Origin of the sequence: Aquitalea aquatica, assembly GCF_013911085.1 — a bacterium.
Lineage (GTDB): Bacteria > Pseudomonadota > Gammaproteobacteria > Burkholderiales > Chromobacteriaceae > Aquitalea > Aquitalea aquatica.
On sequence record NZ_JACERN010000033.1, the window covers coordinates 399,640 to 450,273 of the forward strand.

The window sequence follows — 50,634 nt, forward strand, 5'->3', positions numbered from 1 at the left end:
GCAGCCTGTCCACCAAGCTATTGATGCTGACCATCGCCTGGCTGCTGCTGGCGATGACCTCCATCGGCTACACCCTGATCCTGTCATGGAAGCTGGAAGGCGGCGCTGCTGCCATCAACGATGCCGGCAGCTTGCGCATGCGCAGCTACCATATCGCGCTGCAAGTGAGCGAGGGTGCACCACTGACGGCCATTCATGAAGGCGAACAGCAATTCGCGGCCATTCTGTCCCGACTGAAGCAGGGCGACCCGGCACGGCCATTATTTCTGCCGGACAATGCCACGGTCAGGCAGCAGGTGCGCGATATCGAGCACTCATGGCAGGCAGACATGCTGCCACTGCTGGAAACGGCAGCCCGTCAGCACGCCGGCCAGCACCAGATGGAAAGCCCGGACATCGCCCGCTTCGTCAACCGCATCGACCGCCTGGTCAAGCTGGTGGAAGAAGACAACGCCCGCAACACCACCCTGCTGCGCTTCTTCCAGATGGCGCTGATCGCCATGGCGATCATTGGCTCCTTCAGCATGATGTTCCTGCTGTTCCTGCTGGTGATCCGTCCCCTCAACATCCTGGGCGAAGGCATACTGCGGCTGCGCGACGGCAATCTGGACGCCCGGGTCAGCGTGGACAACAACGATGAATTCGCCACTATTGCCACCGGCTTCAACCAGATGGCCGACCGTCTGCAAGACCTGTACGCCACGCTGGAGCAAAAAGTGGCCGACAAAACCCGTTCGGTGGAATACAAGAACCGCCAGCTAGCCGCCCTGTATAACGTCACGACATTCCTGCATGACTCACACAGCCTGGCTGACATGTGCAGCGGCTTCATCGAGCGGCTAATCGAACTGACCGCCGCCGATGCCGGCAGCGTGCGGCTGGTGGACTTCAAGCGTGGGCGGCTGGAATTGATCGCCCAGCGCGGCCTGCCGCCCGAACTGCAGGAAGAAGACGATTGCGCCACGCTCAACGGCTGCCTGTGTGGCGACACCGTGCCGCAACCCTTCTCTGTGCTGCATCGCTTCGACCAATTGCCGGTCATCGCAGAAAAGCACTGCCAGCGCGCCGGCTTCACCAGCATTGCCGTGTTTCACATCCGGCACAATCAGAGCAATGTCGGCATTTTCACCCTGTATTTTTATCAGGATCCCAAGCTGGCCACGCAAGACCAGTTTCTGCTGGAAACCCTGGGCAGCCATCTGGGCGTGGCCGTGGAAAACCACCGCCTGGCCGCGCGCGACCGCCAGTTTGCCGTCTCAGAAGAGCGCAACCTGATGGCCCAGGGCCTGCACGACAGCATTGCCCAGTCGCTGTCCTTCCTGAATCTGCAAGTGCAGATGCTGGACGCCGCACTGGCCGAACAGCAAATGGAGCAGGCACAGGAAAACCTCGGCTTCATCCGCGCCGGCGTGCAGGAGTGCTATGAGGACGTACGCGAACTGCTGCTGAATTTCCGCACCCGCATCAGCAAGGAAGACTTTGCCGATGCCGTGCGCACCCTGCTGGAGCGCTTTGAAAAGCAGACGCACATCCCCACCCAGCTCAATATGAGTGGCGACGGGCTGGCACTCAATCCCCAACAGCAGTTGCAGCTGATCTTCATCCTGCAAGAAGCGCTGTCCAATGTGCGCAAGCATGCACAGGCGCAGCGCGTGCGCATCGACATCCTCAACCATGCCGATTTCAGCATGCGCATCCGTGACGACGGATGTGGCTTTGACGAGGACTTGGTTGCCACCCGCCGCGCCAGTCATGTCGGACTATCCATCATGCAGGAGCGCGCAGCCCGCATCCGCAGCCAGATCAGCATTCACCCCCATCCGCAGGGCGGTACCGAAGTACAATTACTGCTGCCCCAAAGTGAAAGACAAGCCGCATGACACCCATCCGCATTTTGCTGGTTGATGACCACACCCTGTTCCGCAGCGGCCTGAAGGCACTACTGCAACGACAAAGTGATTTCGAAATCATTGGCGAAGCGGCTGATGGCCTGGAAGGGGTCAAGCTGAGCGAGCAGCTGAAGCCGGATGTGGTCTTGCTGGATATCGACATGCCACAGATGAACGGGCGCGAAGCACTGGCACAGATCATGGTCAGCCAGCCGCAACTGGCGGTGCTGATGCTCACGGTATCGGAAGACGGTGAAGATCTGGCCGAATGCCTGAAACTGGGTGCGCGTGGCTATCTGCTGAAAAATATCAATGCCGACTTCCTGCTGGCCAGCATTCGCCGCGCCGTGGATGGCGACAGCGTGCTGTCACCGGAAATGACCTCGCGGCTGCTGCAACAGCTGCGCAGCGTCGATCTGCAGAAAAACAAGCCGACCGGGCTGGATCAACTGACCCAGCGCGAAAGGGAAATCCTCGCCTGGCTCAGCCGCGGCATCAGCAACAAGGAAATCGCCCGCGCGCTGGATCTGGCCGAGAGCACCATCAAAGTGCATGTGCAGAACATCCTGCGCAAGCTCAACCTGAATGGCCGGGTACAAGCGGCGCTGTTTGCCGTTGAGCACGGGCTGGACAAGCTGCCCTGAAACCGGGGCGGAATTCGCCCTTTCCTGCCTGCCCCCTACTCCCTCAGACCTAGCCAAAACCCCACCACCGACCAACTGGCAAGCGCGCCGGATGCGCCTACACTCTGGCCATTCTCCCCTCAGAGGGTCAGCCATGTTAAGCGACCGTTTTGGCAGAAGCATCGACTATCTGCGGCTATCCGTTACCGACCGCTGCGATCTGCGCTGCAGCTACTGCATTCCCAAAGGCTTCAAGGACTTTGAAGAACCCGCCAACTGGCTGGGCTTTGCCGAAATCCAGCGGGTGGTGGCGGCCTTTGCCCGCTTGGGTTGCCGCCGCATCCGCCTGACCGGTGGCGAACCACTATTGCGGCGCAATCTGCCAGACCTGGTCAACATGCTCGCCACCCTGCCCGGCGTGGATGATCTGTCGCTCAGCACCAATGGCACCCAGCTGGCCAAGCAGGCGCACGCACTCAAAGCGGCGGGCTTACAACGCCTCAATGTCAGCCTCGACTCGCTGCGACGAGACTGTGTGGCCAGCATCAGCGGCAGCGATAGCCTGGAGCAGGTATTACAGGGCCTGTCGGTCGCCCGCGATGCCGGTTTTGCCTCCATCAAGATCAATATGGTGCCACTGGCCGGCATCAACGACCACGATATCGACGCCATGCTGGCTTACTGCAAGGCACATGGCTTCATCCTGCGCCTGATCGAAGCCATGCCCATGGGCCATACCGGCCAGCAAGCAGACGGGCTGGACTTATCACAGCTACTGAGCAGCCTGAGCCAGCGCCACGGCCTGACACCCAGCGCAGTGAGCCTGGGCGGCGGCCCCGCCCGCTACTGGCAAAGCCAGGACGGCAGCTGCACTCTGGGGCTGATTACGCCGATGTCGCAACACTTCTGCGCCAGTTGCAACCGGGTGCGGCTGTCGGTGGATGGCACCTTGTATATGTGCCTGGGACAAGAGGAAAAGCTGGAACTGCGCCCGCTGCTACGCGCCGGCTGCAGCGATGCCGAACTGGAAATCGCCATTCGCACCGCCATCGAACTAAAACCGGAACGCCACGAATTCAAGCAGCAGCCACAACAAATCATGCGCCTCATGTCGATGACCGGGGGGTGAAGCACTCACATCATGCGCTCATTCGAGCGGATGGACACCCGCCCAGATTGGTGCAAAGCCGATGAAAATTCTGTCTTGTCATCAAGCGGGCGCAGGTCTCTGACATCTTTACTCGCGATCATGGAGCCAAGCGGCCACCGGGCAGTCGCCGGCTAAGGAGCCCTCCCCCGCCTTCACATCCCAGCCAATCAAATTGGGACAAGCGCAAGCCATCATCATGATGATGCCGGATCGGTGCCACACGTAATCTGCCTCCACCTAAGCAATGAAAACGTAGCGGCATTATCCGCGTGAAAGAGTGAACGGTGCTGATAGCCTGCGGCAGCTACGCGGCTGGCAACCCTACGACGCGCAGAGAAAGCGGCCACGACAAACCAGCCTTACGCTCACGTACAGCGATATCAACTACGTCGACTATCCAATGTGGTCTTATCAGACTGTTTGCTTTGGTCGGAACAGACTAAAGCAATGGCACAATCCTGCGCACTTCCCTTCATTTCATCTACAGCAGAATATTCCCTTGTTCTGACTTGAGCACTGGTCTATCAAAATATAGACAATAAACCGGGTGATTTATAAGTGATTGATTTTTTATCAATTCACTACTCAGTGCCCGATAAATCAAAACAGTGCTGGGAAAAGATCATGTTGAGCCAACTATCCGTAAGACAAAAACTACTCGGGGGCTTTACCCTGGTCATCATGCTGTTGTTCGTCCTGCTGGGCGTGGCGATTTTCAACATGAAAATCATCAATAGCAAAATCATCGACATGACACAGCACCGCTATCCCGAAATCAGCCTGGCCAATAGCATCACCGCCAAATCGCTGGATATAGGCCGGCAAATCCGCAATGCCATCATATTCAGCTCCGAAAATACCGAAGAGTATCTAGCCAAGGCTAACAACCTGGACAAAACCCTGGATGAAGACATGGCCAAGATCGAGCCGCTTCTTTCCACAGCAAAAGGCAAATCCTTGTTTGCCAAGCTGAAAGAGGAAGACCAGGCATTGAGCGCCGCACTGGAGCAGATCTATCCCTTGATTCGCAGCCACAAGTCAGCAGAAGCTGCCACCATGGTGAAACAGAAGCTCACCCCGGCCAACAGTGCTTACATTGCCAGCCTGAAAGAATTTTCCTCATTTCAAGAAGAGCTAATGCAAAAATCGATGCAGGACGCCTCCCGCTCTTATCAGGAAGCCATGGTCAGCATGATGACGGTGGGTGGAATTGCTCTGTTGCTGGCCATGACTTGTTCCCTGTTCATCGCCAGACTCATCACCGTCCCGCTGCAAAAATCTGCACGGCTGGTAGAGCAGATCCGCCAGGGCGACCTCACCGGTCATGATGAGAACTACCCTAAGGCCAGGGACGAAGCCATTCAGATTGCCCACGGTATTCAGGAAATGCGTAGCGGCCTGCGCGAGATCGTGAAATCCATCCAGATGAATGCACACAACGTGGCCGACTCTGCCAGAGAACTGTCCAGCATGGCAGAACAGGTGGCCAGCGGTGCACAACATCAGGCCGAAGCGACCTCTCAAGCTGCGGCCACCATCGAACAGTTGACGGTCAGCATCAACCACGTGGCAGACAACTCCGACGAGGCCAAACGCCAGTCCCTGCAGACCGGAGGCCTGGCACGTGACGGTGGCAAGGAAGTGATTGACTCGGTTACCCGTATCAAGGATGTCAGCCACGCAGTCAGTGGCACGTCGACCCAGATGAACATGCTGAGCAACGAAGTACAAAAAATTGACACCATCGTCACGGTGATTCGCGATGTTGCCGACCAGACCAATCTACTTGCCCTGAACGCCGCCATCGAGGCTGCACGCGCTGGTGAAATGGGCCGTGGATTTGCCGTGGTGGCCGACGAAGTGCGCAAGCTGGCAGAACGCACCACCACATCGGCACAGGAAATCACCCAGATGATCAACTCCATCCAGCATGGCGTCACCCGCGTGGTGGGCAGCATGGATTCCAGCCTGGAAAGCGTGGAAGCAGTAAGCAGCAGCACCGCACTGGCCTCGCAGACCATAGAACGGATTGGCAACAGTACCCACGCCATTGAGCGCAGTATTGCCAACATCACCGACGCTCTGGGTGAACAGCGAATAGCCAGTCAAAGCCTGGCACAAAACATGGAACGGGTATCGCATATGGCCGAGGAAAACAGCGCCACCGTGGAGGAGTTGGCCACCACCTCAGCCCAACTCAGCTCCCTCTCCCATGAATTGCAAGGTATTACTGCGCGTTTTCAGCTATAGCACGTGTGGGGGAGTAGTTATTTTGTCACCGGTATTTGATGGGTGATATCGGGGCGAAAGCCAATAAGCACGAGGTTATCAGCTTGATGAGGCCATCCAGAAGGTCTTGCAAAATAATGAGCAGGAATGATTGAAGACTGACTGCATTTGCAGTGCTTTTGACATCAGACTGATCAATTTCTGCTGCGGAATGCGCAATCGAATAGGCATCATCGTTGGCGGCAGAATGCATGACGGGTGAAGGATGGAGATAGCGCGGGCCGGATTGATGAGAAAAGTCGAGTGCATCATTCAATAGCCGCTTGAGGCGCTCGACATCCGTATTTCCGGCATGGTTGGGTGGGGGTTAGCAATTGGACAGGCCCTTAGACTAGTTCCAACCTGTCCTTTTGGAAACTGTCGAAAAGTAGAGTCAGGCCACCAGCGCGTCCAGCGCCTGGGTCATGGTGTCGTAACTCCCGCCCCTGGCTACATAGTCATACAGAAACGCCACCACCATCCCGCGACGGTCTGAATGCAGCATCAGGCCGCGCTCCTGCAGCATCCGGTCCAGCACCGACTCCACTAACTGCAGCTTACCCAGGTCTAGCGTCGTGGGAATGCCCTCTGCAGCAGCAGGCACGCGGCAGGCTGCTGGCTCTGCCAGATATTGCTCGGGCAGACGATACACGCGGCGCTCCCCACCTCTCCCGGTCACCACTTCGTGATACCACTGCTCACGCTCGGCACGGGCAATGATTGCCGGCTTCGACGTCGGCATGCCGGGAAGGCGCAGCGCTGCAATTTCACTGGCTGATAACAAATCCTGCACCTAACACTTACCCCGCTTAACCGTTAAGCCATGCCTGACACTTAAATCGTCAAAAGGCTAACAATTTGCCAACAATGGCAACGGTTTAGATGAATATTGGCGCAGCAGGCATAAAGGACAGAAACGATAAGTGTTAAGCACTTAACACATTGACCGTTAATTTCTTAACACTTAACGTGTTCACACCTAATCACCGCAAAGGATTAAGGCATGAACACATCTGCTGCCGTCAAAAAAACCGCACCGGATTGGCACCGTGCGGACATCGTAGCGGCCCTGCACAAACAGGGCTGGTCCCTGCGCAAGCTATCACGAGAAATCGGCCTGAGCTCTGGCGCACTCAACAATGCCCTGGACCGTCCCTGGCCCAAGGCTGAGCGCATTATCGCCGCCACCATCGGCCAGCCACCGGAGGTGATCTGGCCCAGCCGCTACGAGAAACGCCATTCTAAACCGGTTTTGCCTCCCCTGGTTTCCGCCATGGTAATGGCTGACAGCGCCAGCACCTTTGTCTGAATGAATCGTATGCAAGCGCCACGCATTACGCCAGCACTACGATTCTCAATCCCGAGGAACACCTGGTGAAAAAACCCAACTGGAAGCATCGCTACGCCAGCCACCTGGAAGAAGCCATCGAACGATGTGCCGAACACCCTGCTGACAAGCTGCGCCAGGTGGCAGTGGCGAACCGGTACTGGCCCTGTTCGGGAGTGACGCATGAATAGCACGCGCTACAGCGCCACCGACCTGCTGGCTCTCAAGCTAGCGGTATTGCCCGGCAGCAAGGTTGCCCTACTCGCCCGTGCCGACAAGGAAGGCTGGCCTTATCAGGAAGTCAGCGGCCGGGGTGGCAAGCGCCGGGTTTACACCCCGCCCGCCTATGTGGTGGAGGCCATGCAGCAGGCCCAGGTCAACAGCCTGCTCACACAGGAAGTTGCCCCAGCGCCCACTCCCGCGCCAGTAGCAACAAGCCAAGCAGAAACGACAGCGCAATCCCTCTGCGCCGATGCCCGTCTTGGCGTATTGCAGGTGCTGCAATCGCTGATGCAGCGCACCGGCTACCCCATGAAAAAAGCCGCCGCCCTGCTGCTGGACATGGCGCGGCTTGGTACGGCCAGCGAACAGCTGCAAGCCATGCTGAAACTGGCCCGTAACGAGCGGGGCCGGCCCAGCCCGGATGGACTGCCCAGCGTGCGCAGCCTGCTGCGGCTGGCTGAATACCAGCAACAAGGCCGGCTGGCTCCGGCGCAGCGCCAGCCGCAACTGACGGTGCCGCCGTGGGCCGCCAGCTTCATGCGCCATTACCAGCGCCCGGAAAAACCCACCCTGGAACACGCCTACCGCCAGTTTGCTGTGCAATGGCAAATAGAAACTGGGCAAGCCGAACAGGGCCAGGCTGACTTGCCCAGCGTGTGGCAGGTACGGCGCTTTGTCAGCAAGGTGGGCGAAATCAGCCGCCACAGCGGCCGCATGGGCGAGCGCGAACTCAAAACCCTCAAACCCTTCATCCGCCGCAGTTTTGCCGACCTATTGCCGGGCGACATCTACAGCGCCGACGGCCACACCTTCGACGCCGAAGTGCAGCACCCGCTGCACGGCCGCCCCTTCCGCCCGGAAATCACCACTCTGGTGGATATCGCCACCCGCAAGGCTGTTGGCTGGTCGGTGGGGCTGGCGGAAAGCGCGCTGGTGGTGCTGGACGCGCTGCGCGATGCCTGCCTTAAGCACGGCATTCCGGCGGTGTTTTATGTCGACAACGGCAGCGGCTACAAAAACCAGATGATGCTGGATAGCGCCACTGGCTTCATGGCCCGGCTGGGCATCGAGATGATCAACAGCCTGCCCTACAACTCGCAGGCACGCGGGGTGATCGAGCGGCTGCACCACAGCATCTGGGTCAAGGCTGCCAAAACCCTGCCCGGCTATGTCGGCCGCGACATGGACAAGCAGGCCCGGCAAAGCAGCTTCAAGATCACCCGCCAGGCCATCCGCCAGTCTGGCACCAGCGGCAGCGCCGCCGCCATGCCACTGCTGGGCTGGGGCGACTTTATGCAGTTTTGCGAGCAACAGGTGGCCGACTACAACGCCCGCCCACACCGCAGCCTGCCACGCATCACCGACCCGGCCACGGGCCGCCGTCGCCACATGAGCCCGGATGAACAATGGGCCATCCATGTCGCCCAGGGCTTTGTGCCGCATAGCATCAGCGACGACGAAGCGCGCCCGCTGTTCCGCCCACAGCTGCTGCGCACCGTGCGCCGCTGTGAAATTGAACTGTTAGGTCAGCGTTACTTTGCCCGCGCGCTGGAAGAACACCACGGCGAGCAGCTGCATGTCGGCTACGACATCCACGACCCCAGCCGCGTGTGGGTGTACGACGCCGCCGGCCACTTTCTGTGCCATGCCGAGCTGGACGGCAACCAGCGCGACTACCTGCCGCGCAGCCTGCTGCAACAAGCCCGCGACAAGCGCGCCCAGGGCCGCGAACGCCGCCTGCAAAACCAGCTGCAGGAAGTGCGCGCCGAACGGTACGGCCAGCCCGCCCTCACCCTGCAGGCCGACGAGGTGCTGCCCGGCCTGCGCGGCCAGGACATCGCCGGGGCGTTCGAACGCTTGCACAGCAGCCCGGCCAGCACGCCAACCGCAAAGGCGGACGAGTTTGCCGTGCCCGCCGACCCACAACAACGCCTGCAGCTGCACCGCCAGCTGACTGCCAGCGCCACCCCGCTCAGCCCGCAGCAGCAACGCTGGCTGGCCAGTTATGCCAAGAGCCACGAATACAAGGTCTTGCACCAGAAAACCGCCTGAGGACAGCACCATGCACCCTACCCACACCGGCCGCATCGCCCCCATTGCCAACCTCGACCTGGTCGCGGTGGTGATGGAAAAACTGGTCAACCGCCAGGACAGCCTGCCCGGCCTGGCCGTCTATTACGGCCCCTCCGGCTGGGGCAAAACCACCGCCACCGTGGCGGTGGCCAACCGCTGCCGCGCTTATTACGTGCAGCTGCGCAGCGCCTGGAGCCGCAAGACCCTGCTGGAAAAAATCCTGTTTGAAATGGGCATCAAGCCCGGCGGCACCATGCCCGCCCTGCTCGACCAGATCTGCGAACAACTGGCCGCCAGCCGCCGCCCGCTCATCCTGGACGAGTTTGATTACTGCGCCGACAAGCACGGCATGATCGAACTGGTGCGCGACATCTACGAAGGCAGCCAGTCCAGCCTGCTGCTGGTGGGTGAGGAACAGCTGCCGCACAAGCTCAAGCGCTTCGAGCGCTTCCATGGCCGCGTGCTGTCCTGGCTGCCGGCCGCTGCGGTCACGCTGGCCGATAGCCGCCAGCTGGCCGCCATCTACTGCCCGGACATCCCGCTGGCCGACGACCTGCTGCAACACCTGGTCGCCCTCAGCCATGGCAGCGTGCGCCGTGTATCGGTGAATCTGGTCAATGTCTACGACACCGCCCTGGTGGAAGGGCTGGACAGTGTGGACCTGGCTGCCTGGGGCCAGCGGCCGCTGTACACCGGCGAAGCCCCGCGCCGCCATGGCAGCGCCGCGTAAGGAGCCCGTCATGAAAACCCCGCTCCAACACTTACTCCCGAAGCGCCTGCCCGCCCAGCTGGAACAACGCGGCGGCAAAAGCAAACGCCAGCGCATCTGGGAAGCCATCCGCGCCCGGCAACAAGACCTCAGCGCCGCCGAGCTTGCCCGCGCCAGCGGCGTGGACAGCGCCACCATCGTCAGCTACCTGCGCGCACTGGAAAAAGGCGGCTACCTGCACGCCCACAGCCCGGCCAGCGGCAATGGCAACGGCAAGCGCTATCGGCTGATGCGTGACAACGGCGTGGAAGCCCCGCGCCTGAACAAAAGCGGCCAGCCGGTCAGCCAGGGCAGTGGCAACGAAACCCTGTGGCGCACCATGCGCATCCTCGGCCAGTTCAACAGTCGCGAACTGATCCAGCATGCCGCCAGCGCCGGCATCCACATTGCCGACGACAGCGCCAACATCTATCTGCGCACCCTGTACCGCGCCGGTTATTTGCAACTGCTGGAAGCCTCGCGCCCGCTGGGCGTGGGCAAGGGCAAAACCCTCAACCGCTACCGCCTGCTGCCCGGCAAATACAGCGGCCCGCGCCCGCCGATGATCCAGCGCAGCAAATGCGTGTACGACCCCAACCTGGCCAGGGTGGTCTGGCAAGAGGACATCCGCCATGACGACGACTGAGCCGCGCTGGCTGGCTCTGCTGCGCCGTGCCGCCGCAGCCAGCAGCATTGGCCAGCTGGCCAAACGCCTGGGCTATAGCCGCACCACCCTCAGCCTGGTGCTGGCCGGCAAATATCCCGGCAACACCCGCCATGTGGCGCGCAAGGCGCTGGCGCTGCTAGACAGCCTGCACTGCCCCTGGCTGCAACAGGACATCCGCCAGGAAGACTGCCGCGCCGTGGCGCTGGCCCGTGCCCCCACCCATCACCCCAGCAAGCTGGCCCACTGGCGCGCCTGCCAGCACTGCCCGCACCGACCCGAAGGAGAAAGCCATGATCCAAACCATGCTGCCTGACCCCACCCTGCCACCCCATGCCCAGGACAACGCCAGCATGCTGCTGGCCGCGCTGCGCATTGCCCAGGCAGTGCGCCAGCTCACCGAGCGCGGCTTGTCGGTGGTGAGCGCCAACCTGCAGCACACCGAGCGCCCCACTATCCGTATCCGCACCAGCCCACGCTGCCAGCGGCTGATCGCCAGCGGCGACGCCGTCTACTACAGCTTTGGCCACGACACCTATTTCGGCCACTACCGCCAGGGGCAGTTCCAGCTGGAAGGCTGCCGCATTGTCTGGACCGAGTTCGGCCACTAAGCCACCAGGAGACCACCATGAGCGACACCAACATCCCGCAAGACTACCGCCAGCTGCGCCGCCAGAAAGGGCTGAACCAGCAACAGTTCTGGAGCCGGGTATTCGTCACCCAGTCCGGCGGCAGCCGCTACGAAAACGAACGCAGCGTGCCCGCCCCGGTGGCCGAGCTGGTGCGCCTGCGCCACCAGCTCGGCATCGATACCAGCAAGATCACCCCGGCCAATGCCGACCTGGTACGCAGCCTGCTGGCTGGCGATATCGACAGCGCCATGCTGGAGGCCACCGCCCAGCGCTGCCGGCTGGTGATGACAGCACTGGGGAACGGAGCCAGCGAACTGCTCACCCTCAGCGGCCACATCTCCCAGGTACTGGGCAACAGCAAGGAGGCGCAGCCATGAGCACCCCGCAAGGTTACAAACAGGACGCCCGTGGCCGGCTGGTGCCGCTGGAGCACATCAAGCCCATCGACCAGGCGCGTGATGAACTGGTCAAGGACATCGTCAGCCGCGCCCGTCTGCTCAACCGCAGCCTGGCGGAGTTCAAAACCGCCGTATTCGGCGACATCAATGCCTTTGTCGAGCTGTCCGGCGAACGCTATGGGGCCAAGCTGGGCGGAGCCAAGGGCAATGTCTCGCTGCTGAGCTTTGATGGCCGCTACAAGCTGCAACGCGCCATTCAGGACACCCTGGCTTTCGACGAAGGGCTGCAGGCAGCCAAAAGCCTGATCGACGAATGCCTGCATGAGTGGACCGAAGGCGCCCGCAGCGAAATCCGCGCCATCGTCGGTGACGCCTTCAATGTGGACAAGGCCGGCAACATCAGCACCGGCCGCATCCTCGGCCTGCGCCGGCTTGATATTCAGGACGAGAAATGGCAGCGCGCCATGCAGGCGCTGTCCGACTCGGTGCGGGTGCAATGCTCCAAGAGCTACATCCGCATTTATGAGCGCATTGGCGACAGCGACCAGTATCAGGCGCTGCCGCTGGATATCGCCAGTGTTTGAACGCGACCGGAGACCGGCCACGTCACATTGCAGCAACCCACGACCACCAAGGAGCACCCCATGAACAAGCAACAACTCATCAGCACCCTGGCCGACAAGGCCGGCCTCGCCAAAGTGGACGCCCTGCGCCTGGTCGATGCGCTGGAACAGACCATCCGCGAACAAGCACAGCAAGGCAATGAAGTCGCCTTCGCCAGCATCGGCCGCTTCAAGGTACGCACCAGTGCCGCCCGCACCGGCCGCAACCCCAAAACCGGCGAAAGCCTGGCCATCCCGGCCAGGCGCAAGGTGGTGTTTCTGCCGGGCAAGGCTTTGAAGGACAACCTCAACTAAAACCCGGTATCGAGCCGACCGTTAACCCGGCCGGCTGCGCAAGATCCTGCTCATCACCTGCTGCGCTTCGGCGATACCGCGTTAAAAACGTCTTCGGAATACTCATTGACTCCATGTCAACTCCGCTTCCTCAGCCGTTTTCGCCTTGTCTCGCTCTAGCTCGCGAGACGCTGAACAAGCTCTACGGGTTTTAACGCCTCAAGAAGAAACAAAGGGGAAGCCGATGAAAGACCCACGCCAGGCCCTGATCGCCAAACTGCACATCGCCCGCCAGCAACTGGCCATGCACGATGCCGACTACCGCAGCCTGCTGGCACGCATCGTCCCCGGCTGCAGCAGCAGTACCCAGCTGGACCAGCCACAGCTAGTACAGGTGCTGGCGGAAATGCAGCGTCTGGGCTTTGTCCCCAGGCCCGGCCTGCGCCATGGCAAACGGCCACAGCCCAGCGCAGGCCGTCAGGCGCTGATGGGCAAGATAGCGGCGCTGCTGGCAGAAGCCGGACGCCCCTGGCCTTACGTCGACGCCATGGCCAGGCGGATGTTTCAAATCGACAAGGTGGATTGGTTGGACACGCAGCAGCTGCACAAGCTGGTCGCCGCGCTGATGATCGACGCACGCCGCGCCGGGAGGAAAACCGAATGAAAGCGGAACACGCCAAGCAGCTGGAACAGCTACAGCACCTGCTGCCGGAAATGGCGCAACTCATTGCCAGCCTGATCGGCCTGCCCAGGGCGCTCAAGCTGATCGAAGCCTGGGGTGGTACCACTTTTCCCATCAGTAAAAACCAGCGTCGTCAGGGACAGGTCCGGTATGAGGCGCTGGCCGAGGTGGTGGGCGTGGACGCCGCCGATATCCTCACCCAGCACTTTGGTGGCGAGGTACTGGCCATCCCGCGCTGTGCCGCTGCCCTGCGCGCCATGCGCAACCAACAGATCCGCGACAGCTTCGACACCCTCACCCGCCACCACCCCGCCAGCCACGCCGTGCACCAGTTGGCGCGGCAATATCAGATCACCGAACGGCAGGTGTGGAGTGTCCTGAAAACGGCAACTGACTGGGCTTGTAATGAACGACAAGCTGTTCTGTTCTAGGTTGAAAAAATATATTTGAAGGGCGTGTCGGTACGCACCTTTCTGTGATTGATTATTAAAATCAATATCTTACAGACATGTTCAACTCAACAATACTAAGCACATGTATTTCCAAAGTGCATAAATAGTGATATTGTCATGAAACATATAACTATTTTTAGTGCTGGAAATAAAATGGCGACAAATATTTTAGACATTTTTGAATCAATCGATTCTCTGGCTGCACGTGGGAACATAACTAGAAATAAAGCATTTGCAGCATGGTATGCCATAAATTTCTTCGACATAAATGAAGATGATGCTCTCGAAGCTGCAGCAGCAGATGGCGGCAATGATCAAGGAATCGACTTAGTATTTTCAGATCCTAATTCATCCCAACACTATGTCATACAAGCATATTGCCCAGACAATGAAAACAGTAGAAACAAAGCAACACCCAAAAAAAAATGGGATGCGATTTCGTCGTCAATACCATTTATAACAAACCCTGAAATACTAGCAAATTCAGGCCGTAATGATCTGGCAGAATTAATCACAGATACTTTCCAAAAAAATCCTGAATTTTCTGTTACATTTGGGCTAATTTCATTAGCAAAGCACAATACTGACATTGAAACTTCCATAAAAGCAGCAAAAAAGTCAGATGTATATAAAAAGTATGATTTTTTCCAGGAAAGCCAAGAAACAATCGTTGAAAAATACAATGAATTAATTGAGGAGGAAGGTGGAATACCCGAAGACAGCATCACCTTTAGTGGAAGCTATTTTAAAGATAGCGATGAGTATGGAATGGCATGGGTGGGTACAGTCAGCGCCAAAGAATTAATGCGCCTCCACTCAACATACCAGCTAAAATTATTTGCCGGGAATGTCAGACTTTATCTAGGAGCAAGAAAAGGTGGCATCAACGAACAAATTGTCAAAACTGCCCAAGAGTCTCCCGGAAAATTCTGGGCCCTAAATAATGGCATTACAATTGTTGCTGACAGCGTAACAGAAAAAAATGATTCAAGCGAAGACTCTACAACAGAGAAAATTACTTTAAAAAGATTTAGCATCGTAAACGGATGCCAAACAACATCAAGCTTAGTAAAAGCAGGAAAAACAGCAGAGAATGCCAAAGTGCTCGTTAGAATTATTGCAGCGAAAACCGGCATCAAAAATGAAATAACACGATACAACAACTCTCAAAACGCTGTGAAAATTTGGGCTGTTCGTGCTACTGATGAAATTCAAGAGCAACTTAAAAAACAATTCGCAACAATAAACATTCAATACGCTCCAAAACAGCAAGGATCAAGAAAGAAAACTGACAGCAGCATTATAGAGCTAGACAAAGTAACTCAATTCCTAGCAGCAACAAAACAGGAATTTCTTATTCAAGCAATTAACAATAAAGCTGAGCTTTTCGATGAGCCATACCAAAAAATATACAAAAGAACAATTAAGCCAGTAGAGGTTTACCTGGCATGGCGAGTAGGAACGATGGCAGATGAAATCCGGACGCAGAGAGTCGAAGAACTAGCAAAAAATAATGATGAAAATGTGAATCTACTAGGGGTGGCGAGTAGTCTGTGGATTATTTACTGCACATACAAGCTGATTGATAAGTTTTCTGACATTCAATCAAATCATATTTCACTTGAAAAAATGGCAGCACCTGAATTCACGAACGCTCTTGAGAAATATATTAACAAATCAGTTGATCTATTTTATGAGCTGGGCGTAGACACTTATGACCGTGATGAATATGGCTCTTTCAAAAGCACATTAAGATCAGTCAAGTTCTTGCAGAAAATTGATAGTAAAGTAAATCTAAGAGCTTCAAGACTACCTGCAAGATCTCTGCCAGACCTAGCCAACACAGCAAAATCAATTAAGTTGTAAATATTCAGTAAATTAACTGAACCCCTTCACAGCGCCCCGCCCGGGGCGCTTTTCTATTCTGGTGGCCATTACTCACTGTTGATGGACGCCAGCACCATGGCCAGCCGCCTTCTTTCCGACCTTCACCCCGACTTGCAGCCCTTGGCGCAGGCTTTTGTGCGCCAGTGCGCGGATGCCGGGGTGGATGCATTGATTTACTGCACCTGGCGTTCCGGGGCCGAGCAGGATGCCTTGTATGCCCAGGGCCGCAGCAAGCCGGGGCCGAGGGTGACCAATGCCCGCGCCGGGCAGTCTGCCCACAACTTCACCATCCAGGGCAAGGCCGCGTCGCGCGCTTTTGACGCTGTGCCCATGGTGGGTGGCAAGCCGCAATGGGATGCCAGACACCCGCACTGGCAGGTGATGGGCCGCATTGGCGAGGCGCTGGGGCTGAACTGGTATGGCAACCCCAAGGCGAAGTTTCGCGAATTTCCGCATTTTGAATTGGCCAGGGGGTGGCAGTAATGGGCTTGCTCGATCTGATCCGCAACCCGGTCAGTGGCCGGCTGTCCACCAGCGACAGCACGCTGGTGGGGGCGTTTGTGGTGAGTTCGCTGGTGCTGCTGTGGATTACCGTGCAGGGCAAAGTGGATGAATGGCTGTATGTCGGTTATCTGGCGGCCTGGGTGGCGCAGAACCAGGGGTCCAAGCGCGCAGCCATCGCCCGCGATGCCTTGCAGCAGGAGGAGCGGCCATGACGCTGCCCTTTGCCAACCATCGCTGGGTGTGGCTGCTGGGTGCGGTGACGCTGACAGCCGGTGCGTTCACGGCGGGTTACCGCTGGGCGGAGCGTGGCTATCTGGCCGATATCGCCCGGCAACAAGCCGCCCATGCCGCACAACAGCGCCAGCAGGCGGAAGCCCAGGCCGAGGCGCTGGCCAGCGCGCTGCGTGACAAGCAGCAGCTGGCGGAACAGGCCTACCAGGTGGGCGTGGCCTTGCTGCAGGCCCGTGCCGCGCTGGCCGGTAGCCAGGCACAACTGAGCCGGAGGATTGCCCATGTCGTACAGCAGGATGGTGAGCGTTTTACTGGCCTTGGCCCTGACAGCTTGCGCCTCTACCGCGCCGCGCTCGGTTACGCCAACGCCGATGAATATCTGCCCGCAACCGACGCCGGAACTGTGGTTCAAACCGATCAAACCGCCGCCGCCGCAGGCGGATTACCCCCCTTAGCCCTGCTCTACCACGCGGCCGATTATGGCCAGTGGTGCCAGCAGCTGGAACAGCAACTGGATGGCTGGCGGGCGCTGTTTCCTGGCCCGTCCAGTCTGCAACAAGGAGAAGCCCATGCCGGACCATGAAGAACTGCAACGTGCGCTGGGGCGCATGGAAGGCAAGATGGATCTGATGCTGGCACGGCAGAACATCCACAACGACCGTATCGACAAGATGGACGGCCGCCTGCGTGAGGTGGAAATCCGCGCTTCGAAAAATGGCGCGATCAGCGGGGCCATGGCGGCCATCGGCACCGCCATTGCGGCGGAAATGATCAAGCGTGGAATCCTGTAGTGGCACATGGGCAGGACACCCGCGACCAGTTGCGTCGCCTGTTTGTGCTGGAGCGGATCAGCCTGGAGATGGCGGCTATGCAATGCACCATCTCACCGTCCACCGCCAGCCGCTGGAAGCGCGAGGCGCGGGCCAGGGGTGACGACTGGGACAAGCTGCGCGCCGCCCATTTGCTGGCCGGGGATGGCATCGAAGCGGTGGCCCGTGCCGCGCTGGCCGGCTTCATGACCCAGTATCAGGCCACCATGGACGCGCTGAACGCCAACCCGGACATTCCACCGGAAAAAAAGGTGCAGATTCTGGCCAGCCTGGCCGACAGCTTCAACAAGACGGTGGCCGCCAGCAAGCGCGTGCTGCCGGAAACCAGCCAGTTGGCCACGGCGATGGAGGTGGTGCAGAAGCTGGCCGGGTTTATCCGGGAGCACTACCCCAAACACGCCCAGACCTTTGTCGAGGTGCTGGAGCCGTTTGGGGAGGAGCTGGCGCGGGTGTATGGCTAGAACAGGCGATAGGCATCAGACGGCGAAGTGATCACGGCTTTACATGCAGGACACACCGCCGTTGCCTGGGTGCAGTCTTTTTTCCTGTCCGCAAAGGAATAAAGGTTGCTATCGACTTTGGTTTGATGCCCGCATGGGCATGCAAATACCAAGCCAAGCAGCAAGTGAGACAGATCGCCTATCGTCAGCTTGGAGAGTGCCAGGCCGGACGGGGGGCCGGCAGTGGCGTTGGTATAGGCATCGAGTCGTGTGTCTGGAACCTGACGGGCGATGACGCGTGCACCGTAGGTAAAGTTTGCTTGGCGAAAATTGGTACTCCACGGCTCAAGCGTACCGCCGGTATAGCCGTGTTTATTCAGGGTACGGATTTTACGTTTGATGAAGTCGCCAAACTCTTTTTGTAGTACGAGAGGAAAATCATCGTGGGTGACAAAGCCTCTTTTATTCAGAACGTCTGCAATTTTCTGAGCCGTGACGGGATCGATCTTGGGTAGTGGCTTACCTGACATTTTCTATACTCAATGATAATGACATGAGCAAGCTTACCAAAAAATCCTTCCTGCAGGATCTCGCTCAGCTGGCTGCCGCCTACCGCAGCCAGTTGGAGGCCGAATGCGCAGGCTTCGACCCGGACCCGGCCACCCGTCCGGCGCGCCGGCTGCAGGCCATGGCCATGGCCAGCTTCCGCTTTTTTGCCCTCACCTACTTCCCGCACTACACCCGGCGTGAGCCTGCCCGGCTACATGACTATCTGTTTACCCGTTTCCAGCAGATCATCGACAACCAGACCGGCGACCACGATGCAGTGGCTGCGCCGCGTGGCCATGCCAAGTCCACGCTGATTACCCAGATCGGCACGCTGTGGTGCGTGATTACCGGCCGCAAGCACTACCCCATCCTGGTGATGGACGCGCTGGACCAGGCCTTGCCGATGCTGGAGGCAATCAAGGCCGAGCTGGAATTCAACCCGCGCCTGCTGCGCGACTTTCCCGAAGCCTGCGGCCAGGGCCGGGTGTGGCAGGTGGGCACCATCCTTACCCGCAACGACGCCAAGATTGAAGTGTTCGGCTCCGGCAAGCGCATTCGTGGCCGGCGGCATGGGCCGTGGCGGCCGGATCTGGTGATCGGTGACGATCTGGAAAACGATGACAATGTGCGCAGCCCGGAACAGCGCGACAAGCTGCATGCCTGGCTAAACAAAAGCCTGCTGTCGCTGGGCGATGCCGACGACAGCCTGGACGTGTTCATCATCGGCACCATCCTGCATTACGACTCGGTGCTGGCGCGGCTGCTGGCCAACCCGCTGTGGCATGGGGCCAAGTTTCGCGCCGTGGAGCAGTGGCCGGAACGCATGGACCTGTGGGACCACTGGACCGAGCTGCTGTTGTCGCAGGGGGTGGACGCCGCCCTCGCCTATTATCGGGCGCACCAGCCGGAGATGGATGCCGGGGTGCGAATCTGCTGGCCGGGCGGCACCAGCTTTTACCAGCTGATGGTGAAACGCGCCCGCGATGGCAAGGCGGCATTCGACAGCGAGCAGCAAAACGACCCGCTGTCCGGTGACGATGCCCCGTTTGCCGAGTGCATTCACTTCTGGGTGAACCGGCTGGCCGACTGGCTGTTTTACGGAGCCTGCGACCCCTCGCTGGGCCGGGCCGGTGCCAGCCGTGACCCGTCGGCCATTCTGGTGGGGGGCTACAACCGCCACAGCGGCGTGCTGGATGTGGTGGAAGCCCGCATCCGCAAGCGCTTGCCGGATCGCATTATTGAAGACGTCATTGCTTTGCAGCAGCAATACCGCTGCCTGCTATGGCTGGTGGAGTCGGTGCAGTTCCAGGAATTCATGCGCACCGAGCTGGTAAAGCGCGCTGCCGCCCGTGGCATTCCGGTGCCGGCGCGTGGTGTGACCCCGATTGCCGACAAGCTGCTGCGCATTGAAACGCTGCAGCCGCACATGGCCAATGGCCTGATCCGCTTGCACCCTTCGCAGCACACGCTGCTCGAGCAGCTGCGCCACTTTCCCAAGGCCGACCACGACGACGGCCCGGACGCGCTGCAGATGCTGTGGGCTGCAGCGATTGGTGGTTGTGGAGCCATCGCCTATACCCCGGTCCACCGCGACCAGGCCGCTGCCTTTGGCGGTGGTGCCTGGTAGGAGCCGCCATGACAAGACTACTAGACCAATACGGCCAGCCCATTCAGCGCGAGGTACTGGGCGAGGCCCAAACCGCCCGCATCGGCTGGGTGACACGAACATTTGCCGAACACCCCTCACGCGGCCTGACCCCGGCGCGGCTGCATCGGGTGCTGGAAGAAGCCGAACAAGGGGTGCTCAGCGCCCAGGCCGACCTGTTTACCGACATGGAAGAAAAGGACGGCCACATCTTTGCCGAGATGAGCAAGCGCAAGCGCGTGCTGCTGACGCTGGACTGGTCTGTCGAAGCGCCGCCACAGGCCAGTGCCGCCGAGAAGACGCTGGCCGGCCGCCTGCAGGAGTGGCTGGAGAACATGCCCGAGCTGGACGATGTGCTGCTGGATTGCCTGGACGGCATCGGCCACGGCTTTGCCGCGTTGGAAATCCAGTGGCAGCAATTGGGGCGGGAGTGGCTGCCGGAGCGGCTGAGCCATCGGCCACAGCGCTGGTTCCAGACCCTGCCGACCGATGGCAATGCGCTGCGCCTGCGCGATGGCACCATGGAAGGCGCGGAACTGTGGCCCTTCGGCTGGGTACTGCACCAGCACCGCGCCAAGTCTGGCTATCTCACCCGCGCCGGACTGCACCGCATCCTGTGCTGGCCTTATCTGTTCAAGAACTACGCGGTGCGCGATCTGGCCGAGTTTCTGGAAATCTACGGCCTGCCGCTACGGGTGGGCAAATACCCCAGCGGCGCTACCGATGCTGAAAAAGCCACCCTGCTGCAGGCGGTGGCCGGCATTGGCCACAACGCGGCCGGCATCATCCCGGAAGGCATGCTGATCGAGTTCCAGGAAGCGGCCAAGGGTAGCCATGACCCCTTCCAGGCGATGATGGACTGGTGTGAGCGTACCCAGAGCAAAGCCATTCTGGGCGGCACGCTCACCAGCCAGGCCGATGGCAAGACCAGCACCAATGCGCTGGGCCAGATCCACAACGAAGTGCGTCACGACCTCACCGTCAGCGATGCGCGCCAGCTGCAAGGTACGCTGACCCGCGATCTGCTCTACCCGCTGGCCGTACTCAACGCCGGCCAGATCGACCCGCGCCGCCTGCCGCGCCTGGTATTCGACACCCGCGCCGTGGAAGACATGGCCAGCTATGCCGACAGCCTGCCCAAGCTGGTGGGGCTGGGTCTGAAAGTGCCGGTCAGCTGGGTGCGTGACAAGCTGGCGATTCCGGCCCCGGTGGCGGATGAGCCGGTGCTGAGTGTGCCACGGCCAGAGCTGGGGTTGCCGCCGCCACTGCGGGTGTAGTGCCGGGCTGGGGCGAGGCTGCCACCGGGTAGGTGGTGCGCATGCGGCGCCGTCATCCCTGGCGGCGCTGGGGGAATGTGGTGGTACCGGGAGAGCCTGAAATAGCGCTCGACAGACTGATGGCGACGGACCAGCCCTCGCCATGTACAACATCCCGGGCAATACCCTGCTACCGATACCGTGTTTAAAATTAGTCCACGATTACTCTTGATGTAAAGATAAATTTGTGGCGCGGCACACTGGCTTGCCTGCAGCAGGCCGTGAGCATGCTCCGGCCTGTGATGCCGGCGGGGCGCAGATCGCGCAGCAATCTGAAATATGCTGCCATCCAACCGTTAGGGGGCTAGCCCCGCCCCCACCTCATTCTCCCCCGTCACAAGCAAGCCCTGTACTGGCTCGGCGCACGCTACCCGGTAAAACAGGTGAACCACCCCGGCAGCAAGATCCCGGCACGGCCCTTCCTGCAGCTGACGGCCTGGGATGAGGGCGAGATAGAACGGGCGGTGGAGGACTACCTGCGCGGGGTGGTCGGGCAGTAAAGACAACAAGGCGCAGAAACGGCCTCTGGCGCGTTGCCAGCCCCCCGGATGGGGCAGTGCCGCAGCGCGGGGGCGATCGTTGAAATTAAACGGGGTTTAAACGGGTTGAAACACAATCACGAGAACAGTCGTGGATGTGCGTCCTCAAGGCACTCAAGCAAATCGTAAAAGCTAACACCAATGGTCCCCTGATTGGTTCTAGCCAAATCACTGCTGTAAACAATCATGACATCATTTCCATTCAACACTGCATTACCACCAATACTGGGTAGTTCAACTTTATTTTTCTTTAATGTTTTCATATTGAAAATCGCCAACATATCATCTTCTGTCATACTCAGATCATATGTTTGCTTATCGCCAGCATCATAAATACTTACTAGATATTTTTTCATCAAACCTCCTGTTAATTAAATCAGCTCGCCTTTTGCAATGCGAGCCTTCAAGAAATCCAATAAGTCATGGCCAGCCCATGTTAATAAAACAAATGGATTACTTCGCATCATTTCCAAATCTTGTTTGTCAAACCGGATAAAACCACCATGCTCTAAAAGTGATAGATGATATGCTTGCTCAACTTCGCCAGCTCCGCTGTAACTGGCAACGAATGTCCTCACCGAGGCCAAGGTAGGCTGGCCATCGAACTCTTTTTCGCAAGCCGCCAAAATGGCAAAGACTGTTTGCATATTTCTTTTCATAAAAATCCAATACGATATTTTTTCCTATTTTGCACATGCCAATTGAGTTTATCAAGTAGATTCAGACACTACTGAACCCCTTCACACAGTCCCACCCCCACCATGCCCCGCACACTGCGGGGCATGGCACATCTTGCACACCGCATCGCCGCACTGACGGTTGACCTTACCCCCGGACAGACAGCCCTCAAGCTGCTGCCGGCGGGGAGCTTCCGTGCCCGCGATGGTCGCCCCACCGAATGCCCTTACTGGGAGATGGATGCCGCGCTGGCTGCGGCACTGGTGATGGCGGCGGCCCAGCGGCAAACGCGTTTTGTCATTGATTACGAGCACCAGACCTTATACAGCCAGGCCAATGGCCAACCTGCGCCGGCTGCCGGCTGGTTCGGCTCGCTGGAATGGCGCGAGGACGGGCTGTACGCCACCTATGTGGAGTGGACTGCGCGTGCCGCCGCGATGATAGCCGCGCTGGAATACCGCTATCTGTCGCCGGTATTTGCTTACGACAAGGACGGCAGGGTCATCGCCCTGCTGCATGTCGCCCTTACCAATAACCCCGCGCTGGACGAACTGCCGGAGCTGCAACTGGCGGCCCTGTCACGCCTGGCTGGGACGCTTTCCCCTACTCCTGCACTGGAGACCCCCATGGATATCACCGAACTGCTGGCGCAGCTGCGCTGGCTGCTGAGCCTGCCGGCCGAGGCCGACCAGGCAGCGGCACAGACGGCCTTGTCGGCGCTGATCGGCCAGCTGTCCGACGGCAAAGGCATGGCTGCCGCCAGTGTAGACCTGCGCCAGTTGCTGGCCAGCCAGCAGACGCAGCTTGCTGCGCTGACGGCCAATCAGGCTGACCCGGCGCGCTTTGTGCCGATTGACACCATGCGCGCCCTGCAACAGCAGGTGGCCAGCCTCAGCGCCCAGCTGCAAAGCGGCACGCAAGAGCAGCTGATTAGTGTTGCGCTGGCCGATGGCCGGCTGTTGCCGGCACAGGAAGCGTGGGCGCGGGAGTTGGCTGGCAGCAATCTGGCCGCACTCACCAGCTACCTGGCTACCGCGCCACGCATTGCCGCACTGTCCGGCACCCAAACCCAGGGCCAGCCGCCAGCTGGCATGACGCCCACCACCCCGGATGCCGACACGCTGGCTATTTGCCAGCAGTTCGGCCTCGATCCGGCCGCACTGAAGGACTAAGCCCATGGCCCTGACCAGCAAGGACCGTAACACCCCGATGATGGATGGCCAGCTGCTGCGCCTGCCGATGGCAGCGGGCATCACCATCCCGGCCGGCACCATCGTGATGGTTTCCAATGGTGATGGCATGGCCTATGGCGTGGCCAATCCCAGCATGGTGGCGGTGGGCCGGGCGGAGGAAAGCAAGCAGAACAGCGGCGCGGCGGGCAGCGAGTTTGTACTGGTGCGCCGTGGCAAGGCTTTCAAATGGGACAACAGCCAGACCGACCCTATCCCGGCCACTGCCCTGTGCCGCCCCTGCTATGTGCAGGACAACCAGACGGTGCGTCGTAGTGACCAGGGCGGGCAGTTGCCGCTGGCCGGCACCATCATCCAGATCGACCCGGACGGCGTCTGGGTACAGATGTAAGGAGCACTTCATGCTGATCAATGCCAACAACATCAAGACTATCTTTCTCAACCTGAAGACCATCTTCAACAACGCTTTTGACGCTGCCCCCAGCCAGTGGCAGGAGGTGGCGATGCTGGTGCCGTCCAGCGCCCGCCAGAACGATTACGCCTGGCTCAGCCGTTTCCCGCGCATGAAAAAGTGGATGGGTGACAAGGCGGTGAAGGCGCTGGAAGCGTCGAAATACACCATCGTCAACGATGACTGGGAAGCCACGGTCGAGGTGGACCGTAACGACATCGAGGACGACCAGTTGGGCATCTACAAGCCGCAGGCCGAGATGGCGGGTTTCTCCGCCAAGCAACTGCCGGATGAAATCGTGTTCGAGCTGGTGAACCTGGGCTTTAGCAGCCGCTGCTATGACGGCCAGTATTTCTTTGACCGTGACCACCCGGTGAATGGCAAGTCGGTGTCCAACCGCGGCACGGCAAAGCTATCGGCCGCCAGCGTGGCTGCCGCCCGTGCCGGCTACGGCGCAGCGCGCACCGCCATGCGCAAATTCCGTGACGAGGAAGGCCGCCCCCTCAACATCACCCCGAATGTGTTGTTGGTGGGCCCCGCGCTGGAAGACGAGGCCAACACGCTGATGACGGTGGAGCGGCTGGAGGATGGCAAGGCCAACCCGTACAAGGGCACGGCAAAAGTCGTGGTGGCACCGTGGCTGAATTCGGATAGCGCCTGGTTTCTGCTGGATACCAGCAAGCCGGTGAAGCCCTTTATCTACCAGGAGCGCAAGAAGCCGGACTTTGTGCAGCAGACCGACCCGCAGGCCGACGAGGTGTTCATGCGCAAGCGTTTCAAGTTTGGGGCGGAGGCGCGTGCGGCCGGGGGGTATGGCTTCTGGCAGCTGGCCTATGGCTCGGACGGCACGGTTTGAGCGCTGCCCAGACTCGCTTTGATCCGATTTCCCAAGGGGACAAAACCATGATCCGCATCACCGCATTGTCCGACGGTTTCCGTCGTGCCGGCATGGCGCACAGCGCCACGCCCACCGAACACCCGGACGACAGCTTCTCGCAGGAACAACTGCAGGCGCTACAGGCCGAGCCGCTGCTGCTGGTGGAAGTGCTGCCCGACCCGGAGGTCGCCCCGACCAGCGATGGTGAGCAGGTGAAGGAAGAAACCGACCCGCCTGCCGACACCGCCAAAACCACGGCCAAGGCCAGCAGCAAAAGCAAGGGGGCCGCCTGATGGTTGCCACGCAGGATGTGATGGTGGCGCGCTTTAGCTTCGCCGCTGGGCGGCTCGCAGAAACTCGCCTGACAGGAGGTGTGCATGGCTTACGCCACGCAGGATGACATGACGGCTCGTTTTGGCATGCGCGAAGTGGTGGCGCTGACCGACCGCAGCCTGCATGGCGTAATCGATGCGGCAGTGCTGCAGGCGGCGCTGGTGGATGCCTCGGCGGAGATCGACGGCTATCTGGCCGCCCGCTATGCCGTCCCGCTGGCGGGGCCGCCGCGCATTATCTGCGGCTATTGCTGCGACATCGCCCGTTACCGCTTGTGCGGCGGCGCAACGCTGCATGCCGAGCTGATCCGCGAGCGCTATCGGGATGCCATCCGCTTTCTCACCCTGGCCGCTGCCGGCAAGGTGACGCTGGGGGGTATGCCGGATGGTGGCGTGGGGGCGATGGACAAGGCGGTGCAGTGGCGGGTGGGCCGGCGGGTGTTTGTCTGTAATGCGGAAGGATTCTGAATGATTGGCCTGATTGAGGATGCATTGATCAGCCGCCTGCAGCAGGGGCTGGGCGAGCTGGTAGGGCAAGTGAGCCGTTATGGCGGCGAGCTGGAGGATGACCTGCCGGCTGCCCTTGGCCACTTGCCTGCGGCCTGGGTGAGCTTTGATGGCGTGCTGGACAGCAAGCCGCATGGCACCAGCCGCCAGCAGTACCGGGTACAGGGGCAGTTTGTGGTGTTGGTGGGCGACTGCCTTGCTGCGGGCGCTGCGGAGGGACCTGGCTATCGGCTGGTGCAGGCGGTGCGCCGTTTGCTGTCCGAGCAGGATCTGGGCCTGGCCATCAGCCCGTTAACGCCGGGCAAGGTGCGCACGCTGTTTAACAGGTGCCGCGCTGGTGAGGCTTGCCGGGTGTTGGCTTGTGAATTTGCTTGCAGCTGGCTGGAGCAGGCCTTGCCAGCGGGGGGCTGGCCTATCCCGCCCTCGCCTGAGGAGGACGGCGCGGTGCGCCATCCCGATAGTGTATTTGCCCTGGCCCATGGCCGGACAAATCTGCCCGATCCGCCCTTTTTGGGCATCGGTATTGATTACCACCTGGTTCCGGATGACGGCGTTGCCGACGCAAGGGACATTTTGAGGAGAAACCCATGAAAGTAATTGCAAACAATGGCTTGCTGGTGCCGATGGAGGGGCAGCCACGCCGCTATATCGGTGATGGCGAGGCGGTAACGGTGGAGGACAGTGCCTATTACCGTCGCCAGATTGCCGATGGTGATTTGAGTGTGCTGGATGAGGCGGTTGCCGAGGCGACTGCCGCAGCGGATGCGGTAGCGGCCAAGGTGCCGGACGAGAGTGATAGCAAGAAAGGAAATGTGTGATGGCTAGTCCGAATATCAGTTTTGATGCCATCCCGGCCAGCATCCGCAAGCCGGGCAAGTATTTTGAATTCAACACCCGGCTGGCAGTACGCACGCTGCCGGGTAATCCGCAGCGCGTGCTGCTGCTTGGCCAGCGCCTGGCGACGGGCAGCCAGGCTGCCCTGCACCCGGTGGATGTGTTCAGTGATGAGCAGGCGGCCCAGTTGTTTGGCCATGCTAGTCAGCTGCATCTGATGGCCAGGGCGGCCATCACGGCCAACCCGTATGTGCAGCTGACTGCGGTGGCGATGGATGATCCGAAAGACGGCACGGCGGCGTCGGGCAAGCTGCGCCTGAATAATCGCGCTGTCACCCAGGGGGTGCTGTCTTTGTGGATTGCTGACCAGCGCATCGATCTGCCGCTGGCGGGGTTTCAGTCCGACAGTTCCATCCTGATGGCTCTGCAGCAGCTGGTGGAAAAACATCAGGATAAGTTACCGGTGCGTGCCCAATATTTGGGGACAGGTGAGCTGGTATTGACTGCACGCCACAAGGGTTTTGTCGGCAACAGCATCAAGCTGCGTTGCCAGTCGACGGATCCTTCCCTGTTGCCAACCATCGACAAGCAATTGAGCGGCGGTACGGGTGGTGTGGATATGAGTCCGGCGCTGGCGGCTGCGGCGGCCAGTGGGCATCACATCATTGTCTGCCCGCAGATCGAGCCTTACGGCATGGTGTTTCAGTTGCGTAGCCATGTGGAGTCGGTATCCGGCCCGCTGGAGCAGCGCGGCGCGATTGGCGTGGTGGGCTGGACGGATAGCCTGGCGGGCGGCATTGCCTATACGAAGCAGCTGAACAGTGGCCGCATGAGCATGGTGTGGCATCGCGGGTCTTATCAGCAGCCGTGCCAGCTGGGTGCGGCTTATGCCGCAGTACTGGCCAGCGAGGAGGATCCGGCGCGCCCGCTCAATACCCTGGAGATCAAGGGGCTGGATGTGCCGGCCATGGCCGACCAGACCATGCGTACCGAGCAGGAGAACGCGCTCTACAACGGTATGACGCCGCTGGAGGTGGGTCCGGGCAATCGGCTGCAGATCGTGCGGGCGGTGAGTACCTATACCCGCGATCCGCAGGGGGTGGAGGACGAGTCCCTGCTGGATATCACCACCATGCGTACGCTGGATTATGTGCGCCGCGCCTGCCGTGAGCGGGTGAGTTTGCGCTTTCCGCGCGACAAGCTGTCGACGCGCACGCCGGAAAAGGTGCGCAGTGAAATCCTGGATGTGCTCTACAAGCTGGAGGAGCTGGAAATCATCGAGGCGGTGGAGCAGAACAAGGATGGCGTGCTGGCCGAACGTGATCTGCAGAACGTGGGCATGTTGTGCGTGAAGATTCCGGTGGATGTGGTGAATGGGCTGCATGTGATTGCCGGTCGTATTGATCTGTTGCTGTAAGCATGGGCTGCCGTTGCTGTGCGAGATAGGGTGACGGCGCTTTTTTATTTGTTTGCTATTGGCGGTGCGGGCTGAACGCGCGGCCATGATCTGGAGAACATCATGTTGCAAGAATATGCAGGTGCCATCGTACTGGAAGTGGATGGCCACGAAGTGGAAGTGATTGAACTGTCGCCCTCTACCAAGACGGGCCGCAAGCTGGTGAAGACCATGAACAAGACTGGCCGTGCCAAGGGTTTTGCCGGGGGTGTGGCGGAGTATGACCTGTCTGCCACGGTGGTGATTCCGTTGGCTGGGGATCTGGATTGGGAGGCGATCAAGGGGGCGAAGCTGACGATTTATCCGCAAGCGCCGGGCGGGAAGCGCGAGAGCTGGCTGGATTGTTTTACCACTGAGGTGGGTGAGAAATACAGCGTGGATAACGAGGCGCGCCGCGATATCAAGCTGTCGGCCTTGCGCAAGATCAGGGAGTAAGTGATGACTTTGCTGGAGAAACTGAAGCAGGCGGCGTGTCAGCGTTTGCCGGTGCAATTGGCGGGGGTGCAGCTGCGCTTGCGCTTGTTGACCGAGGAGGATTATGCGAAGGCCGGCATGGCGGCGCATCTGGCTTTTACTGAGGTGGAGATGACGCCAACCAGTGCGGATTTGTATGAGCGCCGCCTGGCCAATGAGCTGTTGCTGCTGGCGCTGCTGGATGCGGAGGAGGATAAGCCGGTTTTTAGCTCTGTATCGGAGTTGGCGCAGACGCTGACCCGGGAGCAGAAGGCGTTTTTGCTGGAGGAGTATCTGGCGTTCGAGCGGAATTTTAATCCGGCACGCATGCGCGAGGAGGATTTGGCGGCTTTGCTGGAGGAGGTAAAAAAAACGCCGCAGACAACGCGTTTGAACGATTTAAGTTTCGCTACGCTGAAAAAGCTGCTGCGTTATTTGGCCAGCCAGCCGTCGCATTGACGGAGGCGCAGTGGTTGTATGTGTTGGCCATGGTGCAGGCGGTGAGCGCGGAGGATCGTGGCGAGCGGCCTGGCCAGCGTCGGGTGATCTCACGTGCGGCAAAACGGCCTGCTGCGGGTGCGACTAAGTCTGCCACCTAGCCTGGGTGCGGGTGGCAGACGAGCTGCCAGGGACCGCCGTGGATTTGGCTGCGGTCTTTGGGGCTGGCGCAGTTGGCCTGTTGGCATAGCGGTGTTGGTGATGAGGCGTGGTGATCCGCTTTTGCGGGCTCTGCGGGATGAGTAAGGAGGCGTTTTTGCCGGTGAATCTACAGAGTGTGTCGGGGCTGATGACGGGATTGCAGCAGGCCTCTAAGTTAATGCAGCGTCTGCCCTCCGACCTGGAGCGGGCGCTGATTCCTGCCAGTAAGCTGGGCCGTGAGTTTGGCAGCTTTTCGACGGCGCTATCCACGCTATTCGATAAGCTGGGTGGGGTGTCGTCCGTGCTGGAGGACATGCGGAATAACCGGAATTTCCATCTTGGCATGTTGAAGATGGAGATGAACGGTAGCTTGCAGCAGGGTGAGGCTGCCCAGTTGGCGCCGACTATCCTGCAGGTGGCTGGGGACAGCCTGCAGTCTTCAGCAGCGGTGCAGGACGGTGCGGAGGTGTATCTGGGAGCAGATATGCCGCTGAAGAAGGTGCAGGAGGCTCTGGTTCATGCCGCAAGTACCGCCAGTGCGCTGTTCACTGATACCAAGCAGGTTTCCCAGTTCGATGTCAGTGCCGAGAAGAAGCTGGGCATTGCACCAACGCAGTTTTCTGAGATGCATAACGGTTTGCTGCATTACAGCCGCAAGGTGGGTGATAACGATGGGGCTTTGCTGCAGGCGGCGCCCAGGGTGTTCAGCACCATGGCGGATAGCGGCCTGAAGGGGCGGGAGGCGGTGCATTTGCTGGGGGCCTGGGGTCAGCAAATGATGCAGCGTGATCCGGATATGAAGCCTCAGCAAGCGATGGAGTCCTTGCAAAAGGTGCTGGAACGGTTGGGTGATCCGAAGGTGGTCGCTGACTTGAAGCGCCAGGGGGTGGCGGTGGATAGCCTGATGCCCAAAGGTGTGCTTGGCGGGGTGGATGCGGCGGGTAAGCCGGTTGGCGGGCAGCAAGCGGTGGATGCCTTGTTGAATTTACTGGGCAGCTTGAATGCGCAACAACAGGCTATGTTGCTGCCGGGCGCCGGGCACGGGGCTGAGCGGGCGGCGATGGGGGATGTGAAGGGCCTGAAGCAGTCGATGCAAGAGGGGGAGGCAGCGTCGAAGAGGGATTTGGTGGGGGCGGCGCTGGTACAGATTAAAGAGTCAAGCTTTGGCAAGGTGAAGGTGGCGGAGGTTGCCAGAGACAGGTTGAGTTTGTCGCCTGCGGCTACTGCGGTGACCGAAGCGCATGCAAATCTAAGCCAATTTGCTGGAGAAAATCCGGGAACGGCAGCAGCGGTGGTGGGTGCCGGAATCTGGGAGTGGAATAGGCTAAAGAACGGTAAGGCATTGTCCAAATCGAGCACGGAGCGCGCAGTTATACGTGGTGCTGGCCAGTTAGCCATCCTTGCAGCTCCGCTAGCCATCCGGGCTGTGCCCGTCGCCGCTGCGGGCGCAGCCGGCTATGCCGTGGGCAGTGCTGTCGATGCCGGCATTACCAAGGTGCTGACGGCCACCAATGACGGCAAGAAACGCACCCTGGGCACTTGGCTTTACGATTTGATCCATGGTGATGAGGACGCAAAACTATTGGCCCCAACTCCCATCAAGCGCAATGCTCGCGCACCCGACGGAGCGGTTTCACTGGCCGGCTTTGGAGCTCCAGCCCTACCACAACTGGCGCTGCTGCAGGCTGTCATGGAGTCATCCACCCGCTTGAATCTGGCTGCCAACATGATGCAGCAGGCCAGCCAGCAGCCCATTCCGCTGCATGTCACGGTGGATGTGCAGAACGGCAATATCGTGGCTGCAGTTAACCAGGCCAACAAGCTGGAATTGAGGAGAAACTGATGTCCTGGAAGGATAATCTGCTGGATGCCAGCTTTCGTGGGGTGGTGTTCGACTGCCTGCAGACCGAGGATGAGGCCGAGCGCGATACCGCCAGCCATGCCTATCCCTATATGGATGGCGAGGATGTGGAGGACCTGGGGCGCAAGGCGCGCCAGTTGCGGCTGACCGCGGTGTTTTTTGGGGCTGATTACGACAGCCGCTTGCAGACATTTTTACAGATGCTGGATGAGCCGGGACATGGTGAACTGATCCATCCGGTGTTCGGCAGCATGGCGCGTATGCAGCTGCTGCGCCATGCGGTACGCCACACGGCTGAGGATGTGGACTATTGCACGGTGGAGCTGACGCTCAAGGAGGCTACACCGAGCCAGCCTTTTTTTGTGCGGCAGTTGCCGGCACAGCAGGCACAAGGCCTGGCTTTGCAGGCGGATATGGCACGACAGGCCGGCATTGCGGTGTTTGACCAGGCGCTGTCCCAGTTGAAGCAATGGCAGGCTAATCTGGCTCCGTTGCAGGCGTTGGGTGCGGTGATGACCGGCACGCTGGCGGCCGTGCGCAGCCAACTGCATGGTTTGGTCGCTGAGACCATCAGCCTGCTGGACAGTCCACGCGCTTTTGCGGCGGAGTTGGTGGGGCTGCTGGATGGGCTGGTGGATCTGCGCGGCTTCGATACGGAGACCATTGCCAGCGACTGGAACAGCCTGGCCAGGCAGCTGGATCGCATCGTGTTGCTGCCCGCTCAGTTGGCGCACCCGTCCAATGCCAGTGATGCGGCATCGCCGATTGACAACGTGCCATCAGCCGGCGAGGAGAATGCCATCGCGGCCCCTACTCTGCCGCCGCGTGAGCAGGATGTGGCCCAGTTGACTGCTCTGGTACAAGCCGTAGCCGCCAGCACGCTGGCCAGCACCGCCAGCGATCTGCTGGCCGACCAGGCGGAGCAACCCACGCTCACTCCGCCGCAGCTGGAAACCATGGCTAACGATGTACGGCGACTGCTGCAGGTGAGCATGGACAGTCATCACAAGGCCTACCCGCTGGAGCAGGCGCGTCCGGTGATCGAGGCATTGAAAGATACCGCGCTGGCGGTGCAGGAAGCGGCGCGCGCCGTCATTGCGCTGGCCCCGCCGCTGATCCAGCGCCGGGTAGAACAGGATGGCAATCTGCATCTGCAGGCCTTTGCCTGGTATGGCGATTACCGCCGTGCTGCCGAGCTGGCGCGCCTTAACCCTGCACTGCGTAACCCGAACCACTTGCAAGCCGGAGATCTGCTCAATGCCTATGCTCATTAATGCTGCGCCCGTCGATGAGGTGGTCAGCCTGCTGCTGGCGGGCAAAGTCCATCAAAACTGGAGCAGCTATGAGCTTGATTCCGATCTGCTTACCCCGGCCGATGCCTGGCAGTTGCAGCTGGGCCTGCCGAATGGCCGCCTGCCGCCAGCGCTGCAGGAAGGCGCGGCGGTACAGCTGCGCATCGGCAATGACCTGGTGATGACCGGGCACATTGACGACATCGAGGATGCGATCGAGCACGGCGCGCACTCGCTAACCCTGCGCGGCCGGGATGGCGCAGCGATCCTGGTGGATTGCTCTTCGCCCATTTTTACCCGCCGCCAGGCCACGCTGGCGGAAATTGTCGCCGATGTTGTGCGGCCGCTGGGCTTGAGCCAGATTCGCATCGATGCCGCCCATACCCTGAGCAGCGAGAAAGTCAGTGTCCAGCCCGGCGACAGTGCCTGGGATACGTTGCGCAATGCGGCGGAGGCTAATGGCTTGTGGCCGTGGTTTGAGCCGGATGGCACCTTGGTGATTGGCGGGCCGGACTACCAGCACCCACCGGTGGCCAGCCTGATCCTGCGCCGTGATGGCCAGGGCAATAATGTGGTGCGCCTGCACCGGGTGCGCAGCATGGCCGGGCGTTTTTCGGAAATTACGGTACTGGGGCAGGCTCATGGCAGCGCCCTGCAGGCCGGTCGCCACGCCATCAAGGTGGTGGAGCGCGATAGCAGCGTCAGTGTGTACCGGCCGCGTATCGTGATGGACCACGATGTCGACAGCCTGGCTGCGGCCCGCGCTCGGGCACACAAGCTGCTGTTGGATGCACGCCTGCAGGGGCTCACTTTGCAGGCCACAGTGAAAGGCCACCGCAGCAGTGACGGCCTGCTGTGGACGCCTGGCCAGCGCCTGCATGTGCTGAGCGAACCACACGACATCAACGGCATTTACTTCCTGATGGCGCGGCGCTTCAGCGGTGGCCGTGGCCGCCCAAGCCAGACTGAGTTGACGCTGAAGGAGGATGGGACCTGGGTGCCGGATGCGCATCCGCGCAAGAGCAGCCCGGGTAAGAGCAAGAGTAAGCGTAGTCGTGCCAATAACAAGGCGGTGGCAGTAGCTGCCAGCCAGTCGTATAGCCCCATCAGTAAAGGTAAGTGATGACTCCAGATATCGACCGCCGTATCAGCCGTGCCCTGTCAGGGGTTCGCCAGGCTTTCCGGGGTGTATTGGGACTGTCCAGTAACGGTGCTGGCAGCCAGCTGGCCCAGGTGGAGGGCTTGGCTGATGAGGCTTTGCCTGACCTGGAGCTGTTCCAGCAGTTTGGCTTCAGCAGTAACCCGCCGCCGGGCACCGCTGTCATCGTGCTGCCGCTGGGCGGCAAGACCAGCCACGGCATCATCATCGCTACCGAGAACGGCCAGTTTCGCGTGCAGGGCCTGGCTCCCGGCGAAACGGCTGTGTTTAACGCCTTTGGCGATACCTTTGTGTTTAAAGACGGCAAGATCGAGGGATCGACCAAAACCTTTACGCTCACGGCGACGGAAGGCATGCGCTTCGACAGCCCGCAGGCGGAGTTTACTGGCCAGGTGATGGTGCGCCAGCAGTTGACAGGCCAAGGCGGCATGGCTATCGAGGGCGGTAGTGGCGCGGTGTTCAGCGGGGATGTACGGCAGGAGGGTGGCAGCTACCAGACGGATGGTGATGTGGTGGCCGGTGGGGTGAGCTTGCGCGGGCACAAACATCCGGGTGATTCGGGTGGAGTGACTGGCCCTGCCTTTTAAGAGCCGCTGACGACCAGCCGCTGGGCTGTTTGGTCTCCTCGCCCTCCCCTTGTACTGTCGGTGTCGATGCGTATGGCCGTCAGGACGCTACGCGTTCGAGGATGGTGCATTAACTGGCCCAGCGTAGTACAGGGGTAGGTTTCTCCTGCTTACTGAATCTCTTCAGCTCTGATCTGCCCTCACCATGCCCCGACAATGGGGACATGGATACTTTACTCGACCCCCATACCGGCAGCTATGCCGGTAACCGCACCTCCACTCTGGCCAATGCCGTTTATCTGCGGCTGGCCACGCCACTGGGTAGCTGGTGGGCGGACCCATCGCTGGGGTCACGCCTGCATGAGCTGCAACGAGCAAAAGACCTCAGTCGTATCGATGCGCTGGCACGACAGTATGCCAAGCAGGCGCTGGAACCGCTGCTGCAGGATGGCCGGGCCAGCCGCATTGTCGTGGACAGTCTGCGGCCCCAGCCGGGTTGGCTGGTCTTGCTGATTGCGGTCACTGCCGCCAGTGGTGTGTTGCAAACCTTTCGACATCCTTTTCAGGTGGTTGGCTGATGGCTTATCCCTTGCTCACCATGGCGCAGATCCGCGCCGACATGCTGCGTGACATCCGCAACCTGCTGCCGGAGGCCGATGTCGGCCCGGACTCGGACTACTTCATCCGCGCCACCTCGGTGGCCAGCGCGGTGGAAGGCTTGTACCAGCACCAGGCGTGGATGGTGCGACAGATTTTCCCCGACACCGCCGATCATGATTATTTGCTGCAGCATGCCCGATTGCGTGGTCTGGAGCCCAAGCCAGCGGTGGCCGCCAGCGGCCGTATGCTGTTGCGCGGCAATCCTGGCAGTCCTATCCCGGCCGGGGTACAGGGCAAGTGGGCGGAACAGCTGTATGTCAGCCGCGCGGTCGGGCTGATTGCTGCGGATGGCACGGCGACAGTGGCCGCCAGTGCGGCACTACCAGGGCTGGCCGGCAATGCGTCTGACGATAGCCGGCTGGAGCTGCTGGCCCCGCCGCCTGGCGTGCAGTCGGCCGCTACCCTGCTGGAGATGCGCGGCGGGGTGGAGGAAGAAAGCGATGCCGAACTGCTGGCGCGGCTGCTGGACCTGATCCGCCGCCCACCTGCTGGCGGCAATGTCCACGATTACCGGCGCTGGGCACTGGAGGTGCCGGGCGTATCGGCGGCTTATGTCTATCCGCTGCGGCGCGGGCTAGGCACGGTGGATATCATCATTACTGCGGCGGGAGGACTGCCGTCTGCGGCTACCTTGGCCGCGGTGCAAACCCATATCGACACGCTGCGCCCGGTTACCGCCAAGCACAGCCTGGTGGCCGCACCCACGGTGCGGCTGGTGGATGTGGAGCTGCAGCTGTCGCTGTCCGGCCTGACGCTGGAACAAGCCCGGCTGCAGCTGACACCGCAGTTGCAAACGCGTTTTGCGCAGCTGGCTCCCGGTGAGGTGCTGATTCGTAGCCAGCTGGAAACGCTGGCCTCCAGCCTGCCCGGGGTGGTGGACCGGCGCATTGTGCTGCCGGCCGCCAATGTGCAGCCGCTGGTGAATGAACAGCGGGTGGAGTGGTTGCGGCTGGGCCGGCTCGACATTAAGGCCATGCCATGAACCACGCCACGCTATTGACGCTGCTGCTGCCACCGCAATCCTATGCCCGCAATGCGCAGCCCTTGCAGATCGAGCTACATGCCGAAGGCCGGGCGCTGGATGTGGCCGAGCGCGATGGTTTGCAAGCTGCCGCCGCCATCTCGCCCTTTTTTGCCGAACACACCTTGCCGGACTGGGAAAGGGTCTGTGGCCTCACCCCACCGACCAGCGCGGTTTATCAGCAGCGGCTACAGGCTGTGCTGGCCAAGCTGGCGGCCACCGGGGGACTGAGTATTCCTTATTTCCAGCGCCTGGCCAGCAGCTTGGGTTACCGGATCGAGGTTATCGAGTTGCAGCCTTTCCGCGCTGGCATCAATCGCACCGGCGACACGTTGCAGGTGGCTGACATCTTGTGGGTGTGGCAAGTGGTGGTGCATTCCACGCAGGTGAGTGCCTGGCGTTTTCGTGCGGGACAGTCTACCGCTGGCGAAACACTGGCCAGCTTTGGCGACCCGGTGATTGAAACCGTGTTCCGCGAGCTGAAACCGGCTCATACCTTTGTCTATTTCGCCTATCAGGAGGGCTGAATGCAGAAGATTAATACCCCGGATGGCCTGTTTCACGACGGCAATTCGGCTAGCGGTGTGCTGGGCACCCTTGTTTCCGCCGCCTGGCTGAATGCCATGCAGGGCGAGCTGGTGAGCGTGATCGAGGGGGCCGGTATCAAGCTGGATGCGGCCAAGACCGACCAGCTCAACCTGGCCATCCAGTCGTTGATCCAACAGGCTCTGGCTAACGGCCTGAAGGTGGCTTTGCAGGCCAAAATGGGGGCGGTTACACCGCTCAACAAAACCAGTGCGGGCTATGCCTTTTGGGGGGACAACGATAGTGGCTTGTTCTGCCCGGTCGATGGCACCCTGCAACTGGCTACCAACGGCATCCCTTTTATGATCCAGGAGCACGATGGCCCCCTGCGTTTTACCAAGGGGCTGCGGCTGCCCAAAGGCGTTGGGCAGATGGACAGCCAGAATCATGCGGGGTTGAGCTTTGGCAATGACGGCGATACCGGTTTGTTTGCTGAGGGGGGTAGCCCAGAAAGCGGATCGGTACTGGAGATGCGGGTAGACAATGTCCAGTTATTGCAGGCGTTTCCCGCCGGTGTGCATCTGAGTCGTTCCCCGACTTGCGACCCTCCGCCGCAATTTGACATCTCAACAAAGCTGGCAACAACGGGATATGCGTGGGCTTGCAATGGTAATTATTCGGGCCATGCGTTTTTTGGTGCTGACGCTACCCTAGTTGGGGCGCACTCCGGGCGCCTAGTTGGCTTTACCGGTTCATCATCATTCACTATCACGCTGCCGCCCACCTCGGCACTGGCTGATGGGGTGGTTTACCACTTCGTGAATTTTACGCATCAACAGCAGCTGATTGCCTTATCTGGTGCTGATTTTATGGTTCCGCCTGGAGGTGGTTCATCCATCACTTCGCTTGCGCTCCAGGCCGGAGAAACAGTCGATATTTGCTGCGTGGGCAGTAACTGGGACATCGTCGGGGGCTCGGCATCGTTGCGGTTTTCAGCGGGTGTTAGCGCGAGCTTTGCTGCAAATGGCTATGCGCGTTTGCCAAATGGATTGATTCTTCAGTGGGGTGGGCAGTCGTCCTCTGGCACGAGCTCGTCTAACCTCAAGGTGACATTCCCAATGGCATTTCCAAATGCATGTTTGCAGCCATTTTGTACTGTTAGCGGCATTACGGCGGGTGGCTACGCAATCACAAGCGGGCAGTCAAAAACGGGGGCTTCGTTTACGGTCTTCAACGCTGGCGGTAGCCCTGCAGCAGCATACGGAACTCAATGGCTGGCAATCGGCTGGTAATTAGAGGAAGTGAACATGAAGGTCTATTTTTCGCCGTCTACGGACGGTTTCTACTGCAATGGAATTCACGGGAGAGATATCCCACACGACGTTGTCGAAATCACCCAAGCAGAGCATGCCGCGCTGATGGCCGCCCAATCCGCAGGCAAAGTGATTACGGCAGGTGCAGGCGGTATGCCACAGGCAATTGACCCGCCGTCGCCATCTGCCGCTCAGCAATGGGATAGCTACAAGATTGAGGCACAGTCAGCATTGCAGGATTCGGATACAACCGTACTACGCTGCTATGAAGCCGGCCTTCCCTTTCCGCCTGCATGGGCGGCATATCGCAAGGCCTTGCGAGCGATCGTGGCTGCGGCCTCGGGCGATCCGTCCCAAGAGCTGCCCGCGCGTCCCGCATACCCTGAAGGTAGCTGATGATCTGGACACACCGATTGACACCACCTTAAAACGCCGCTGGGGCCGTCTCTCCCTTCTGTGCCCAATACACTCTGCCAGACTGGGAACGGTATGTGGACTCTCACCCCACCGAGCAGCGCGGTTTATCAGCAACGGCTACAGGCAGGGCTGATCAAGCTGGCGGCCACTCCGTCAGCGCCATATCACGGGTGGCCGACATCCGGTGGGTGTGGCAGGTGGTATTGAAAGCGTGTTCCGCGAGTTGAAACCAGCTCATACCTTTGTCTATTTCGCCTGTCAGGAGGGCTGAATGCAGAAGATTAATACCCCGGATGGCCTGTTTCACGACGGCAATCCGGCTAGCGGTGCGCTGGGCACCATTGTTTCCGCCGCCTGGCTGAATGCCATGCAGGGCGAGTTGGCGGCAGTAATCGAAGGAGCTGGTATCAAGCTGGATGCAGCCAAGACCGACCAGCTAAAGCAGGCTATTGCCAAGCTGGTGAGCGATGCCGCCGCGCCAATCAAGCATGGCCATCTGTGGACAGACATCAGCAAAACCCCCACCACGCTGGCGGGGTATGGGATTGGGGACGCACTAGCACTCAAACCGGGACTAGCCGACAAGGTGGACTTGAACAGCATCAGTGAAACCGGCCTTTATCATCAGTCCAATAATGCGGCGGCGGAGAGTGGTAGCAATTACCCGACTCCCTATGCCGGCATGCTGTTTGTCTTCAGTGCTGGCTTGATGTGCTACCAGCAATTCCAGGACTACCAGGGCAAACGGCTGTGGTGGCGGGTCAAGTACCGCGATGCCTGGTCCACCTGGAATGCCAGCACGGCGCTGGTCGAACTCCCCGGCCAGTGGGACACCCGCTTAAACCAACGCATGACTTTCCAGTATTGAGGCCGCGCCATGCCCAAGACCTTTATCGACGGCCGGGAAGTCAAGCGCTGGTGGCTGGATGGCCGCGAAGTCAGCCGTGCCTATCTTGATGGCCGCCTGGTGTTCCAGAAAGAAACCATCATCCGTATCAGCGCCCACGACCATGGCATCACGGGCCAGTGGGTGATCGACCGTATCCAAACAGCATTTGCAGGTGCGCCACCCGCCGGAGCCAGCATCCGCTTTGTCATTGAATCAGGCATACAGCTGGTATCAGCCAATGCTGGCGAAGGTTTCCGGCTGGACGGTAGCTGGTGGAATGGCACATTGGCAAGCTGCCAGATCATCATCGAAAACTACGGTTATCTGCTGGGGCGTGGTGGCAAAGGGGGAACCGGTTCCGACCGCCAGGCTGCGCAACCAGGCAGTGCAGGTGGTGATGCCCTGGTACTCAATAACATGAATGTCCGGATAGACAATCGCGGCATTATCGCGGGCGGCGGAGGTGGAGGCGCAGCCTGCGGTAATGGCGGCCTGAATGCCTGCGGTGGCGGCGGTGCTCCGTTTGGTCCCGATGGGGATCGGCTGGGCAATGCACCGAATGGCGTCGCGGGTACATTCGACCAGCCGGGCCGTGGCGGCATCATCAATGGCGTGGTGCGTGGCGGCTACGGCGGCGCATGGGGCGAGCGCGGCGGTGGCTCAACCAATTATCCCGACTGGCATGCCAACGCCGGCCATGCCATCCGTAGCAACGGAGCAGCAGTCACCTGGATCAATCGCGGCGACATCAGAGGAAACGCACCATGAACAGCCTGATCTTTGACGGCAGCATCACCCGCCTGCAGCGCGCTGACGGCACCTTCCACACCCGGCTTATTCCAGTCCTTACCCCACGCCCGGCCAGCGAAGACGTCTCGCAGCAAGGTGTACCAATACGCATCCGCTACCTGCCGGCAAGGCCGGCCGACAAGTCGGTGCTGGAGCTGGACGACGCCGACTACACCTGGCAGCTGAATGCAGAACAATGCGCCGAGCTGGAGACCTTCATTGCCGACTTCGACCCGGCCGAGGCCATCGCCTGGCCACCGCTGCTGCCAGCGGAAGAACAGGAGCGCCTGACCCGCGCCGAACGCGACCGCCGCCTGCTGGCCACCGATTACCTGCTGATGCCGGACTACCCCATTAGCCACGAGGATCTGGACGCAGTGAAGACCTATCGCCAGCAACTGCGGGATTTGAGCCAAGCGCCGAACTGGCCGGATATTGCATGGCCGACGCTAACGCTAGGTGTAGAGGAGGAAGCGGCCACAACGACCCTGCCCGAATCTGAATAAATGAGAGGCAGCGGCCGGATGGGTGCTACCAACACCCACCCGGCCAGCTGACCCGCAGAACGACCCTGCAAGTCACCTCAAGGCTGCCACTTTCTGCGCAGAAAGCCCGGACAGTCTAACGGTTAATTGGTCACCGACCACCTTGCCGATGTCACTACCTGAAATCCGCTGCGGCCATTGCGGCCACAAACTCGCCGAGGGCCACGTGCTGGTCCTCAGCATCAAATGCCCGCGCTGCCGGGCACACAATCATTTGAAGGCCGCCGAGCCTCCTGCCAGCGCGTCATCGCACGCCACTGCAAAGGATGCACATGCATGGCCCACACCCCACCATCGGTAGCCTGTTCGCCGGCATCGGCGGCTTCGACATCGGCTTTGAAAACGCCGGTTTCACCACCGCATGGCAAGTCGAAATCAACCCCGTCTGCCGCGCCGTCCTCGCCGACCATTTCCCCCACGCCCGCCAGTTCGACGACGTGCGCACAGTCGGCGCCCACAACCTCAGCCCCGTTGACGTCCTAGTCGGCGGCTTTCCCTGCCAGGACCTCTCTACCATGGGAGCCCGGCAAGGCCTGGCCGGCCAGCGCTCTGGCCTGTTCTTTGAAGTCTGCCGGCTCGCCCGTGAGTTACAGCCTCGCTGGCTGGTCCTTGAAAACGTCATGGGGCTGCTCTCTTGCCGAGATGGCGAAGACTTCCAGACAGTCATTTCCACGCTTGCCGAATGCGGGTATGTGGGATGCTGGCGGGTGCTGGATGCTTCATGCTTCGCAGTCCCCGCAAAACGCCGTAGTGTATTCATTATTGCCGGTCTTCTTCTGCTCATGGTGCAGCCCCCATTGAGCTGCTGGCTGACGCCAGCCCAGTGGCAGCAGTTTCTGGCACGCCGCCAGCGCAACAATCCGGACTCAAGCCTTTCCCTACACTACTTGCCGGACAAGCCCCCAGTCAGATCCCTATCCATGGCGCAGGCCTCGTTACTCAAGCCGACGGATGGGGTCCGATGGCTGAGCGGGCCGGAGCGTCTCGCGATCATGGGCTTTGCCTCGGACTGGATGCGACCAAATTGCAGAGGCTCAAGCTGCCGGCAACGCCGTTGTGCCGCAAGTCGTGGAATGGATCGCCCGGAAGCTGAGGGGGACTTATGTGTAAGGGGGTAAGGTAGGCGGGACGAAGGGGGCCGAGGCCCCTTTTATGCATTATGGATTGGGAGTAAGGTGGGGGTATCGGCCAATAGCCGCCAAGGGGCGCGACAGCAAAGACCGCATGTTTGCTTGGGTATCTATATCACCCTTTTGATCAACCCACATTTTTTAACGTAACGAGGGAGGCATCATGGATTCAAAACCCAGGGCATTTATTTCATACAGTTGGTCCAACCCGGAACATGAACAGTGGGTGGTGGACTTGGCCGATGAACTCGGCGACTCTGGGGTCCATGTGCTTCTTGATAAGTTTGACCTTAGAGAAGGGCATGACTCGATCGCATTCATGGAACGCATGGTTAACGATCCCGATGTAAAGAAGGTTCTACTAATCTGCGATAAAGTTTATGCAGACAAGACCAACAATCGAACTGGCGGCGTCGGCACCGAGGCACAGATCATCTCGCCCAAGGTCTACTCCGAGGCGGATCAGAACAAATTCGTCGCGGTACTCAAAGAGCGGGACGATGAGGGAAAACCGTATCTGCCGACATACTATGCTTCCCGCATCTATATCGACCTTAGCAACCAGGAAAACTACGCACAGGAGTTCGAACGGCTGGTACGTTGGATCAATGACAAGCCGCTCTATCAGCGAAAGCACATTGGCCAGCGCCCTGCATATCTCGACGAAGAACCTGAAATTTCTCTCGGCACAACCCCATATTTTCGCCGTGCAATTGATGCAATCAAGGGCAATAAGCCATCCGCTGGTGGTGCTCTGACCGAATACTTTAAAATTATTGCCACAAACTTCGAGCGCCTTCGGATCGTCCGGGATCAGTCGAAAGAGTGGGATGAACAGTTCATTGAGAACGTGAGTTCAACCATTCCTCTTCGGAACGAGCTGAATCAAATTTTCGAAGCTATCGCAGCTTACGACACGACAGGAGAATTCGGCTCCAAGGTTCACCGTTTCTTCGAGTCGTTGATACCGTACTTCGATAGGCCAGCCAACCTAAACGTCGGTTCTTGGTTTGAAACGGACTTCGACAACTTCAAGTTTCTTGGATACGAATTCTTCATCCATGCACTGGCAGCATTCATTGCACATGAACGTTTTGACCTCTGCTCACGTCTCCTTAACGAGCACTATTACAACGAACGTAATCAGACATTCGGACAGGATACGATGGTTGATTTCTCTGTTTTCTGTGACAGCATCAAGACGCTTCATTATCGCAATGAACGCATGGACACACGATTATTCTCTCCTGTAGGCATGCTGATTAAAGAGCGACTGACAGGGACGGGCATTACTGAATTCAAACTGGCACAGGCGGAGTTTGTTGCCTACCTTCGTAGCGAGATGACTGCTGTGGCGAGTGATTCGTGGTGCAAGTGGTGGCCTTACATGCTTGTGTTCGCGAGGAGAATGCATGGACCGTTCGAGATATTTGCCCGTGCACAGTCCAAGGCGTACTTCGATCGAGTTAAGGGCATGTTTGCTGTACAGAAAGCAGACGACTTCAGTCCTGTGTTGGAAGCACACGGTAGCGGTCAACGCGCACCTCGCTATGACTACGAATCGATTAGCATTTCCCTTCTCATGGGAGCAGATAAGCTGGCTACACGCGACTGAGCAGTCACACTGCCAGAAGGATTGCTAGTTGGCGATCAACTATGCACTCAGCAAACCGGCATAGTGAAGGGGCTAGCACAGCCCAGCACATGACTGGAGAGCAATGAGGATGGAGAGGACAGGTAGAGCACGGAGAGCAAGGACTTGACCACCCTCCTCCATCACAGGGAAAGGTAGCGGTAAGGAAGCGTTAGATTTTTACGATCCGGTGACAAAAGAAGCGCAAATAGTGCCAAAAACCCTGCAAATTGGCGGTGACAATAAAAGTGCAAACGAGTGCCAAAACTGCCGCAAAGTTACAAGTTCCGATCCAGAGTATAGGAAGCCAAGAAAAAAACTGAACTCTTATCGCCAATGTGTAGGAGTGTTGTGTAGAACTCAGGGGCAAAAAAGCCTTAAGGAACCTGAATTTACTGCAAAAACAACACCTTAGGGGTGTTTGGCGGAGAGGGGGTCCGTCCAAGTATTGTCTAAGCACATCTAATGAAATCTACTTTCACCATTTAATATCAATGGCTTATAAAACTTAGTGTCTAACAGCTTCTTGTCAGCTTCAATCAAATCCAGTACTTTATGCAGGACAATATGCAGCACAAGGATTGTGCATCATGCCAAAGAAAGCAAAAGAACTCTCTGCACTTGCAGTCTCCAGACTCAAAGAAAATGGCAAGCATGCCGTAGGTGGTGTCGATGGGCTGTATCTACGCATTGCAGGCAACTCGCGAGCCTGGGTGCTATGCGCGGCCATGGGATCCCGCATCAATCAAAGTGGCAAGGAAGTTGTACGGCGCCTAAGTATTGGCTTAGGACCGTTCCCTGAAATCAGTCTTGCAGAAGCCCGAGAGAATGCGCGGACCCTGCGAAAGAAGATCCGTGATGGGATTGACCCTCTCCAGGAAAAGCGCAAAGCCAAGCTGACTTCCTCCAAATCCAAAACTTTCGAGCAGTGCGCCCTCGCCTTCATCGAAGACAAAAAGATCGAATGGCGGAACGACAAACATGTCAAACAATGGTCCTCAACGCTTACGACCTATGCCTTTCCCCTCATCGGTCAGTTTCCCATTAACGCAATAGACAATGACGCCATTCTGCTTGTGCTACGCCAAGAGGTAAGCACCAAAGACGGCAGCACTTCTACACTATGGAATGCCAGGAATGAGACAGCCAGTCGGCTCCGTGGCCGGCTTGAGTCCATTCTTGACTGGGCGAAGGTTTCTGGCTACCGGGAAGGAGAAAACCCGGCAGCATGGCAGGGTAACTTAAAGCATGTTCTCCCAGCACCAGGCAAGGTGCAGAAAGTGGAACACCATGCCGCCCTGCCCTTCAGTGAAATCGGCACATTCATGGAGAAGCTACGCCAACGCAGTGGCATATCGGCCAAAGCCTTGGAGTTCGCTATCCTGACCGCAGCCCGCTCAGGTGAGGTTCGTGGTGCTACGTGGGATGAAATTGACCTGCACAACAAGACTTGGACGATTAGTGCGGAAAGAATGAAAGCTAGTAAAAGCCACACGGTTCCGCTATCGGATCCGGCTTATGCACTCTTGAAAAACATGCCCAGGATTGTTGGTAATAGCCTGATATTTCCTGCCCCCAAAGGGGGCATCATGTCCGACCAGGCCTTCAAAGCACTATTTGATCGCATGCAAGTAGCAAATATCACGACCCATGGCTTTCGTAGTACTTTCAAAGATTGGGCACGTAGCTGCAAAGGGACTGAATTTTCGGATGAGGTATCGGAACTTGCATTGGCACATGTCAACAACGACCAAACTCGTGCCGCATATGCACGCGACCAGCTTCTCCCACAGCGTATGCAACTCATGCAGGAATGGGCTATATATTGCAATACAAAAACAACACGTATAATTCAGATCAAAGCACATACTGCATAACGCTATTCTTTTACCACACTTGGATACCCATATGGAACTTTCAAATCTTAACCTAGCTGACCTGCAAGCACTGCGCAACAGTGTGCAGGCAGAAATTAGCCGCCGTGAAACTGAAGAGAAGGCCAATGCTAAGAAGCAAATACTGGAACTGGCAAAGTCATATGGACTTAACCTGGATGATGTACTGAGCAAAGCCACCACTGCTATACGTAAGCCGGTTGAAGCCAAGTACAAGAACCCGAATGATGAGTCTCAGACTTGGACTGGCCGTGGCCGTAAACCTGCTTGGGTACAGGCTCAGCTGGATGAAGGCTTTAGCATAGAAGATTTGGCGATCTGATCCGACCAAGTGCGGGCATAAAAAAGCGCTACAGCTGTAGCGCTTTTTATTTGTGAGACTAGATTTACCTTGGTCGAAAATTGTCATTGATCTGGGCAAACGGTCGCAATCAGGCTTGCACATCGACAGTTGTTCGGCCGAAGGAGCCATCGCGGCATCTCGGAACGTGGGGGTGATTCAGTAACCACCATGACTGCCAGTCATGATACGAAATATTTATGGCTCCCTTCGCCATAATAAAATTCTGAATCATCCCAATTTATAAACCTCGTTTATTTTCTGTTTGAAGTAAGGTATGAATAGTTTCTGAGAATTAATAGAAAGCTGAAAAAAACCTGCAAACGTCATGATCGGCTGCTATAAGCATATTTACTTATCGCATTATCACTATTTTAATAACAAAAAAAGATATGACTTGTAAGGAGAGTTTCATGAGCATCATTCGACGTCTCATCCTGACCCTGGCCATTGCCCTGCTCGCCCTGTTGCTGGTGGGTGGCTTTGGCGCTTATCAGCAAAAACAGGCCAGCAATCGCTTTGAGGACACCGTATCCAACCTGGCCCCCAGCGTTCGTGACTTGAACGGCATGGTGTATGCCTTCATGGACATCCGCAGTGCCATCATCAAGCACTCGGTATCGCACACGGCAGGTGAAAAAGCCGCCGCCGAAGCCATGTCGGGCGAGGCCGACAAAAAACTGGAAGACCTGCTGAATGATTACGAGAAAAACCTGATATCCGACGATCACGACCGCCAGCTTCTGCAAGATGACAAGGTCAAGCTGGCAGCTTACCGTGCCGAGCGCAGCAAGTTTTTCGATTTATCTAGAAGTGAGAAGAATGATCTTGCCGATGCCATGCTGCGCGACGGTGCTTTGAACACTACCGGTGCAGATCTGCGCAAGGCTTTGAACGACCACACTGAGTACAACCTCAAGCTGGCCTTCGACACCCTTGAAACCAACAAGGCAGCCTACAACAGCGCTTTGTTGCAAACAGCTAGCGTGATTGGTGTTGTGACCTTGCTGGTTCTGTTCATGGGTGTCACCCTGTTCCGCACCATCAGCCGTGGCCTGACTTCCATCCAGCAGACCATGCAGCAGGTCAGCCAGTCACTGGACTTTACCCAGCGCGCCCCGGTCATCAGCCAGGACGAAATCGGCCACACCGCCACTGCCTTCAATAATCTGCTGGGTGGTTTGCAGACCAATCTGAAATCCATTCTGGAAGGGGCCCGTTCCGTAGCTGCTGCCTCGGAAGATCTGTCGCAGACTGCCACTCAGGTGGCCGCTGCCGCCGATGCGCAGTCTTCGTCCTCTGCCAATATGGCCGCTACCATCGAACAGATGACGGTGAGCGTGAACCACGTGGCCACCCGGGCGGAAGAATCGCGCGACCTCGCGCACAATGCCGGCAGTCTGGCGCACCAGGGTTCCACCACCATCAGCCAGACCATTCACGACATCCGCGACATTTCCCGCGCAGTGGATAGCGCGGCTGGCAGCATCCGCGAGCTGGATACCTACAGCACTCAGGTCGACACCGTAGTAGGCGTGATCAAGGATATTGCCGACCAGACCAACCTGCTGGCACTTAATGCCGCCATCGAGGCAGCACGGGCCGGTGAAATGGGGCGTGGCTTCGCCGTGGTGGCAGACGAAGTGCGCAAGCTGGCAGAACGCACTGGCAGTTCCACCCAGGAAATTTCCTCCACCATCAACGCCATGCGCGACCGCTCGCGCCAGGCCACCGAGCAAATGCACTCGGCCGAAGAGCTGGTACGCAATGGCGTGAGCCGTGCCGACCATGCCGACCACGCCATCAAGCAGATTGGCGAGGCCACCGGTAATACTGTCCACATGGTCACCGAGATTTCCGACGCCATCAAGGAACAGGGCAAGGCTACCAACAATATTGCGGTGCAGGTAGAACAGATTGCCCAGATGACGGAAGAGGCCTCCTCGGCAGCACAGGAAGCCGCCAGCAGTGCCCACCATCTGGACGAACTGGCCCGCCATCAGATCAGCACCTTGCAGCAGTACCGCTTGTAGAACACCTTCCTTGCAGTCGTGGCCGCCAGCTCGACACTGGCGGCATTTTTTCTCTAATGCAGCAGGTGTACTAAATTTTCCAGCACTACCCGAACTCCTCCCTCAGCAATAGCAACATTTTTTGGCTCAGCGCCCAGGGGACCTGTCCGAATTTATGTAACCCAGCCGTTGCTCACAGCACCTCTGACAAGCAGCTTTGGCCGGAGCCGGCTTTCGACTGCTTAAAGGCGCATGTCTGGATTTCTGTGTAATGACTGCTTGAGCCGGATGACCGACGAAGTTATCTCATAGGCAGATCATCGGCCTAAGCCGTCATTCACGTATCTGGCAATTTTTAACGGCTTTCATGAGGAAAGCCGTCATTAAAAGCAAGGCCAGAGCGCTTTTTAGAAGCGACGGTTAATAGCAAGGTAAAGTCGAGGATTGTGATTGGAATTTTCGGCAGTCGGGGTTCCACCCTGGGTTTTCCAGGCCAAGCTGGATTCCAGCGACCACGTTGGGCTGCTGATCCGAAGACCAAGGCCTGTAGCTGACAGCTTACGCTGCTCTGTGGAACTGCTATCCCATGCACTCTTGTTGCTATGCGAGCGGCCTACATCATACAAAATGAAGGGCGTTGCACTACCCATGTCGTAACGCAACTCAAGCTGCGTCAGCCAGCCATAGTCGCCCATGCCCTCACCTTGCGGATAGGCACGCACCCCATAGAAGCCGCCCAGGCCAAATTTTTCTGACGAGTCGAGATTCTTGCTGGCCCATTGACCGGAATAGCGCAGATACAAGTTGAAGCGTGAGGATAGCTTCTGGATGCGTGCAATATCCAGATCAGCCTTGCTGAAATTGCCCTGTGTTTTTGCCGTGCTGGCATCGCTGGCAAGCATGGATTGGCCCAGGTGCATGGTGCCGGACATCAGGCTGGCCAGACCATAAGTAACGCCTCCCCCCAGTGGCCAGCTGTCGCGGTGATCAAACTGCAGCGACAGCGGCAAGCTATCACTTGTTTTCGACTGGGTGGAGCCCAGGGCCTGATACTTGTCTTCCAGCTTCTTGTGCTGGTAGCCAAACGCCAGTTGTACATTGGTGGCCTGGGAGCGGATCAGCGGGTAGCTGAGCTTGGCTGACGACACATCGGCATAGCCTTTGGCATCCAGTGAGGCAAATGCTCCAGCCAGCAGATAGCTGGTATGCGCATAGCCAAGCTGCCCACGCCAGCCGCTGTAAGCAATGGGCAGATCGTAATTGAGCGAACCCAGCCACATGTCTTGATTGGTGTACAGCGTGGATAAGGTGATCTTGTCACCCAGCATGAATGGGCTGTTAATGTTCAGTGATAACGGAGCTCGGTATTCGCCGGTACTCTTGTTACCAATATTGTCCAGACCTACCACGCCATCCACCCAACTGGCTCTTTCCATCAGCACATCCAGATCGCCATCCCCAGCTTTGCTACCAGGGCGAAGGATGGGTCGTACCTTGACGCCAGGCTGGTCATTCAGGATCAGCATGGTTCTTTCAAGACTGGTGTTCTCGATGTAGTTACCTGACTGTAAACCAGCATTCAGGAATTTCTGCGCCGAGCGGGCAAGCTTCTCGTCGCCACGGGCCTGAATCTTTCCATAGCGACCTTCCAGAATGGCAATCTGCAAGATGCCGTCCACCGTGGTCTGCGGTGGCATATACACTTGCACGAAGGGGTAGCCATGACTGCGGTACAGCGCGCTCACGCTCTCCAGTAGACGATTGAGCCCGGCAATGTCAAAGGATTTACCCTGGATATCACCGATCGTCTTTTCCAGTACCTGGCTGGTAAAGAGAGTGTTGCCATGAAAGACAACCTTGTTAAGTACTAGCTTGACATTGTTGCCGTCCGCGCTGGCAGGTGCTGATGCTGCAGGTACTGGTGGCAGTAGCACTGGACTTTGCTGCGGCACCGGTGGTTTGGCGATTTGCAAGGCCTGCTCCGCCTGCATGGTGTCCGCCCAGGCCGCATTCCCCATCAGCAGGCCGAGTACGAGCATGGTGTTTGTTTTATTTTTCATGATGATTCCCTTTATTGCCCGCCACCAAACAGCGTTGCCATATTGATGCCGCCATTGACGACATGTACATCCAGAGGACCTGTCGAACTCGGCACGGTGACATCATTCACGTTCAGCTCGTTTGCCGATTTCTTGCCGTCTCCCGTACTAGCCGACAACGGACCATCCTTGCTGGCTACATAGTTGAGCGAGCTGCCTCCGGTTGGTGCCGGCTGATTTCCGCTGCTGCTGACCGAACTTTGTCCCGGGCTGCTGGCTGTATCCGCGGCCGGCTGGCTTGCTATACCCGCGGTGGTCGTGGGGGCGGTGCTGGATGCAGGTGCCGAATTGGCTGCAAGCTCGGGTACTGCCACGTAGTTCAGGCCACCGAATGATGCCGTGCCAGCGGTATTGCTCAGGACTTGTTGGGCGTTATCCGGGAACTTGGGAATGGTGGTGGTTTGTGGCAGATACTTTTCGGTATCGGCGGGTGTTAATGCCGGAGCCGGTCGCGGGGCCGCCGCAGTGATGCTCAGGGCGCTGCTGTTACCGGCGGCCTGGGCAAATACATAGTTGCCGTTGCTAGTGAGGCCGCTGCCATTGATGGCGTAGCTGCCGACATTACTGCCGCTGGTAGCCGTCGTGCCAAAGCTCAGCGTGCCGCTAGTGACGTTGGTCAGGGTTTCATTGTTGACCAGGCCAGTGATGCTGCCGCTGAAGCTGGGGTTGCTGGCACCATAAGTGCGGCTGGCACTGTTGGCGGTATAGGTCAGCGTGGCCGGGTTCACCGTCAGGCTGCCCGCGGTATAGCTGATGGCGTAGTTGCTGCTGGTCAGGCCCTGCGCCAGCAGGCTGTAGCTGCCGGCATTGATGGCGTTCTGCGCCGTGCCGCCATAGCTCAGGCTGCCGCCCAGCACGCTGCTGCTTTCACCGTTGACGAAGCCGCTATAGCTGACGCCATTGCCACCGGTATAGCCGAGGCCGTTATAGGTCTTGCTGGCGTTGCTTGCGGTGACGCTCAGTGAGGCCGGAGTGATGCTCAGGGCGCTGCTGTTACCGGCGGCCTGGGCAAATACATAGTTGCCGTTGCTAGTGAGGCCGCTGCCATTGATGGCGTAGCTGCCGACATTGCTGGTGCTGTTGGCGGAAGTGCCAAAGCTCAGCGT

59 protein-coding genes (1 of these 59 only partly in view) are annotated in these 50,634 nt (G+C 58.8%); 52 read left to right on the plus strand and 7 right to left on the minus strand.

Annotated elements, in window-relative coordinates; genetic code table 11:
• From H2Z84_RS14235 to H2Z84_RS14250, 4 genes are all read left to right on the plus strand, one after another.
• On the plus strand, positions 1-1,880 hold the 3' portion of the coding sequence (locus H2Z84_RS14235) for a type IV pili methyl-accepting chemotaxis transducer N-terminal domain-containing protein (RefSeq protein WP_181836540.1). 28 nt of this gene lie to the left of the window's left edge; the window shows 1,880 of its 1,908 coding nt (coding positions 29-1,908); its start codon lies beyond the left edge, outside the window; its stop codon occupies positions 1,878-1,880.
• Positions 1,877-2,533, plus strand: coding sequence for a response regulator (locus H2Z84_RS14240; protein WP_181836541.1), 657 nt, complete (start codon positions 1,877-1,879; stop codon positions 2,531-2,533). Before H2Z84_RS14235 ends, H2Z84_RS14240 begins: the two co-directional genes overlap by 4 nt.
• A gap of 133 nt (positions 2,534-2,666) precedes the next feature.
• Entirely contained in the window at positions 2,667-3,641 is a 975-nt protein-coding gene (moaA, locus tag H2Z84_RS14245) for a GTP 3',8-cyclase MoaA (protein WP_181836542.1), read from the plus strand.
• Positions 3,642-4,286: 645 nt separating this feature from the next.
• Positions 4,287-5,912 carry a methyl-accepting chemotaxis protein gene (locus H2Z84_RS14250; RefSeq protein WP_181836543.1) on the plus strand — a complete coding sequence of 542 codons (1,626 nt, stop codon included), beginning with the start codon at positions 4,287-4,289 and terminating at the stop codon, positions 5,910-5,912.
• A gap of 25 nt (positions 5,913-5,937) precedes the next feature.
• On the opposite strand, the gene H2Z84_RS14255 is transcribed toward H2Z84_RS14250, so the two are convergent.
• Positions 5,938-6,207, minus strand: a complete 270-nt coding sequence (locus H2Z84_RS14255; RefSeq protein ID WP_181836544.1) for a hypothetical protein — start codon at positions 6,205-6,207, stop codon at positions 5,938-5,940.
• Positions 6,208-6,324: 117 nt separating this feature from the next.
• Positions 6,325-6,672: a hypothetical protein gene (locus tag H2Z84_RS14260; protein ID WP_181836545.1), complete on the minus strand. Its 348-nt coding sequence runs from the start codon at positions 6,670-6,672 to the stop codon at positions 6,325-6,327.
• A gap of 261 nt (positions 6,673-6,933) precedes the next feature.
• On the opposite strand from H2Z84_RS14260, the gene H2Z84_RS14265 reads away from it, so the two are divergent.
• From H2Z84_RS14265 to H2Z84_RS14350, 18 genes are all read left to right on the plus strand, one after another.
• A complete protein-coding gene (locus tag H2Z84_RS14265) occupies positions 6,934-7,239 on the plus strand; it encodes a helix-turn-helix domain-containing protein (RefSeq protein ID WP_181836546.1) in 306 nt (101 codons plus the stop codon).
• A gap of 65 nt (positions 7,240-7,304) precedes the next feature.
• Positions 7,305-7,448 carry a hypothetical protein gene (locus H2Z84_RS14270; RefSeq protein ID WP_181836547.1) on the plus strand — a complete coding sequence of 48 codons (144 nt, stop codon included), beginning with the start codon at positions 7,305-7,307 and terminating at the stop codon, positions 7,446-7,448.
• Positions 7,441-9,531 (plus strand): Mu transposase C-terminal domain-containing protein, encoded by a 2,091-nt coding sequence (locus H2Z84_RS14275; RefSeq protein ID WP_181836548.1) that lies wholly within the window; start codon positions 7,441-7,443, stop codon positions 9,529-9,531. Before H2Z84_RS14270 ends, H2Z84_RS14275 begins: the two co-directional genes overlap by 8 nt.
• 10 nt (positions 9,532-9,541) lie before the next feature.
• Positions 9,542-10,282 carry an AAA family ATPase gene (locus tag H2Z84_RS14280; RefSeq protein WP_181836549.1) on the plus strand — a complete coding sequence of 247 codons (741 nt, stop codon included), beginning with the start codon at positions 9,542-9,544 and terminating at the stop codon, positions 10,280-10,282.
• Between the two features lie 10 nt (positions 10,283-10,292).
• Positions 10,293-10,946, plus strand: a complete 654-nt coding sequence (locus H2Z84_RS14285) for a helix-turn-helix domain-containing protein (RefSeq protein WP_181836550.1) — start codon at positions 10,293-10,295, stop codon at positions 10,944-10,946.
• The gene (locus tag H2Z84_RS14290) at positions 10,933-11,280 is read left to right on the plus strand and encodes a hypothetical protein (protein ID WP_103523874.1); all 348 of its coding nucleotides are present in this window, start codon (positions 10,933-10,935) and stop codon (positions 11,278-11,280) included. Before H2Z84_RS14285 ends, H2Z84_RS14290 begins: the two co-directional genes overlap by 14 nt.
• Entirely contained in the window at positions 11,258-11,575 is a 318-nt protein-coding gene (locus H2Z84_RS14295) for an HI_1482 family protein (protein WP_226034145.1), read from the plus strand. The genes H2Z84_RS14290 and H2Z84_RS14295 overlap by 23 nt, the downstream gene beginning before the upstream one ends.
• Before the next feature lie 17 nt (positions 11,576-11,592).
• A complete protein-coding gene (locus H2Z84_RS14300; RefSeq protein ID WP_181836551.1) occupies positions 11,593-11,973 on the plus strand; it encodes a helix-turn-helix domain-containing protein in 381 nt (126 codons plus the stop codon).
• Positions 11,970-12,578 (plus strand): DUF3164 family protein, encoded by a 609-nt coding sequence (locus H2Z84_RS14305; protein WP_181836552.1) that lies wholly within the window; start codon positions 11,970-11,972, stop codon positions 12,576-12,578. Before H2Z84_RS14300 ends, H2Z84_RS14305 begins: the two co-directional genes overlap by 4 nt.
• Before the next feature lie 27 nt (positions 12,579-12,605).
• Positions 12,606-12,911, plus strand: coding sequence for an HU family DNA-binding protein (locus tag H2Z84_RS14310; protein ID WP_258869407.1), 306 nt, complete (start codon positions 12,606-12,608; stop codon positions 12,909-12,911).
• A gap of 223 nt (positions 12,912-13,134) precedes the next feature.
• The gene (locus H2Z84_RS14315) at positions 13,135-13,554 is read left to right on the plus strand and encodes a gp16 family protein (RefSeq protein WP_181836554.1); all 420 of its coding nucleotides are present in this window, start codon (positions 13,135-13,137) and stop codon (positions 13,552-13,554) included.
• Positions 13,551-14,003 carry a Mor transcription activator family protein gene (locus tag H2Z84_RS14320; protein ID WP_181836555.1) on the plus strand — a complete coding sequence of 151 codons (453 nt, stop codon included), beginning with the start codon at positions 13,551-13,553 and terminating at the stop codon, positions 14,001-14,003. Before H2Z84_RS14315 ends, H2Z84_RS14320 begins: the two co-directional genes overlap by 4 nt.
• A 138-nt stretch (positions 14,004-14,141) precedes the next feature.
• Complete coding sequence (locus H2Z84_RS14325; protein WP_181836556.1) at positions 14,142-15,890, plus strand: AIPR family protein; 1,749 nt, start codon at positions 14,142-14,144, stop codon at positions 15,888-15,890.
• A 96-nt stretch (positions 15,891-15,986) separates the two neighbouring features.
• Positions 15,987-16,394, plus strand: coding sequence for a M15 family metallopeptidase (locus H2Z84_RS14330; protein WP_181836557.1), 408 nt, complete (start codon positions 15,987-15,989; stop codon positions 16,392-16,394).
• On the plus strand, positions 16,394-16,627 hold the full coding sequence (locus tag H2Z84_RS14335; RefSeq protein ID WP_181836558.1) for a DUF2644 domain-containing protein: 234 nt from the start codon (positions 16,394-16,396) through the stop codon (positions 16,625-16,627). Before H2Z84_RS14330 ends, H2Z84_RS14335 begins: the two co-directional genes overlap by 1 nt.
• Entirely contained in the window at positions 16,624-17,229 is a 606-nt protein-coding gene (locus H2Z84_RS14340) for a hypothetical protein (RefSeq protein ID WP_181836559.1), read from the plus strand. The genes H2Z84_RS14335 and H2Z84_RS14340 overlap by 4 nt, the downstream gene beginning before the upstream one ends.
• The gene (locus tag H2Z84_RS14345; RefSeq protein WP_181836560.1) at positions 17,216-17,437 is read left to right on the plus strand and encodes a hypothetical protein; all 222 of its coding nucleotides are present in this window, start codon (positions 17,216-17,218) and stop codon (positions 17,435-17,437) included. The genes H2Z84_RS14340 and H2Z84_RS14345 overlap by 14 nt, the downstream gene beginning before the upstream one ends.
• Positions 17,437-17,937 carry a DUF1804 family protein gene (locus tag H2Z84_RS14350; RefSeq protein WP_181836561.1) on the plus strand — a complete coding sequence of 167 codons (501 nt, stop codon included), beginning with the start codon at positions 17,437-17,439 and terminating at the stop codon, positions 17,935-17,937. Before H2Z84_RS14345 ends, H2Z84_RS14350 begins: the two co-directional genes overlap by 1 nt.
• Here H2Z84_RS14350 and H2Z84_RS14355 read toward each other — a convergent pair.
• The gene (locus tag H2Z84_RS14355) at positions 17,934-18,446 is read right to left on the minus strand and encodes a hypothetical protein (protein ID WP_181836562.1); all 513 of its coding nucleotides are present in this window, start codon (positions 18,444-18,446) and stop codon (positions 17,934-17,936) included. The genes H2Z84_RS14350 and H2Z84_RS14355 overlap by 4 nt on opposite strands.
• A 23-nt stretch (positions 18,447-18,469) precedes the next feature.
• On the opposite strand from H2Z84_RS14355, the gene terL reads away from it, so the two are divergent.
• Positions 18,470-20,092: a phage terminase large subunit gene (gene terL / locus H2Z84_RS14360; RefSeq protein ID WP_181836563.1), complete on the plus strand. Its 1,623-nt coding sequence runs from the start codon at positions 18,470-18,472 to the stop codon at positions 20,090-20,092.
• Between the two features lie 8 nt (positions 20,093-20,100).
• Complete coding sequence (locus H2Z84_RS14365; RefSeq protein WP_181836564.1) at positions 20,101-21,387, plus strand: DUF935 domain-containing protein; 1,287 nt, start codon at positions 20,101-20,103, stop codon at positions 21,385-21,387.
• A 655-nt stretch (positions 21,388-22,042) separates the two neighbouring features.
• On the opposite strand, the gene H2Z84_RS14370 is transcribed toward H2Z84_RS14365, so the two are convergent.
• Entirely contained in the window at positions 22,043-22,321 is a 279-nt protein-coding gene (locus H2Z84_RS14370) for a hypothetical protein (protein WP_181836565.1), read from the minus strand.
• 15 nt (positions 22,322-22,336) lie between these two features.
• Positions 22,337-22,624, minus strand: coding sequence for a DUF2513 domain-containing protein (locus tag H2Z84_RS14375; protein WP_181836566.1), 288 nt, complete (start codon positions 22,622-22,624; stop codon positions 22,337-22,339).
• A 123-nt stretch (positions 22,625-22,747) separates the two neighbouring features.
• Here H2Z84_RS14375 and H2Z84_RS14380 point away from each other — a divergent pair, with 123 nt between their 5' ends.
• The 28 genes from H2Z84_RS14380 (at position 22,748) to H2Z84_RS14515 (ending at position 47,450) form a co-directional block, all read left to right on the plus strand.
• Positions 22,748-23,815, plus strand: a complete 1,068-nt coding sequence (locus H2Z84_RS14380) for a phage protease (RefSeq protein ID WP_181836567.1) — start codon at positions 22,748-22,750, stop codon at positions 23,813-23,815.
• Between the two features lie 4 nt (positions 23,816-23,819).
• On the plus strand, positions 23,820-24,224 hold the full coding sequence (locus H2Z84_RS14385) for a hypothetical protein (protein WP_181836568.1): 405 nt from the start codon (positions 23,820-23,822) through the stop codon (positions 24,222-24,224).
• Between the two features lie 10 nt (positions 24,225-24,234).
• Positions 24,235-25,140, plus strand: coding sequence for a Mu-like prophage major head subunit gpT family protein (locus tag H2Z84_RS14390; RefSeq protein WP_181836569.1), 906 nt, complete (start codon positions 24,235-24,237; stop codon positions 25,138-25,140).
• A gap of 47 nt (positions 25,141-25,187) precedes the next feature.
• Complete coding sequence (locus H2Z84_RS14395) at positions 25,188-25,454, plus strand: HI1506-related protein (protein WP_181836570.1); 267 nt, start codon at positions 25,188-25,190, stop codon at positions 25,452-25,454.
• An 84-nt stretch (positions 25,455-25,538) separates the two neighbouring features.
• On the plus strand, positions 25,539-25,961 hold the full coding sequence (locus H2Z84_RS14400; RefSeq protein ID WP_181836571.1) for a gp436 family protein: 423 nt from the start codon (positions 25,539-25,541) through the stop codon (positions 25,959-25,961).
• Positions 25,962-26,591 (plus strand): phage protein Gp37, encoded by a 630-nt coding sequence (locus H2Z84_RS14405; protein ID WP_181836572.1) that lies wholly within the window; start codon positions 25,962-25,964, stop codon positions 26,589-26,591.
• The gene (locus tag H2Z84_RS21345; protein ID WP_181836573.1) at positions 26,588-26,818 is read left to right on the plus strand and encodes a hypothetical protein; all 231 of its coding nucleotides are present in this window, start codon (positions 26,588-26,590) and stop codon (positions 26,816-26,818) included. The genes H2Z84_RS14405 and H2Z84_RS21345 overlap by 4 nt, the downstream gene beginning before the upstream one ends.
• Entirely contained in the window at positions 26,818-28,251 is a 1,434-nt protein-coding gene (locus tag H2Z84_RS14415) for a phage tail sheath C-terminal domain-containing protein (protein WP_181836574.1), read from the plus strand. Before H2Z84_RS21345 ends, H2Z84_RS14415 begins: the two co-directional genes overlap by 1 nt.
• Before the next feature lie 102 nt (positions 28,252-28,353).
• Positions 28,354-28,725, plus strand: coding sequence for a phage tail protein (locus H2Z84_RS14420; RefSeq protein WP_220272843.1), 372 nt, complete (start codon positions 28,354-28,356; stop codon positions 28,723-28,725).
• Between the two features lie 3 nt (positions 28,726-28,728).
• Positions 28,729-29,202 carry a hypothetical protein gene (locus tag H2Z84_RS14425; RefSeq protein ID WP_181836575.1) on the plus strand — a complete coding sequence of 158 codons (474 nt, stop codon included), beginning with the start codon at positions 28,729-28,731 and terminating at the stop codon, positions 29,200-29,202.
• A gap of 247 nt (positions 29,203-29,449) precedes the next feature.
• On the plus strand, positions 29,450-31,225 hold the full coding sequence (locus H2Z84_RS14430) for a hypothetical protein (RefSeq protein WP_181836576.1): 1,776 nt from the start codon (positions 29,450-29,452) through the stop codon (positions 31,223-31,225).
• Entirely contained in the window at positions 31,225-32,517 is a 1,293-nt protein-coding gene (locus H2Z84_RS14435; RefSeq protein WP_181836577.1) for a DNA circularization protein, read from the plus strand. Before H2Z84_RS14430 ends, H2Z84_RS14435 begins: the two co-directional genes overlap by 1 nt.
• Positions 32,501-33,658: a phage baseplate assembly protein gene (locus H2Z84_RS14440; protein ID WP_181836578.1), complete on the plus strand. Its 1,158-nt coding sequence runs from the start codon at positions 32,501-32,503 to the stop codon at positions 33,656-33,658. Before H2Z84_RS14435 ends, H2Z84_RS14440 begins: the two co-directional genes overlap by 17 nt.
• Complete coding sequence (locus H2Z84_RS14445; protein WP_181836579.1) at positions 33,658-34,281, plus strand: phage baseplate assembly protein V; 624 nt, start codon at positions 33,658-33,660, stop codon at positions 34,279-34,281. Before H2Z84_RS14440 ends, H2Z84_RS14445 begins: the two co-directional genes overlap by 1 nt.
• Before the next feature lie 203 nt (positions 34,282-34,484).
• A complete protein-coding gene (locus tag H2Z84_RS14450) occupies positions 34,485-34,838 on the plus strand; it encodes a phage GP46 family protein (protein WP_181836580.1) in 354 nt (117 codons plus the stop codon).
• Complete coding sequence (locus H2Z84_RS14455; RefSeq protein WP_181836581.1) at positions 34,838-35,902, plus strand: baseplate J/gp47 family protein; 1,065 nt, start codon at positions 34,838-34,840, stop codon at positions 35,900-35,902. The genes H2Z84_RS14450 and H2Z84_RS14455 overlap by 1 nt, the downstream gene beginning before the upstream one ends.
• Complete coding sequence (locus tag H2Z84_RS14460; RefSeq protein ID WP_181836582.1) at positions 35,899-36,468, plus strand: YmfQ family protein; 570 nt, start codon at positions 35,899-35,901, stop codon at positions 36,466-36,468. Before H2Z84_RS14455 ends, H2Z84_RS14460 begins: the two co-directional genes overlap by 4 nt.
• The gene (locus tag H2Z84_RS14465) at positions 36,469-37,758 is read left to right on the plus strand and encodes a gp53-like domain-containing protein (RefSeq protein WP_181836583.1); all 1,290 of its coding nucleotides are present in this window, start codon (positions 36,469-36,471) and stop codon (positions 37,756-37,758) included.
• A 15-nt stretch (positions 37,759-37,773) separates the two neighbouring features.
• Entirely contained in the window at positions 37,774-38,175 is a 402-nt protein-coding gene (locus tag H2Z84_RS14470) for a hypothetical protein (protein WP_181836584.1), read from the plus strand.
• A 292-nt stretch (positions 38,176-38,467) separates the two neighbouring features.
• Positions 38,468-39,064, plus strand: a complete 597-nt coding sequence (locus H2Z84_RS14475) for a pyocin knob domain-containing protein (RefSeq protein ID WP_181836585.1) — start codon at positions 38,468-38,470, stop codon at positions 39,062-39,064.
• Positions 39,065-39,073: 9 nt separating this feature from the next.
• Complete coding sequence (locus tag H2Z84_RS14480; protein ID WP_181836586.1) at positions 39,074-39,853, plus strand: hypothetical protein; 780 nt, start codon at positions 39,074-39,076, stop codon at positions 39,851-39,853.
• The gene (locus H2Z84_RS14485) at positions 39,850-40,380 is read left to right on the plus strand and encodes a phage tail assembly chaperone (RefSeq protein WP_181836587.1); all 531 of its coding nucleotides are present in this window, start codon (positions 39,850-39,852) and stop codon (positions 40,378-40,380) included. Before H2Z84_RS14480 ends, H2Z84_RS14485 begins: the two co-directional genes overlap by 4 nt.
• Before the next feature lie 148 nt (positions 40,381-40,528).
• The gene (locus H2Z84_RS14490) at positions 40,529-40,720 is read left to right on the plus strand and encodes a Com family DNA-binding transcriptional regulator (protein WP_181836588.1); all 192 of its coding nucleotides are present in this window, start codon (positions 40,529-40,531) and stop codon (positions 40,718-40,720) included.
• Positions 40,692-41,537: a DNA cytosine methyltransferase gene (locus tag H2Z84_RS14495; RefSeq protein WP_258869408.1), complete on the plus strand. Its 846-nt coding sequence runs from the start codon at positions 40,692-40,694 to the stop codon at positions 41,535-41,537. Before H2Z84_RS14490 ends, H2Z84_RS14495 begins: the two co-directional genes overlap by 29 nt.
• 175 nt (positions 41,538-41,712) lie before the next feature.
• The gene (locus H2Z84_RS14500) at positions 41,713-43,164 is read left to right on the plus strand and encodes a toll/interleukin-1 receptor domain-containing protein (protein WP_181836589.1); all 1,452 of its coding nucleotides are present in this window, start codon (positions 41,713-41,715) and stop codon (positions 43,162-43,164) included.
• A gap of 608 nt (positions 43,165-43,772) precedes the next feature.
• Positions 43,773-45,059, plus strand: coding sequence for a phage integrase central domain-containing protein (locus H2Z84_RS14505; RefSeq protein WP_181836590.1), 1,287 nt, complete (start codon positions 43,773-43,775; stop codon positions 45,057-45,059).
• A 31-nt stretch (positions 45,060-45,090) separates the two neighbouring features.
• Entirely contained in the window at positions 45,091-45,399 is a 309-nt protein-coding gene (locus tag H2Z84_RS14510) for an H-NS histone family protein (protein ID WP_181836591.1), read from the plus strand.
• A gap of 431 nt (positions 45,400-45,830) precedes the next feature.
• On the plus strand, positions 45,831-47,450 hold the full coding sequence (locus tag H2Z84_RS14515) for a methyl-accepting chemotaxis protein (RefSeq protein ID WP_258869409.1): 1,620 nt from the start codon (positions 45,831-45,833) through the stop codon (positions 47,448-47,450).
• 386 nt (positions 47,451-47,836) lie between these two features.
• Here the strand turns inward: H2Z84_RS14515 and H2Z84_RS14520 are convergent, their stop codons facing one another.
• A complete protein-coding gene (locus tag H2Z84_RS14520) occupies positions 47,837-49,489 on the minus strand; it encodes a ShlB/FhaC/HecB family hemolysin secretion/activation protein (protein WP_181836592.1) in 1,653 nt (550 codons plus the stop codon).
• A gap of 11 nt (positions 49,490-49,500) precedes the next feature.
• On the minus strand, positions 49,501-50,634 hold a 1,134-nt coding region (locus tag H2Z84_RS14525; protein WP_181836593.1), incomplete at its 5' end, for an MBG domain-containing protein.

Bases quoted from the DNA above. Each gene is read 5' to 3' on its own strand.
- H2Z84_RS14240 (WP_181836541.1), top strand. From the start codon at position 1,877: ATGACACCCATCCGCATTTTGCTGGTTGATGACCACACCCTGTTCCGC.
- moaA (WP_181836542.1), top strand. From the start codon at position 2,667: ATGTTAAGCGACCGTTTTGGCAGAAGCATCGACTATCTGCGGCTATCC.
- H2Z84_RS14250 (WP_181836543.1), top strand. From the start codon at position 4,287: ATGTTGAGCCAACTATCCGTAAGACAAAAACTACTCGGGGGCTTTACC.
- H2Z84_RS14260 (WP_181836545.1), bottom strand. From the start codon at position 6,672: ATGCCGACGTCGAAGCCGGCAATCATTGCCCGTGCCGAGCGTGAGCAG.
- H2Z84_RS14265 (WP_181836546.1), top strand. From the start codon at position 6,934: ATGAACACATCTGCTGCCGTCAAAAAAACCGCACCGGATTGGCACCGT.
- H2Z84_RS14275 (WP_181836548.1), top strand. From the start codon at position 7,441: ATGAATAGCACGCGCTACAGCGCCACCGACCTGCTGGCTCTCAAGCTA.
- H2Z84_RS14280 (WP_181836549.1), top strand. From the start codon at position 9,542: ATGCACCCTACCCACACCGGCCGCATCGCCCCCATTGCCAACCTCGAC.
- H2Z84_RS14285 (WP_181836550.1), top strand. From the start codon at position 10,293: ATGAAAACCCCGCTCCAACACTTACTCCCGAAGCGCCTGCCCGCCCAG.
- H2Z84_RS14290 (WP_103523874.1), top strand. From the start codon at position 10,933: ATGACGACGACTGAGCCGCGCTGGCTGGCTCTGCTGCGCCGTGCCGCC.
- H2Z84_RS14295 (WP_226034145.1), top strand. From the start codon at position 11,258: ATGATCCAAACCATGCTGCCTGACCCCACCCTGCCACCCCATGCCCAG.
- H2Z84_RS14300 (WP_181836551.1), top strand. From the start codon at position 11,593: ATGAGCGACACCAACATCCCGCAAGACTACCGCCAGCTGCGCCGCCAG.
- H2Z84_RS14305 (WP_181836552.1), top strand. From the start codon at position 11,970: ATGAGCACCCCGCAAGGTTACAAACAGGACGCCCGTGGCCGGCTGGTG.
- H2Z84_RS14315 (WP_181836554.1), top strand. From the start codon at position 13,135: ATGAAAGACCCACGCCAGGCCCTGATCGCCAAACTGCACATCGCCCGC.
- H2Z84_RS14320 (WP_181836555.1), top strand. From the start codon at position 13,551: ATGAAAGCGGAACACGCCAAGCAGCTGGAACAGCTACAGCACCTGCTG.
- H2Z84_RS14325 (WP_181836556.1), top strand. From the start codon at position 14,142: ATGAAACATATAACTATTTTTAGTGCTGGAAATAAAATGGCGACAAAT.
- H2Z84_RS14330 (WP_181836557.1), top strand. From the start codon at position 15,987: ATGGCCAGCCGCCTTCTTTCCGACCTTCACCCCGACTTGCAGCCCTTG.
- H2Z84_RS14335 (WP_181836558.1), top strand. From the start codon at position 16,394: ATGGGCTTGCTCGATCTGATCCGCAACCCGGTCAGTGGCCGGCTGTCC.
- H2Z84_RS14340 (WP_181836559.1), top strand. From the start codon at position 16,624: ATGACGCTGCCCTTTGCCAACCATCGCTGGGTGTGGCTGCTGGGTGCG.
- H2Z84_RS14345 (WP_181836560.1), top strand. From the start codon at position 17,216: ATGCCGGACCATGAAGAACTGCAACGTGCGCTGGGGCGCATGGAAGGC.
- H2Z84_RS14355 (WP_181836562.1), bottom strand. From the start codon at position 18,446: ATGTCAGGTAAGCCACTACCCAAGATCGATCCCGTCACGGCTCAGAAA.
- terL (WP_181836563.1), top strand. From the start codon at position 18,470: ATGAGCAAGCTTACCAAAAAATCCTTCCTGCAGGATCTCGCTCAGCTG.
- H2Z84_RS14365 (WP_181836564.1), top strand. From the start codon at position 20,101: ATGACAAGACTACTAGACCAATACGGCCAGCCCATTCAGCGCGAGGTA.
- H2Z84_RS14370 (WP_181836565.1), bottom strand. From the start codon at position 22,321: ATGAAAAAATATCTAGTAAGTATTTATGATGCTGGCGATAAGCAAACA.
- H2Z84_RS14375 (WP_181836566.1), bottom strand. From the start codon at position 22,624: ATGAAAAGAAATATGCAAACAGTCTTTGCCATTTTGGCGGCTTGCGAA.
- H2Z84_RS14380 (WP_181836567.1), top strand. From the start codon at position 22,748: ATGGCACATCTTGCACACCGCATCGCCGCACTGACGGTTGACCTTACC.
- H2Z84_RS14385 (WP_181836568.1), top strand. From the start codon at position 23,820: ATGGCCCTGACCAGCAAGGACCGTAACACCCCGATGATGGATGGCCAG.
- H2Z84_RS14390 (WP_181836569.1), top strand. From the start codon at position 24,235: ATGCTGATCAATGCCAACAACATCAAGACTATCTTTCTCAACCTGAAG.
- H2Z84_RS14395 (WP_181836570.1), top strand. From the start codon at position 25,188: ATGATCCGCATCACCGCATTGTCCGACGGTTTCCGTCGTGCCGGCATG.
- H2Z84_RS14400 (WP_181836571.1), top strand. From the start codon at position 25,539: ATGGCTTACGCCACGCAGGATGACATGACGGCTCGTTTTGGCATGCGC.
- H2Z84_RS14405 (WP_181836572.1), top strand. From the start codon at position 25,962: ATGATTGGCCTGATTGAGGATGCATTGATCAGCCGCCTGCAGCAGGGG.
- H2Z84_RS21345 (WP_181836573.1), top strand. From the start codon at position 26,588: ATGAAAGTAATTGCAAACAATGGCTTGCTGGTGCCGATGGAGGGGCAG.
- H2Z84_RS14415 (WP_181836574.1), top strand. From the start codon at position 26,818: ATGGCTAGTCCGAATATCAGTTTTGATGCCATCCCGGCCAGCATCCGC.
- H2Z84_RS14420 (WP_220272843.1), top strand. From the start codon at position 28,354: ATGTTGCAAGAATATGCAGGTGCCATCGTACTGGAAGTGGATGGCCAC.
- H2Z84_RS14425 (WP_181836575.1), top strand. From the start codon at position 28,729: ATGACTTTGCTGGAGAAACTGAAGCAGGCGGCGTGTCAGCGTTTGCCG.
- H2Z84_RS14435 (WP_181836577.1), top strand. From the start codon at position 31,225: ATGTCCTGGAAGGATAATCTGCTGGATGCCAGCTTTCGTGGGGTGGTG.
- H2Z84_RS14440 (WP_181836578.1), top strand. From the start codon at position 32,501: ATGCCTATGCTCATTAATGCTGCGCCCGTCGATGAGGTGGTCAGCCTG.
- H2Z84_RS14445 (WP_181836579.1), top strand. From the start codon at position 33,658: ATGACTCCAGATATCGACCGCCGTATCAGCCGTGCCCTGTCAGGGGTT.
- H2Z84_RS14450 (WP_181836580.1), top strand. From the start codon at position 34,485: ATGGATACTTTACTCGACCCCCATACCGGCAGCTATGCCGGTAACCGC.
- H2Z84_RS14455 (WP_181836581.1), top strand. From the start codon at position 34,838: ATGGCTTATCCCTTGCTCACCATGGCGCAGATCCGCGCCGACATGCTG.
- H2Z84_RS14460 (WP_181836582.1), top strand. From the start codon at position 35,899: ATGAACCACGCCACGCTATTGACGCTGCTGCTGCCACCGCAATCCTAT.
- H2Z84_RS14465 (WP_181836583.1), top strand. From the start codon at position 36,469: ATGCAGAAGATTAATACCCCGGATGGCCTGTTTCACGACGGCAATTCG.
- H2Z84_RS14470 (WP_181836584.1), top strand. From the start codon at position 37,774: ATGAAGGTCTATTTTTCGCCGTCTACGGACGGTTTCTACTGCAATGGA.
- H2Z84_RS14475 (WP_181836585.1), top strand. From the start codon at position 38,468: ATGCAGAAGATTAATACCCCGGATGGCCTGTTTCACGACGGCAATCCG.
- H2Z84_RS14480 (WP_181836586.1), top strand. From the start codon at position 39,074: ATGCCCAAGACCTTTATCGACGGCCGGGAAGTCAAGCGCTGGTGGCTG.
- H2Z84_RS14485 (WP_181836587.1), top strand. From the start codon at position 39,850: ATGAACAGCCTGATCTTTGACGGCAGCATCACCCGCCTGCAGCGCGCT.
- H2Z84_RS14490 (WP_181836588.1), top strand. From the start codon at position 40,529: ATGTCACTACCTGAAATCCGCTGCGGCCATTGCGGCCACAAACTCGCC.
- H2Z84_RS14495 (WP_258869408.1), top strand. From the start codon at position 40,692: ATGCATGGCCCACACCCCACCATCGGTAGCCTGTTCGCCGGCATCGGC.
- H2Z84_RS14500 (WP_181836589.1), top strand. From the start codon at position 41,713: ATGGATTCAAAACCCAGGGCATTTATTTCATACAGTTGGTCCAACCCG.
- H2Z84_RS14505 (WP_181836590.1), top strand. From the start codon at position 43,773: ATGCCAAAGAAAGCAAAAGAACTCTCTGCACTTGCAGTCTCCAGACTC.
- H2Z84_RS14510 (WP_181836591.1), top strand. From the start codon at position 45,091: ATGGAACTTTCAAATCTTAACCTAGCTGACCTGCAAGCACTGCGCAAC.
- H2Z84_RS14515 (WP_258869409.1), top strand. From the start codon at position 45,831: ATGAGCATCATTCGACGTCTCATCCTGACCCTGGCCATTGCCCTGCTC.
- H2Z84_RS14520 (WP_181836592.1), bottom strand. From the start codon at position 49,489: ATGAAAAATAAAACAAACACCATGCTCGTACTCGGCCTGCTGATGGGG.